Genomic DNA, 54,702 nt, shown 5'->3' on the forward strand with positions numbered 1-54,702 from the left:
GGCGGCGGTCTGCGGGGCCGCCGGCGCCGGCGAGGCCGCCATGGCGGTCTGGCCGGGCGGCTCGGCCGGGGCAGTGAGCGGGTCGGGCTCGTCGAGCATCACGACGCGGCGCGCGGCGCGCGGCGCGGCGGACCCCGCCGCGGACGGGCTCGCTTCCGGCGGGGACGGGCGGAACGGCAGGTCCTCGGTGAGGTAGGCGGCGCTGTAGGCGAACAGGCCCACCCAGCCGAGGATGAGGAGGGTCGGCAAGGCGAAGCGACGCCAGGACCCGGAACGCGCCCCGTCGCCCGGTTCCGCCAGAACGACCGCCCCCATGATCCGCCCCCCTCTCGTCCGCTCAGCGGCCGAAGATGCCCTTCAGGAACTGCGCCGTGCGGTTGCGCTTGCGCTTGCGCTCCAGCTCCGACGCGTCCCTGAGCCACGCCACCTGGACCACGCGCCGCTCGCCCTCGAAGGGCTCGTGGCCGTGCCAGGAATTGTCCGCCCGCAGGAACGCGAACATCGTGCCCATGGTCGGCGGGACCTCCACCGCAAAGGGCTCGTAGTTGCGGCCGTCGTAGAGCACCCGCAGGCGGCCGGCCGCCGGCGCGTCCCAGGCGTCGTTCATGTAGACGAGCAGGGTGAGCACCTTCGACGGGCCGTCGGTGTGAATCGAGCCGTATTTCAGCTGGCTGCGGCGCATGATGGTCGTCAGGCGCGGGCAGGAGACGAGGTCGATGCCGAACTTCTCGCCGAGGATCTTCGAGAAGGCGTCGCTCTCCAGCTCGTCGATCAGCGCCTTGAACCGGCCCTTCAGGGTGACCTCGTCGACCGTGAGGTAGCCGGGCTTGGCGATGTCCGGGAAGTCGCGCCGGATGTCGTCGATCGCGTCGGGATTCAGGACGTTGTTGCCGAGCGTGTAGGCGTAGGGCTCGTGGGAGACGGGCGCGGCGCGCACGGCGGAGATGTCGAGGATCGAGAGAGCGGACATCGCTGGGTCCCTTGGCTCCGGCGCCGGTCGGCCGGCACGCGGGGCGCCGGAGACGCGTGCCGGGGGGCCGGTCCAGCCGTCGTGCCGGGGCCGCCCGCGCAGGCGTCCACGACCACAAATCTACAGCTGCTTCCGGCGATCCCGGAATCTCCTAATCCGCCGATTGCGGCGGTCCGACGGCGAAAGCGGCCCGGTGGCGCATTCCGGTGACAGTCTCGGGCGGCCCGCTTGTGCAGGATGGCGCCAGACCCGCGGGCTTTCTTCCCGGGTGCGTACCGGAACCCGTGCCCGATGAGGCCGTTGGCCCTCGCTCTGCTGTTCGCCCACCTCGCCGCCGTCGCGGCCGGGGTCGAGGCCCGTGCGCAGTCGCGGCCGCCGCGCGGCTCGATGACGGCCCGCATGACCTGCTCCGAGGCGATGGCCCTGGTGAAGAACGAGGGTGACGTGATCATCGCCGCCGGGGCGGCGCCGGAGCGGTTCGTCAGCAATCCCGGCCAGTGCAGCGGCGCTGAGATCGCCGAGCTGCGCTTCGCTCCGACGCGCGACAACCCGCAATGCCCGATCGGCTACCATTGCCGCGAGCCCGGCTTCGAGGAGTGGAACTGGTAGCCGCTGCGCCCGCGTAAATCGCCGCACCGCCGGAACGTGACCAAAGTTTCACGCGACAGCGCGGGCCGAGTGCCACTATCTGGCCATCTGCCGGGGCCAAGGCCGCCGGCGGCGCCCCGGCCGGGCGCGCACGGATGGGGGATCGACGGTGGCAGCACTCAGGACCGGACTGGGCATCCAGGCCGTGCTCACGGCCCTGGCCGCGCTGATCCTGCTGGCGTTTCCCGGAATCCCGAGCCCGCCGCTCTACGTCTCCCTCGCCGGCTTCGCCATGGCGGGCATCCTGATCGCCTCGAACGGCATCTCGGCCTACCTGAAGGTCTTCGTCTCGGTCTACGGCGTCGGTTACCTGCTGCTCGCCGGATCGAAGACGGTCGCCGCCATGGGGCTGCTGCCGCCGGTGATCGCCGCGCTGCTCCCTCCGGCCTTCGCCGCCACCGGCGCGGTGGTCTTCGCCGCCATCGTGCTCGGCATCTCGCATCTCGAGCCGATCCGCGCGATCACCAACATCGCCGACCCGTACTTCGCCAATCGCGACAAGCCGACCAAAGAGATCGGCCTGTTCCGCTGGTTCGGCACCACCGAGGGCCGGATCGGCCGCAACCTCGTGGCGCTGTCGATCTTCGTGAACTTCGCCGACGTGGCGCTGACGCTGCGGTTCAACTTCTTCTACCGCGACATCTACAACTCGCTCCAGGAATACGACGCGAACGCGTTCTGGTACCAGCTGCTCTGGGTGTTCGTGCCGCTGGCCACGCTGAACATCGCGATCGGCATGTTCGATCTGTTCGTCGATTCCTCGCTGCTCATCCGCTGGCGGACGTGGCTGACCCACAGCCTCTACGAGCGCTGGCTCGGCAACGGCACGCATTACCGGATCCCGTTCACCGACGAGGAGGCGGACAACCCGGACCAGCGCATCCAGGCCGACGTCAACAGCTTCATCGTGCAGACCACGACGCTGTCGATCCGGCTCCTCAGCCAGGCCGCGCAGCTCGTGTCGTTCATCGTGATCCTCTGGACCCTGTCGCGCGACTTCGTCGTGCCGTTCACCGACACGGTGATCCCGGGCTTCCTGGTCTGGCTGGTGATCGCCTACGCGGTGGTCGGCACGTGGCTCACCCACCTGATCGGCCGGCCGCTCATCGGGCTGGACTTCCGGCAGGAGCAGGTCGAGGCGAATTTCCGCTTCGCGCTGGCGCGGAACCGCATCTACTCGGAGCAGATCGCCCTGCTGCGCGGCGAGCGGGCGGAGGCCTCGCGGCTCTCGACGCTGTTCCACAGCGTGATCGACAACTACGTCGGGATCATCTTCCGCCGCATCAAGCTGATCGCCTTCACGTTCAGCTACCGGCAGGCGAGCGTCATCTTCCCGATGGTGCTGGCGGCCCCGTCCTTCTTCGCCAAGAAGATCACGCTCGGCGCGCTCCAGCAGACCTCCCAGGCCTTCAGCCAGGTGCAGAGCTCGCTCTCGTTCTTCGTGGATTCGTACACGACGCTCGCGGCCTACAAGGCCAACACCATCCGTCTCGGCTCCTTCCGCCGGGCGATGACCAAGGCCGAGGCGCTGGAGTCGGCGGGCTACGGTCTCGTCCAGGGCAACGAGACCACCGGCGACGTCACCGCGCGCGATCTGGTCCTCGCCCTGCCGAACGGGAAGCCGATCGTCACCGCCGACGCGCTGACCCTGTCGCGCGGCGGCGCGACCCTGGTCACGGGCCCCTCCGGCTCCGGCAAGTCGACCCTGTTCCGGGCGATCGCGGGGATCTGGCCGTTCGGCAAGGGCCGGGTCGACGTGCCCGCCGGGCAGTCGGCCCTGCTGCTGCCGCAGCGGCCCTACATTCCGCAGGGGACCCTGCGCGGCGCCGTGGTCTACCCGAACACCACCGACCAGTTCTCGGACGCGGCGATCCGGGACGCCCTGACGGCCGCCCAGCTCGCCCACCTCGTCGACCATCTCGACGAGAGCGACACCTGGGAGCGGCGGCTGTCGGGCGGCGAGCAGCAGCGGCTCGCCATCGCCCGCGCGCTGCTGGCCAAGCCCGAATGGCTGTTCCTCGACGAGGCAACGGCCTCCCTCGATGAGCCCTCCGAGGCCGCCCTCTACCGGATGCTGCGCGAGCAGCTCCCCGGCACGACGATCGTGTCGATCGGCCACCGCTCGACGCTGGACGCCTTCCACGACCGGCGCATCGCGCTCGAGCCGGAGAGCGGTGTCTTCGTCCCGCGGGTGCAGAGGCAGCCGCTGCCGGCGGAGTGAGGGGCTGCAACAGCTCCCACCTCACTCTGCGGGGCGGGGGCCGTGCCCTCTCCGTCATCACGAGCGCAGCGAAGTGACCCAGGGCAGCGCGACATCCTGAAGGTGTGGCGCGGCCCCGGCTCGCTCCGCTCGCAAGGACGGCGGTTGCGGGGCTCAAGCCGTCCGCAACCCCGCGGCGGCCCGGGCCGCCCGCTCGATCGCCGCCGGATCCGCCGTGCCGGGCTTCACCACCCAGCTGCCGCCGACGCAGAGCACGGACGGGATCGACAGCCAGTCCGGGGCGCTCAGCTCGGTGATCCCGCCCGTCGGGCAGAACCGCACCGCGCCGAACACCGCCGCGTGCGCCTTCAGCGCCTTGATCCCGCCCGCGGCCTCCGCCGGGAAGAACTTGAACCGGTCGAGCCCGTGGTCGAGGCCGCGCATGATGTCGGCCGCCGTCGCGACGCCGGGCAGGTAGGGCACGCCGTTGGCCTTGGCGGCGTCGGTCAGCGGCTCGGTGAGGCCCGGCGAGACGATGAACTCGGCCCCCGCCGCCAGGGCCATCTCGAGATCGCGCGGGTTGAGCACCGTCCCGGCGCCCACCACCGCGCCCTCGACCCGGGTCATCTCCCGGATGACGTCGAGGGCGGCCGGGGTCCGCAGGGTGACCTCCAGGGCGGTCAGGCCGCCCTTCACCAGGGCCTCGGCGATGGGCCGCGCCTGCGCCGCGTCGTCGATCACCAGGACCGGAATGACGGGCACGGAGCGCATCAGCGCGTCGATGCTGGTCAGATCGTTCATGGTCGGCAACTCCCTCTCGGTTTCAGAGGCCGGCGGCGGCGAGCATCGCCGAGGCGCCCCGCTCCGCCGTGTCGGCCCCCTGGCGCATGAACGCGAACAGCTCCCGCCCGGTGCCCTGCGCCGGCTCCGGCGCCTCGGCCTCGGGGCGGGCCGCGAGTTCCGCCTCGTCGACCAGCACCTCCAGCAGGCCGTCGGCCGCGCTGAGGCGGACGACGTCGCCGTCGCGGATCCGCCCGATCGAGCCGCCGCCCAGCGCCTCGGGGCTCAGGTGGATGGCGGCCGGGACCTTGCCCGACGCCCCCGACATGCGCCCGTCGGTCACCAGGGCGACCCGGTGGCCGCGGTCCTGCAGCACGCCCAGCGGCGGGGTCAGCTTGTGCAGCTCGGGCATGCCGTTCGCCTTCGGGCCCTGGAACCGGACCACGACCACGACGTCGCGCTCCAGCTCCCCGGCCTTGAACGCCTTCAGCACCTCGTCCTGGTCGGAGAAGACCCGGGCCGGGGCCTCGATGGTGCGGCGGTGCTCCTCGACGGCGCTGGTCTTGAACGTCGCCCGGCCGAGATTGCCCTTCACGAGCCGCATGCCGCCGTCGGGCTGGAACGGGTTGCCCGGCCGGCGCAGCATCGTGTCGTCCAGGCTCTCCGGCACGGCGTCCTCGAAGACCAGCTCCTCGCCGTCGAGCTTCGGGTCGCGGGCGTGGTCGCGCAGCGTCTGGCCCGACACGGTCAGGATGTCGTCGTGCAGGAGGCCCGCGTCGAGCAGGGCCGCCATCACGAAGCTCATGCCGCCCGCGGCGTGGAAGTGGTTCACGTCGCCGGCGCCGTTCGGGTAGACGCGGGCGATCAGCGGCACCGCGCTGGAGAGGCGGTCGATATCCTCCCAGTCGATGACGATGCCGGCCGCGCGCGCGATGGCCGGCAGGTGGATCGCGTGGTTGGTGGATCCGCCCGTGGCGAGGAGTCCGACCGCGGCGTTGACGATCGCCTTCTCGTCGACGCAGAGGCCGAGCGGCCGGTAGTCGTTGCCGGCGCCGCCGATCTCGGTGAGCCGGTGGATCGCCGCCCGGGTCACGGCCTGGCGCAGCTTGGTGCCGGGATTGATGAAGGACGCGCCCGGCATATGCAGGCCCATCATGTCCATCATCATCTGGTTGGAGTTGGCGGTGCCGTAGAACGTGCAGGTCCCGGCCGCGTGGTAGGAGGCCGACTCGGATTCGAGCAGCTCCGCCCGGCCGACCTTGCCCTCGGCGTAGAGCTGGCGGATCCGCTGCTTCTCCTTGTTGGCGAGGCCCGACGGCATGGGCCCGGCCGGGATCAGGATCGTCGGCAGGTGGCCGAAGCGGAGCGCCCCGATCAGCAGGCCCGGCACGATCTTGTCGCAGATGCCGAGCAGCGCCGCGCCGTCGAACATACCGTGGCTCAGCGCGACCGCGGTCGAGAGCGCGATCGTGTCCCGGGAGAACAGCGACAGCTCCATGCCGCTCTGCCCCTGCGTGACGCCGTCGCACATGGCCGGCGTGCCGCCCGCGACCTGCGCGGTGGCGCCGCGCTCCCGGGCGAACAGCTTGATCTGCTCCGGGTAGCGCCCGTACGGCTGATGGGCCGAGAGCATGTCGTTGTAGGCGGTGACGATGCCGATGTTCATCACCGTCCGCTCGTCGCGGATCGCCGCCTTGTCCTCGCCGGAGGCCGCGAAGCCGTGGGCGAGGTTGCCGCAGGCGAGCTTCCCGCGCCGGACCCCCGCCTCGCGCTCGCGGGCGATCAGGTCGAGATAGGCGCGCCGGGTCTCGCGGGAGCGCGCCACGACGCGCTCGGTGACCGCCGCGACCTCGGGATGAAGCTCGGTCATGCTCGTTCCTCCAGGCTCGGTGCCGACGGGCGCGCGGCCGAGGCCGCGAGTCGGGATCGGCCGCGCGCCCGCGTCGGTGGCCGGTATCTAAGGGGTGCGCCGCGGGATGTAACCCGGGCCGGGCGCCGGGGAGGCTATGAGCTCCGCTCGCCGGCCCGGGAGACCCCGAGTCCAGGGCCACGGTCGCGATCGCCTTCGAACGAGGCCGGCCGCATCGTCGTCACGAGCGGAGCGACGTGACCAAGGGCAGCGCGACCCTGGATCGCTTCGCTCCGCTCGCGAAGACGGCGACCGCGCGCCTCGGGACGGGGTCGAGCCTCGGGGACCCGGCGCGTCCCCGGACTCAGTACTCCCAGAAGATGCGCTGCAGCTCCTTGGTGTCGCTGGTCTTGGTGAGCGCCACGGCGGCGAGGATCTTGGCCTTGGCGGGGTTGAGGTCGTGGGCGACCACCCAGTCGTACTTGTCGTCGGGCTGCTCGGCGTTGCGCAGGACGAAGCCGTCCGGGACCCGCGACGAGCGGATCACGATGGCGCCCTTGGAGCGGATGTCCTTCAGCTTGTCGACGAGGTAGCCGGGGACCGAGCCGTTGCCGGTGCCGGCGTTGACGATCGCCTTGGCGCCGGCCTGGAGCTCGGCGTCGTAGACGCCCGGGATCATGTTGCCCGAGCCGTAGACGATGCCGACCAGCGGCAGGCTGTCGATCTGGTCGATGTCGAACTCGGAGCTCATGTTGTGCCGCTTCGTCAGCGAGCGGAAGAAGTAGGTCTTGCCCTCGACCACCATGCCGAGCGGTCCCCACTGGCTGTAGAAGGCGCTGGGCACGATGTTGGTCCGCTTGTTCACGTCGCGGCCGCACTGGATGTAGTCGTTCATCGTCACGGTGACGCCCTGGCCGATCGCCTCCTTGCTGGCGGCGACCGTGACGGCGTCGAGCAGGTTGAGGGCGCCGTCGGCCGAGATCGCCGTGCCGGGCCGCATCGAGCCGACCACCACGATCGGCTTATCGCTCTTCACCACGAGGTCGAGGAAGAACGCCGTCTCCTCCAGCGTGTCGGTCCCGTGCGTGACCACGACGCCGTCGACATCGTCCTGCTTCAGGAGCTGGGACACGCGCTTGCCGAGCTGGACCAGCTGGGCGTCGGTGAAGCTCTCGGAGGCGATCTGGAAGACCTGCTCGCCGCGGACGTTCGCGATGGTGTTCACCTGCGGCACGGCGGCGATCAGCTTGTCGACCGGCACCTTGGCGGCCGTGTAGGTGGCGCTGTTGGCGGCGTCGGCGCCGGCGCCCGCGATCGTCCCGCCGGTGGCGAGGATCACGACGTTCGGCTTCTTCGCCGCGGCGGCCGTGCCGGCCTCGGGCATCTCGCGGGCGACGAGGGGCGCCGCCCCGAATCCGCTGGCCAGGGCCAGGGCGAAGACCGCTCCGCGCAGGGGAAGAGCCGCGCCGCTTCGGCAGGAGAACATCGGAGATCCTCGACGGTTGACGGGAGAGCGAGTCGGACTCGACGCGGGGATGGTAGCCGCGCCCCGGCCCGAGGCAAGGATCATGCAGGGCGCCGACGTGCAGGGCGCGACGGATCGTTACGCAAGCTCGGGCGTTGGTGGGGTTGCTGTCCGCTCGGAGATAGATCCCATGCTGCATCTCGCAGGCCTGCTCGAGGAACTCGAGCGGAGCGAGCCCGCGCGGGCCGCGATGTCGATCCTCGAGACCTCCCTCGCGCGCCGCTCGACGGAAGAGCAGGGCGCGTTCTGGCGCGCCGTCGACATCTACTACGTCTCGCGCAAGGCCCCGCCCGAGGCGACCGTGCCGGGCGGAGTCGTGGCGGGCGAGGTCGTACCGGGTCAAGCAGCGCCGGAGCTGGCCGCCGCATCCTGAGGGGGGCACCGGGGTTGGAGTTGCGCGCTCAGGCGCTCGCCGGCACGGCCGGCGGCATGCCGGCGCCGCTCTCGGGCTCGCTGCCTGCGCGCACCGTGCCGCGGGTCTCGGGCATCAGGGCGAAGTAGAGGACGAAGCCGAGCGCCGCGATCGCCGCCAGCGCCAGGAAGGCGGTCGAGTAACCCGCCGACACGATGATCACGCCGGCCAGCGTCGCGCTCAAGGAGGCGCCGATCCCCTGGGCCGTCGCCACGGCGCCCTGGGCCGCGTTGAACCGGCCGCCGCCGCGGGTCAGGTCGGCGACCACGATCGGGAACAGCGCGCCGTAGACGCCGGCCCCGATGCCGTCGAGGAGCTGGACGCCCACCAGCCAGAACGGGTTGTCCGACAGCGTGTAGAGGACGCCGCGCAGCGCGAGGATGCCGAAGGCGGTGAGGAAGATCGGCTTGCGGCCGATCACGTCGGCCTTCGCGCCCACGAAGATCGCCACCGGCACCATCACGCACTGCGCCGCCACGATGCACACCGCGATCAGCGAGGTCGCGTGGTCCTTGCCCGAGATGTGCGTCAGGAGCTGGCCCACCGAGGTCAGCATCGCCGCGTTGGCGAGGTGGAAGATCGCGCAGAGCACCGCGAAGATCAGGAGCGCCCGGTTCTGCAGCAGGGTGGCGAGGCCGGAGGGCTTCTCCTGCGCCTGCTCCTCCGCCTCGGTCATGCCGCGGGCGAGGTCGTTGTCGATGGCGTCGGCCGGCACCATCAGCATGGCGCCGATGGACAGCGCCGCCAGGATGCCCATCAGCCAGAACACGACCACCGGCCCGAAGAAGTAGGCGAGCCCGCCCGCCAGGGCGGCCGAGACCGCATTGCCGGCGTGGTTGAAGCCCTCGTTCCGGCCGATCCGCTTGGCGAACATCTTCGGCCCGACGAGGCCGAGCGTGATCGCGGCCAGCGCCGGCGGGAAGATCGTCCCGGCGACGTGGGCGATCGATTGGGTGGCGGTGACGAGGTAGAAGTTCGTGATGAACGGCAGAACGAGGCAGCTGGCCGTCACCGCGATGGCGCCGCCGATCACCACCGCGCGCTTGTGGTTGGTGGCGTCGATCAGCGCGCCGGCGGGCGTCTGCGCCACGAGGCCGAGGATGCCCGCGATGGTCATCACGAGGCCGGTCGTGGCCTCGTTCCAGCCCTGGTCCGGGCCGCGCACGGCGATCAGGTAGATGGCGAGGTAGGGGCCGAGGCCGTCGCGCACGTCGGCGAGGAAGAAGTTGAGCGCGTCGAGGCCGCGCAGGGCCTTGGCCGAGGGTGTCCGGCCGCCGGCGCCGCGGGCGCCCGTCTCGATGCTGTTCATCCTGCCGCGATCCCCCGACCGACGGACGGCGCGGGCCCGATCCGGGCCGCGGCGTCGCACGCGGGGCTCGACGCCCGCGCGCGCCATCGGTTCCCACGCGGCGCGGGCCTCACGCGGGATGTGAACGGTTCTCCGGCCCGTGCGGGCCTCAGGCCGTGTCGGTGCCGGCCGAAGCGTCGGGATTCCCGACAGTGTCTGTCGTCTCTTCCGACAGATCGGTGCCCGGCGCGCCGAGGCCGTAGCGCTCGATCTTGGCGTAGAGGAGCTGCCGCTGGATGCCGAGCCGGCGGGCCGCCCGGGCGCGGTTGCCGTCGGCCTCGCGGAGCGCGGCCGCGATCATGGTCCGCTCCAGGCGGGCCACGGCCCCGGGCAGGTCGCCGGCGAGCCGGTCGGCCGCGCCGTCCTCGCCGCGGCGGTCGGGTCGCGCGGCCGGCAGATCGATGGCCTCGGCCGCGATCACGCCGCCGCGCACCAGCATGGCGGCGCGCTCCACGACGTTGCGCAGCTCGCGGACATTGCCGGGCCACTCGTAGGCGAGCAGGCGCGAGGCGGCCCCGCCGCTCAGGCGCTTGCCCGAAGGGACCAGGAAGTGCTCGGCGAGCGGCACGATGTCGGCCAGGCGCTCGCGCAGGGGCGGCAGGGTGATCGGAACGACGTTCAGCCGGTAATACAGGTCGGCGCGGAACACGCCCGCGGCGACGAGCGCCGGCAGGTCGCGATGCGTCGCCGCCACGAGGCGGACATCGACCCGGGCCGGCCGGCCCCCCAGCGGGGTCACGACGCCGTCCTGGATCACCCGCAGGATCTTCGCCTGCATCGCCGCCGGCATGTCGCCGATCTCGTCCAGGAACAGGGTGCCGCCCTCGGCCTCGTGGAAGGCGCCCGCGCGGTCGGCGGTCGCGGCCGCGAAGGCGCCCCGGACGTGGCCGAACAGCTCGCTCTCCAGAGCCTCGGCCGGGATCGCCGCGCAGTTCACGGGGACGAACGGCCGCGCGCGCCGCCGCGAGAAGGCGTGCAGGGTCCGGGCGACCTCCTCCTTGCCGGTGCCGGTCTCGCCCTGGACCAGGATCGTGGACGCGTTGTCGGCGACGAGACCGATGGTCTTCTGGACCTTCCGCATGCCCGCGCTCGACCCGATCAGGACCGGGTGGTCCGGCGGCGGCGCGGCGCCGACTGGATCGGAGCGGGCGTCGCGCAGCATCGCGTCGAGGACGGCGGCGAGGTCGGCCCGGCCGATCGGCTTGGTCAGGTGGTCGTGCGCCCCGAGGCGCATCGCCTCGATGGTGTTGGCCGGGCTCGCGAAGGCCGTCAGGACCGTGACGGGCGGCGGCTCCGGCAGGGCCCGGATCCGTTCCAGCGTGGCCATGCCGTCGAGGTCTCCGGGCATGCGCAGGTCGAGGAGCACCGCCGCCACCGGACCCTCGCCCAGCCGCGCCAGCGCCTCCGACCCCGAGGCGACCGGGAGCGCGGTGTGCCCGAGATCGGTCACCGTCTCGGCGAGCCCGTCGCGCAGGGCTCTGTCGTCGTCGACGATCAGGATGGTTGCCATGGCAGATCCAAGACAAAGGTGGTCTCCGGCGCGCCCTCGACCAGCCTCGCCTCGCCCCGATGCGCCAGGGCAATCTCGCGCACGATCGCGAGCCCCAGGCCGGTCCCGTCGGGCCGGCCGGTGACGAAGGGCTCGAACAGGCTGGCGCGGATCGCCGGTTCGACCCCGGCGCCGGTGTCGGCGACGCTGAGGCGCAGCCGCAGCGCGCCGTCGACCGTCACCCGCTCGCCGCCGAGGCGGACCCGCCCGCCCGGCGGCGCGTGCTGCAGGGCGTTCAGCAGCAGGTTGTCGACGGCGCGGGCGACCTGCGCCCGGTCGAGATGCGGATGGTCCGCGGCGGGCAGCCCGTCGGCCTCGACCGCGATCCGGACCGAGCGCGCGCGCGCCAGATCCTCGTGCAGGCCCGCGCACTCGGCCAGGAGCGGTGCCACGGGTGTGGGCATCCGGTTGAGCGGCCGCGCCTGCGTCAGGTTGAGGAGGTCGCGCAGCAGCGTGTCGACCCGGGCGATCTGGCCGAGAACGGTCTCGAGGGCGACGGCCGCGCGCTGCGGATCGCCGCTGACCAGGGCGTTCTCGGCCTTCAGCCGCATCGCCGCGATGGGATTGCGGATCTCGTGGGCGATGCTCGCCGCCAGTCGGCCGACGGCGGCGAGGCGCTCGGTCGCCACGATGCGCGCCTGCGCCTCCCGCAGCCGCCCGCCGGCGGCGTTCAGGGCGTCGACCAGCCGGTCGAGCTCGCGCTCGCCGGTGCGGTCGAGATGGGGCAGGTCCTGGCCGTCCGGGCGCGGCGCGGCGAGCGCGGCCTCGAGCCGGGCGATCCGCCCCGAGAACCCGTACAGGAACCAGCTCAGGAACGCGGCCGATCCGAGCACCGTGGCGGCGAGGAAGCCGAGGCCCGCGAGGAAGCGCGTGTAGGTCGGCCCGTCGTTCACGTGCGCGCGCGTCATCGACCACGCGGTCAGGCCGGCCTCCGGCCCGTGCAGCGGGCAGGCCTGGAGCATGAGGACCTGGGTGCGGCTCGGCCGCCGCTCCGAGGCCGCGTGGTCGACCCGCAGGGCCTGCGCGTTCAGCGCCGCGATGGCGTCGCGCTCGGCCGCCGGAAAGTCGGTCTTCGGCCCGGATCCCTCGTAGGTCGGATAGGCGTAGGCCACCGACCCGCGCGCGGCGCTCCAGATTCCGCCCTCGAGGCCCGGGAAGCGCGCCAGAGCGGCCGACACGGTGCCGACGAGGTCGGCCTCCCCGGCGCCCTTGCCGCGCGCCCGCGCGAGGGCGGCGTACCGGTCGATGATCTCGCGGCAGGCCCGCCCGACCGCGAGATCGGCCTGCGCCACCTGCACGCCCGTCGACTGGTCGTAGACGCCGAGCATCAGGTAGGCGGTGGCGGCCGCGGAGGCGACCAGCAGGACCCAGAGCGCGAGCAGCCGGGCGCGCAGGCTGTAGGCCGTCACGGCGGTGTCCGACCCGGCATGGCGCTGGCTCCTGCGGCGGCGTCGCGCCCGGACCCCGTTCCTAAGCCATTGCCCGGTCCCCGACCACGCGGAGACTGCGCGTGTCCCACGGTGACGGGGCGACGCGGGCTTACGGTCCCGGGCCGGGCCCGGGACCGCCGGGAGCGGGGCGCCGCGTCCGGCGCCCCGCTCGGATGTAATATCGATCAGTCGTCGGCTTGCGCGCTCACTTGCGGTTCGTGATGAGGCTGTCGACGTTCTTGTTGGCTTCCTTATTCTCCTTCCGCTGCATCACCACTTCGTGCTTGGTGTCCTTCATCGACATCTCGTCACGCTTGCCCTGGGGCATCTCCTTCGGGGCCGCCAGGGCCGGCGTCACCGACCAGAGACAGGCCAGGCAAAGTGCAGCGCGCGCCGTAGTCTTGAACATGATGCCTCCTCCACTCAATCGACATTGCAGGACGTCTTGGCGATGCCGCCGGTTCCTCATGCGCGGATCACGGACGTGCGATCCGTTGCGCGGCTGATCTCGTCTCAGGGCTGGCGTCTCAGGGCTGGCCAGCCGGGTTGATCGGCAGGGCGTCGCTTCCGAGCTGCACGCAGGTCAGCATCGCCACGTAGGACGGGGCGCCGCCGATCTGGCTCTCCGTAGCGCAGGTCCGGCGCTCCGCCACGTCGAACGTCGCCCAGCGCTTGATCAGGGTGCGCCGGGCGGCGGCCTCGTCGGACAGGCAGCCGCGGTAGCTCGCCCGGTCGACGGCGGTCGATCCCGCCCGGTGCTCCGGCGCGCAGATCGCCCGGATGTTGAAGTCCGGAACCCCCGCCGTCCGGGCGGAGGCCGCCAGGGTCCCGCCGAGGAGCAGTTCGAGTCCCAGGATGGTCGAGATCCAGAATCGCCGCACGCGACCCTCCCTCCTGTGCGCTGACCGGGCCGCGCCCGAGATCCGTCAGGCGCGGCCGTCGTCAGCGGTCGGTCACTTGCTGGTCTTGGCACCCGCCGTCGTGCCGGTGGCCTGCGGCGCGCCCTTGTCGGCCGTGGCGGCGGTCGCCTTCTGGGGCACCGCGATCGCGTCGATCACGTCGAAGCGCATGTTGTCCTGGGCCGACTTCAGGGCGGCGTTGGCCTCGTAATACTTGCCCTGATTGATCAGCGTCGCGGCCTGATCGACGTCGGTGATGGTCTTGTTCAGGGGCAAGACCGCCATGGTGAAGTTGACGTCGACATGGGCGAGCTTGAGCTTCTCCAGAGCCCCCTTCTGGTCGCCCTGAGCGAGGTTCTTGTTCGCCTCGGTCACCGCGGAGGCCTTGGCGGGCGTGGCCACGAAGTCGTCGCCGAGGGTCAGCTGCGCGTCGACCGGGATCCAGGCCACCTGCTCCTTGGAGGCCGTCTTGGTGTCGGCCTTGGTGTCGGCTTTGTCGCTCGGCGCCGTCGCCTTGTGGGCGGCCATGTCGGCCGGCGACTTGAGATCGGCCTCGGCCTTGGTGAAGACCGCGTCGTCGGTCTTGGCCTTGGCGAAGGCGGCCTGCGCCTTGGCGATCATGTCCTTGGCCTGGCCGGGATTGGCCTCGAAGATCGCGAGGCGGGTGAGTTGAAGATCTCTGAAGCCCTGTGCGCCGTCCTTCGAGAGCTTGCCGACATCCTTGTCGACCGCCGCCTGGTTCGCGCTGATCTGCGTGCCGTTGGTCTGGACGGCCTGCTCCGCCGCGTAGGCAGTTCCACCGAGGATTGTGGTGAGCACGAGAGCCGCAGCCATAGATTTGCGATAGGACATAGTAATATCTCCCTCTAGTGCCGGAGATAAGGCCTTCATCTGCATTGGCCTCATTCATTCCGTGTTCAGATAATAGATCAGCCACCATTTGGTCGCATGACCGAAGGATTAAAAAACCGCAATGCGGCGCCGGGCGCGGCGGGGGTCGGCGCGACGGGGTTCAGCGCGGCAGGAAGCGACCGGCGCGCGCGTCGAGCAGCGCCACCAGCGCCGGCGCCATGAAGTCGTGCACGTCGGGGATGTCGAGGCAGACGAGGCGGGTCCCGCGCATGGCGGCCCCGAAGCGGCGCATCAGCTTGCGCCGGTGCGCGCGCTCCATGACGACGACGATCTCAGCCCAGGCGAGATGATCGGCGTCCACCGGCTCGTCGGCGTCGGGCGACACCCCCGCGCTGGCGGTCTCGATGCCGGGCAGCCGCGCGAAGATCTGTTCCGCGGTCGGGCTGCGGGCGCGCGCCCGGCCGCAGACGAACAGGATCCTCACGCGCTCTCCGCGAGGTCGGCTTGCCGCTCGAACAGGGCGCGGTACGCCCCGTTCGGGCGGCGCAGCAGGGCGGCGTGGGGCCCGTCCCCGACGATGCGACCGCGATCGAAGACGAGGATCCGGTCGAGGGCCCGCACCGTGGACAGGCGGTGGGCGATGACGATGGCGGTTCGCCCGCGCATCAGCCGCGCCATGGCCTCCTGCACCAGAGCTTCCGACTCGGAATCCAGGCTCGAGGTCGCCTCGTCGAGGATCAGGATCGGCGCGTCCGCCAGGAAGGCGCGGGCGAGCGCGACCCGCTGGCGCTCGCCGCCCGACAGCTTGACCCCGCGCTCGCCCACCAGCGTCGCGTAGCCCTTCGGCAGCCGCGCGATGAAGTCGTGCGCGTTGGCGAGGCGCGCCGCCCGCTCGATCTCCTGCGCCGAGGCGCCGGGCCGGGCGTAGGCGATGTTCTCGGCCAGGGAGCGGTGGAACAGCACCGGCTCCTGGGGCACGATGGCGACCTGCGCGCGCAGGCTCGCCTGGCTCGCCGCCGCCACGTCCTGCCCGTCGATCGTCACGCGCCCGCCCGACACGTCGTAGAGCCGCTGGATCAGCTTGACGAAGGTCGTCTTGCCGGAGCCCGAGCGCCCCACCAGCCCGACGCGCTGGCCGGCCGGGATCGCCACGGTCATCCCGTCGTAGAGGGGCCGCGTGTGGTCGCCGTAGTGGAAGCGCACGGTCTCGAACCGGATCGCCCCGCCCGCGACCGCGAGCGGGACCGCGCCGGGCCGATCCGCGACGCCGACGGGTTCGGCCTCCAGGGCGACCAGCTCCTCCATCTCGTTGATGGCCCGCTGCAGGTGGTTGATGTGGCCGCCGATGTCGCGGAGGTAGCCGTGCACCACGAAGGTCGCGGTCAGGACGTAGGCGACGTCGCCCGGGCTCGCCCGCTCCCGCCACCACAGCCACAGGGCGATGGCGACGATGGCGGTGCGCAGGACGAGCAGCAGCCCGAGCTGGCCGGTGCCGCCCCAGGTGACGATCATCCACGTGCGCCGGGTCCGCCGCTGCCACTTCGCCAGCAGGCGGCCGAGCCGCGCCTCCTCCCGCGCCTCGGCGCCGAAGGCCTTGACGACGGCGTTGTTGCCGATCGCGTCGCTCAGCGCGCCGCCGAGGCGGGTGTCGAGGGCGTTCGAGAGTGCGGCCGCGGGCGCGATGACGCGGGTCGCGAGCAGTGCCGTCGCGCCGACATAGGCGCCCGCGCCGATCGCGACCGTCGCGCCGAGGGTCGGCCAGTGCAGGCCGAGGACCAAGGCCGTGCCCACGAGGACGACGAGCGCGGGCAGCAGTGACAGCAGCAGCGTGTCGTTGAGCCCGTCGATCGCCCACATGCCGCGGGAGATCTTCCGGACGGTGGAGCCCGAGAAGGTGTTGGCGTGCCACTCGGTCGAGAGGCGCTGGACGCGGGCGAAGCCGTTGCCGACGAGGTCGCTTATGGTACGCAGGGAGAGCGGCACCACGAGGCTCCAGGCGACGTGCCGCAGCAGCGCGGTGGCGAGGCCGAGCCCGGTCATCGCCAGGAAGGCCGGCCAGGCCGCGTCCAGCGCCGCGCGGCGGTCGCTCCCGGAGAGCGCGTCGACCAAGCGGCCCGCGAAGAGCGGCAGCAGCACCTCCGCCAGGGTGGCGAGCGTGATCGCGCCGGTGAGACCGGCGACGAGGGGCCAGCGCCTGCGCCAGCTGCGGACGACGAAGGCCAGGACGCGACGGACCGCGTCCGCCTTGCGGGGAGACGACAGAGACATGCGAATGCCCGACGCGGGCGAGCGTCGGCTCCGGGTGACGCGGGCGTCCCATCGCGAACGATGCGCGCCGGCGAGATCAGGCAGGATCGGGTTCAGGAGCGCCGGGCGGCAGGGCCGGGCGAGAGCGGGAAGCGGCTAGCCGACCCGCGCGGGGGCGCCGACGAGTCCTGCTCGGAGGGTGGCAAACACAGCGATCATGCAGCTCCCTCCCTGGTGCGAGCGCGACAGGAGCGCGAGGCTATGAGAGCCCGAACTGATTCGCAACGCCCATCGCGAAGGTTCGGCCAGTCGCGACGGCCGATCCATGCGCCCGGGTCAACCCTGCGAAGCCTGGGGAACGGTCACGCTTCGTTGAAAAGCTGACGCAACGCGGTGTAAACACTTCGCTGCAAACTGGGCCGTTGTGCGGCGCCTCGGTTGCGCGCCTCTCTCGGATCGCTGTCGCGGATCCGTACTTGGAGACCGACGGTGTCGCACTCCCTGGTGAACCGGGACGCGCTCGAAGAACTGACGGCCGTGATCGGCACCGAAAAGCTCGTCCGCATCCTCGAGCGGTTCGTCGTCAGCCTCACCACCGCCTTCGAGGGACCAGATCGCGCGAACGACGATTACGGCCGCGAGGCGCACACGCTGGTCTCAATGTCCGGCATGCTCGGCTGCGCCGAGCTGTCCCGGGCCTGCCGCGGCCTCGAGGAATCGGCCATGGCAGGCGACGATCTGACCCACTCGCTGGTCGACCTCAGGACCCTGCGCGACCGGACCGTCGCGGCCCTGCGGGATCTGCAGGCGGAGACCCGGCTGAGCGCCTAGGGCCACGCAGCCGCGTCGGGATCAGGCGACCATCACCGCGTCGAGGGGAGCCTCGAAGGTCAGCACCGCCCCCTCGCGCGGATAGCTCATGTGGGCGGTCCCGCCGAAGCTGTGGGCGAGGCTGCGGGCGATGAGCCGCGTGCCGAACCCCGTGCGGGTCGGCGGCGTGACCGGCGGTCCGCCGCTCTCCTCCCAGCGGAACCGGAGGGTCTGGCCGCCCTCTGCCTCGGCCACGTTCCACGTGATGCAGACCCAGCCGGCGGCGACCGACAGCGCGCCGTACTTGGCGGCGTTGGTTCCGAGCTCGTGCAGCATCAGCGCCAGGGTCATGCCGTGCCGCGGTCCGAGCGTCAGGTCGGGGCCGGCGATGCGGAACCGGCCCGCGACGCCGTCCCCGTGGAGCGACACGGCGCCCTCGACCAGGCCGCTCAGGGAGGCCCGGGTGAAGGAGCCCTGGAGCAGCACGTCGTGCGCCTTCGCGAGCGCCAGGAGCCGCGCGGCCAGGGCCTCGCCGGCCGCCTCCAGCGACGGCGCGTTGCGCATGGTCTGCGTCGCGACGGCCTGGACCATGGCCATGGTGTTCTTCATCCGATGGGCGAGTTCCTGCATCAGCAGCGTCTGGCGCGCCTCAGACAGCTTCTGGTCGGTGATGTCGCGCGACACCGCCAGGATCCGCTCGGGCCGGTCCGGCGCCGCGCCGATCGGCGTGACGGCCACGTCCCACCAGCGGAGCGCGCCGCCGGATTCCGACTGGGCCTGGAACCGGCTCGGGCGGCCGATCCGGGCCCGATCGAGTGCCTCGGCCACCGCCTCCCGGTCCTCGGGGCGCGTCCAGGCGTCGATCCAGGGCCGGCCGATGGCGTCCGCCTCGTCCCCGGCGGCGGACAGGGCCGGACCGTCCTCGCTGGCGGTGATCAGGCGCCCGTCGCGGTCCAGCAGTTCCAGGTAGTCGTTGGGGGCCTGCGGCAGGCCGATCGCGCGCGCGCGGCCGGAGGGGCGCGGCCTTGCCTCGAGCCCGAGTCCGGCCGGTTCGCGGGGCGACGGCCCGAGGGGCGCCTCGACCCGCTCGGCCGCCATGCGACCGGCCTCGACGCGGCTCGCCGTCTCGATGATTCGGCCGAGCCGGCGGCTCCGCTGCCGCTCCCAGTCGGCTTGGGCGGTCGCCTGGCTGAGCAGGCTGCGCAGGCGGATGTTCTCCGCCTCGAGCGTCTCGACGCGGCGCTCCGCCCCGTCGATCCGCGGCCGTACGATGTCCATTTCCATCGCCCGCCCCCCCCCTCGTCATCCCGACGGGGCGCCCGTGCGCGGCGCGCCGCCGGAGGTCCCCGACCGCGCGGTGCGGCAACGGATGTCGATGGCAGGGCCGCACCGGCGGTTCAGACCGCTTCTGGTGCCGGTTCCCCGCCCGCAGCCGAGCGAATCGTTGGATGTCTCACGCTAGCATGGCGCGCAGGATAATCAAATCAGCTCGGTATTCGCCTGCAGATGAAAACTTATGTTGGAGCCCTGTGCGGTTGCGAAGACGGTTACTTGTTTCGCATCAGCAGCACGAGCCAGCCGATCCCGAGGATAAAAATTATCAATCCGATCGAGACGAAGACGGGCGTGCCGAGATCGATGAGGCGGGGCGCAAGCTGCGTGGCGAAGGCCGCCACCACCAGGGCCACGGCGACCCGCGCGGCCGCGCGCTCGATTCCGCGGGTAACCTTGTCGAGGCCCTTCACCTCGATCTCGACGGTGACGCGACCCTGCTTCAGCCGCACCAGCATCAGGTGGATCAGGGTCGGCAGCTCCGAGGCGGCGCCGTAGAGGCCGACGCCCAGGGCCTCAGCCTTCTGCTTGAGGGCGGAGAGCGAGAACTGCGTCTGCATGCTCGCCCGGACCGTGGGACCGGCGGCGGCGAACAGGTCGAAATTCGGGTCGAGGTGGCGCATCACGCCGTCGGCGGTGACCAGCCCCTTGAACAGGATGGCGAGGTCGGTCGGCATCGCGAGGTCGTTCTCGCGGGCCATGTTCATGAAGTCGGTCAGCACCAGTCCGAGATTCAGCGGGATCGACGAGTGGCTCTCCACGAAGGACTGGGCCGAGACTTGGAGGCGGGTGAGGTCCGGGTTGCTGGTGCCGGTCCAGTCGAGAAGCACGGCCATGAGGCCGTCGGCGTCCTGCTTGAGCATGGCGCCGATCAGCACGAGCAGCTGCGAGCGCCGCCGCTGCGACAGCCGCCCGATGATCCCGAAATCGATGAAGCCGATCTTGTTGCCGGGCAGGGCCAGCATGTTGCCGGGATGCGGGTCGGCGTGGAACACGCCCTCGATCAGCGCCATCTGCAGGAACGCGTCGGTGCCCTTCTGGGCGAGCAGCTTCTTGTCGATGCCCGCCGCGCGAAGGGCCGCCTCGTCGTTGGGCGGGATGCCGTGGATGAAGTCCTGCACCAGCACCCGCTCGGAGCAGTACTCCCAGTGGATCTTCGGGAAGACGATGTCGTCGCGGTCCTCGAAGATCTGGGCCAGCAGCTCGCAGTTGCGCGCCTCGTTGAGCAGGTCGAGCTCGCCGTTGAGGCCCTCCGCGAGGTGGCGCATCTGCTCCCGCGGCTGGTAGCGGGCCATGTCGGGCCACTCGTTCTCGACGATGCGGGCGCCGTGGGCCATGAGGCGCAGATCCGCCTCGATGATCTTGCGCAGGTTCGGCCGCAGCACCTTGACGATGACGTCTTCGCCCGAGTGCAGCCGCGCCCGGTAGACCTGCGCGATCGACGCCGAAGCGATCGGGTTGGTGTCGAACTCGGCGAACACCTCCATGGGCGAGGCGCCGAGATCGAGCTCGAGCTGCGGGCCGATCTGCTCCCACGTCACCGGCACGACCTGGCTGTGGAGCTTCTGCAACTCCTCGGTCCAGGCCGGCGACAGGAGGTCCGGCCGGCTCGCCAGCACCTGCCCGAACTTGATGAAGGTCGGCCCGAGCGCCTCGATCGCCCGGCGCAGCCGCTCCGGCTCGGACAGGCGCGTGACGTCGACCCGGGGTTGGCGGCGCGGCAGGAGCGGCAGGTAGCGCAGGCCGAGCCGGTCCACCACGCGGGTGACGCCGAAGCCGATGAGGATCGTCGCGATCTCCGACAGCCGCTGGCGGTCGCGGGCGGCAACGAAGGCTGTCTTCAGCATGAATGGAGCGATCCGGTCGGACGGGATTGGGCGTCCGGACAGCACGAGCATAAGGACTTTTTTGCGGTCGCGAACCCCGGTTTCGCGGAGGTGGTGGCAACAAGACCGCCGCAGACCCGTTCGGCCACCAGTATCGAGGCGGGCTCGACTCCTACGTCAGTGCCCGCTCCCAGTCCTGTCGCCCGTGCAGCACGCGCAGGATGAGGATGGCGGACCCGTCCACCACGTGGACGATCACGTGGGCTCGATAGGGGTGTAGCCGCACGGGCGACGTGAATTCGCGCCGCTCGCGCGCCATCTGCGGCGTTGCGGCCAGCATGCGGAAGGTGTCGAACAGGCCGTCCTGGTAACGCTCGGCCTGGGTCACGCCGAAGCGCAGCGCCCCCGTCACATAGGCCTCGGCGATGTCCTCATCGGCCCGAGGCGTCGTCCGGAAGGTCATGGTTCCGGACGGGCCGCCAATCGCGTCCGCCCGAGCTGGCGGATATCCTGCTCCGACCGGTCGCTGACGCCGCTCGCCAGCCCCTCGTCGATCAGCCGCTGCAGATCGCCGAGCTTGGCCAAGCGCTCCTGGTCGCGCCGGATCAGGTCGCGCACGTAGTCGCTGGCATTGGCGTAGCGGCCGGTATCGGCCTGCGCCTCGACCCAGGCCTTCATGGCTTCGGGCAGCGAGACGTTCATGCTGGCCACGGGGCACCTCCGCCGGCTGGATGACGATCTTTGGCAGAGATTGTCAAAGATCGGCGGGTTTCTTGCAAGCGCGACGGTACAGCCATACGACTGGGCCGTCAGTAGGCCGGCTCCAGCCCGCTGGTCCGGTAGGCCTCGGCCGCCTGCGGCGTCGTCAGCCCGGCGAGGAACCGAGCCGCGCCGTCCCGGTCCGCCGCGCCGCGCAGGATCGCCGCCGCGAAGGTCGTCATCTCCTGCACCGGGTCGGGAAGGGGGCCGACCACATCGATGCCGGGCACGACCATCAGCTCGCTGATCTGCTGGACGGCGATGTCGGCCTCCCCGGAGACCAGCTTCTCGGCCGTGAAGCCCTGCGGGATGATCGTCGCCCGGGCGTTCACCGCGTCGGCCAGGCCGAGCCGCGGCAGCAGGCCGGCGAAGTAGATCCCGCTGGCGCCGGTCCGCGAGTAGGCCACCGACCGCGCCTCCACCAGGGTGCGCTTCAGCGCCTCGACGGTCGCGATGTCCGGATGCGGAGCCCCGGCCTTGACGGCGATGCCGTAGCGCGAGCGCACCACGTCGACCCAGCTCTCGGGCTCGACGCGGTCCTCGGCGACGAGCCGGTCCATGGCGTCCGACAGGACGAGCACCGCGTCGGCGGTCTCGCCCTCGGCGAGGGTCTTCATGATGACGGTTGTCGGCGCCCAGTGGATCGCCGTCCGGCCCCCCGCGGCCTCGAAGGCCGGGACGACGTGGGCGTCGAAAGCGCCGCGCACCACCAGGGCGCATTTGAGGCGTGTCTCGGGTCGCTCGTTCGGCATGGTGTGTCCAGTCTCTCGTCTCGGGAGGAGCGGTCCGGCGGCCGCGCGCCGGAGAAGCGGTCCGTCACCGCGGCGGCGCGGCGCGGGAATAGTCGATCGCCGTGAAGCCGCCGCCCTGGTAGCGCTCCACCACCGGATTGCCGCTGGTCTTCCCCTCCAGCGCCGCCGCGTGGGAATCGGCGCTGTCCTGCGGCGTCCAGCCGATGACGGCGCGCCCGTCCTTCCGCCACCAGGTCATGCGGCTGTTGTTCGAGGCGCCCCAGATCACCACCGAGCCCGTCGGGCCGAGGTCCGGGGCCAGGGTGGCGCGGGTGATCAACCGGGTCAGGTCGGCGTAGGACAGCCACGTGGCCAGCATCCGCGCGTCGGTCGGTTCCGGGAAGCACGAGCCGATCCGCAGGAAGACGCTCTCGACCCCGTGCTTGTCGCGGTAGAGGCCGCCCATCAGCTCGCCGTAGGCCTTGGACAGGCCGTAATAGCCGTCGGGCGCGAGGCCGCAATCGTCGTCCAGCACCTCGGACCGCGGGTGGAAGCCGATCGCGTGGTTCGACGAGGCGAAGATCATCCGGGCGCCCTCGCGCCGGGCCGCCTCGTAGGCGTGGTAGAGGCCGCGGATGTTCGGGCCGATCACGGTCTCGAACGGGTGCTCCACGGAGATCCCCCCGAAATGGAGGATTGTGCCGCAGCCCTCCGCCAGCCGGAGGATCGCCGGCCCGTCCTCCAGGTCGGCGACCCGGAACCGCGCCCCCTCCGGCAACGGGTCGGGGAAGGGGACGCGGTCCGTGAGCCGGAGCGTCCAGCCTTGCGCGCCGAGCGCGCGGGTCAGGACGCGCCCGAGGGCGCCGGAGGCTCCGGTCAGGAGGACGGGTTTGGGCGGGACGGTCTCGGCGCTCATGGGACGCTGCTCCAGATTCCGGCGGCCTTGGCCGAATGCCGTTGATCAGACGGCCTTGGCCGCGGTGAGGGGGCCGGCTTCCGCCGGGTTGCGCGGCCGCCGCACGAAGATCGCCATCGCGACGACGCCGGCCGCCGCGATCAGGGCGGCGATCACGAAGGCGCTGGCGTAGCCCCCGAGATACTGCACGGCCAGTCCCGTGGCAGTCGGCCCGATGATGCCCGAGATGTTGCTCAGGAGGTGGATGAAGCCGCTGACGCCGCCGACCCGGGCCTCGGGCACCAGCTCGTGGATCGTCGCCCAGCAGGATTGCACCGAGCTGGTCAGCATCAGCACGGCGAGCGCGATCAGCGCGACCGCCATGGCGGTGCTGGTCGCGGCGTTGACCATGATCAGGGCCACCCCCGCGATGGCGAGCGGCACGATCGTGGTGATCTTCCGCGCGGCGAGCTTGTCGCCCATGCGCGTGTAGACGAAGTCCGCCACCACGCCCCCGCCGACATAGCCGACGAAGCCGCAGGCCCAGGGGATCGACGCGACCAGCGCCATCTCCTTCACCGGCATGTGCAGCGCGTCGGTGAGGTAGCTCGGGAGCCACGAGAGGAAGATGTAGAGGGTGTAGTTCACCGCGAACATGCCGAGCCCGAGCGACAGGGTGCTCGGCAGGAACAGGTACTCCTTCAGCGAGCGGGCATGGTCGGAGGGCGCGAGGTGCGTGACCGCCCGGCTGCGCTCCACGAGGGCGATCTCCTCCGGATGGACCCGCGGGTTGTCCTGCGGCCGGTCGGTCATCAGCATCCGCCACGCCACGACCCACAGCAGGCCGACGGCGCCGATGGCCACGAACGCCACGCGCCAGCCGTACTGGATCGCCAGCAAGCCGACGACCGGCGCCGCGATGGCGCTGCCCACCGTCTGGCCCGAGAAGGTGAAGCCGATGGTCCGGGCGGTCTCCTCGCGGGGGAACCACGTGGTGATGGTGCGGTTCGTGGTGGAGTTCATCGGCCCCTCGGCGAAGCCGAACAGGGCGCGGACGATGAACATCTGGGCGAAGCCGGTCACCGCGCCGGTGAGCATGCACAGGACCGACCAGGAGGCCGCCGCCCAGCTGTAGACGCTGCGCGGCCCGTAGCGGTCGGCAAGCTGCCCGCCCACGAAGGCGAACAGCGCGTAACCGAAGAAGAACGTGCTGAAGATCACCCCCAGCTCCGAGGGCGACAGGTTCAGGTCCTGCTTGACGAAGGGCGCGGCGACGCCGAGCGCCGCTCGGTCCATGTAGTTGATGATACCGGCGATGAACAGCAGGAACGCGATCAGGAACCTGTAACGCTTGGCGAACATGGGCATCCTCCAGAATATTTATGATTTTCTTTTCTTGTTTGCTTGGTGCGGCCCGGCGGTCAGAGGTCACGGCTCGACCGCCGCCGGTTCCGCCTCTCTTGCCCCTTCGAGGGGCATGGTCGGGCCCGCGCGCGGCGCGGGCCTGAACGCGTCGGCGCCTCCTACAGGAACGCGATCGTGCAGGGACTGAGGCTCGGGCGCGAACCGGTCCGAGTGAGGTCTCCGCTCTCGGGGTCGATGGCGAAGGCGACGAGGCAGTCGCCCTGCTCGTTGGCGACGAGCAGGTGGCCTCCGTCCGGTGCCAGGACCATGAAGCGCGGGTCGCGGCCGCCGGAAGACGTCCAGCCCGCGGGTTCGAGGCGCCCGGCCGGGTCCGCCCGAAACCGCGCGATCCCGTCCTGTCCGCGGTTCGACGCGTAGACGAACCGTCCGTCGGGCGTGACCGCGATGGCCGCGGCGGTGCTCGCGCCGAAGAAGTCCGGCGGCAGGGTCGAGGCGAGGTGCAGGGGCGTCAGCGCTCCGGCGGCCGCGTCCCACCGGCAGGTCGCGACGCTCGAGTCGAGCTCGTTGACCAGGAAGGCGAGGGGCTCGTGCGGGTGGAACGCGATGTGGCGCGGGCCGGCGCCGGGACGCATCGCGGTTTCCGAGACGATGGCGAGCCGCTCACCCGCGAGCTTCAGGACGAAGACGCGGTCGAGGCCTTTGTCGGGAACGATCACGTGGCGACCGTCGGGTGACAGGACCACTTGGTGCGGGTGGGCGCAGGCCTGCTCGGTCCGGTGCGGGCCCGGCTCGCCCGGGAGCGGCAGGACCTGACACGCGGGCTCCAGGCCGCCATCGGCGCGCAGCGGCATGAGGGCGACCGATCCGCTGGCGTAGTTGGCCACGATCAGGAACCGACCGCCGGGGTCGAGGGCCTGGTGCACGCTGTTGGTGCCGCCGGTGGCGGCGCTGCCGAGGCCGCGCAGGGTGCCGTCGGGCTCGAGCGCGAAGGCGCTCGCCGCCTCGCCGTCGCCCTGGACCGTGTAGAGGATCGCGCGCGCCGGGTCGGTCACCAGGAAGGACGGGTTCGTCAGGTGCTCGACCCGGCCGAGATGCGTCCAGTCGCCGAGGTCGCGACCGGTCCGGTAGATGTCGATGCCCCGGCCGCGCGCCCGGCGCCGCTCGGTGGTGAAGCAGCCCACGAAGGCGAGGCCGCGGGGGGCGGGGTCGGTCATGCGGAGCATCCGGATTGGGGACGGGGCTGCGGGGGCAGCCGGCGGGATCGACAGTGCGGGGATGCCGGTCGCCCGGGCGCGGCGGCCCCGGCGCCCCGGGAGGCGATCCCGCTGCCGCTCTCCGGCGCGCCGCGCGTGTCCGGGAAGCCGATCACGGTCGATCCTCCCGCCATCGGCTCAGGCCCGCCTTGGGGTGCGGCGCAGGAAATCGGGATTGAGTTCGGACAGGCGGTTCACCCCGATCAGCGCCATGTCGCGGTTGAGTTCCTCCTTGAGGATCCGCATCGCGTGCTCGACCCCCGCGGCGCCGCCGAGCGCGGCGGCGAACATGAAGGGCCGGCCGAGCAGGACGAAGTCGGCGCCGAGCGCCAGCGCCTTCATCACGTCGGTGCCCCGGCGGATGCCGCTGTCGACGATGATCTTCAGCCCGCCCTTCCGGGCGGCGATCTCCGGCAGCACGTCGAGGGGAGCGACGGCGTAGTCGAGCTGGCGGCCGCCGTGGGTCGACAGGATCACGCCGTCGGCGCCGCAGTCCCGCGCGATGTCGACGTCCTCCGGCGCCAGCAGGCCCTTCACCAGCAGGTTGCCGGACCAGCGCTTGCGGATCGCCTCCAGGTTCTTCCACGAGAGCTGGTCGCGGGCGATGGTGTTGCGCACCGCGCCCTGGGACATCATCGGCGGCCCGCGCTCGGCCTCGGTGTTCTCGAAGTGCGGGGCCCCGTGCTTGAGGAAGGTCCGGGCGACGGTTCCGAGCAGCCAGCGCGGGTGGGTGGCGCTCTGCCACGCCACCTTCGGCGTGACCTTGATCGGCATGGAGAAGCCGCTGCGGATGTTGTGCTCGCGGTTGCCGAGGGTCGGCGTGTCGGCGGTCACCACGAAGGTCCGGTAGCCGGTGGCCTCGACCCGGTCGAGGAGGCGGTCGATCCGGTTCTGGTCGCCCGGCAGGTAGCCCTGGAACCAGGCCTGCGGGTTCTGGGCGTGGACGTCCTCCAGCCTGATCAGCGAGGAGGCGCTCAGGCACATCGGCAGGTTCATCCGCCGGGCCGCCTCGGCGAGCACGAGGTCGCCCCGGTAGGCGATGAAGGCGGCCCCGCCCAGCGGCCCGATCCCGAAGGGCGCCGCGTAGGTCTGGCCGAACAGCGTGGTGGCGGTGTCCCGCGCCGAGGTGTCCCGCATCAGGCGGGGGACGAGGGCGTAGTCGGCGTAGGCGCCGCGGCTCTGCGCCAGGGCCGAGCCGGTCTCGACCCCGCCGGCCACGTACTGGAAGATCATCGGCGGCAGGAGCTTGCGGGCGTGCCGCTCGAAATCGTCGAGGGCCAGCAGGTCGCGGAACCGGTAGGGCGTGACCGCGTCGCTGCGCTTCAGGCTGGTGACGATGGCCTGCGGGGCCGCGATGCCCGGCGCCGCGGCGTCCGCACCGCCGACGGTCGGCGCGGCGCGCTCTGGGGCTCCCAGTTCGGAGGCCGGCCGGTCGAGCGTCGCCATCGGATCCTCCTGTGGGCCGCCCGATCGAGCGGCTTCTTGAAAGCGCTTTCAGATAGCCAGCGGCCGGGTGGGGTGTCAATATACTGCCGGTTCGGCCCGCTGCTGCTGGCCGGGCATCGCCGCATCGCGTATCCGGGGCCGTCGCGAGGGTCCGCGGGGCCGTTCTGGAGGGGGATCGATCTCAGTGCTGGACCTGCCGGAGGAGATCCTCGAGCCGCCGACGCGCAGCCCGGTGGCCCGGGACGTCGCCCGCCGTGCCGGCGTCTCGACCGCGACGGTGTCCCGGGTGCTGAACGGCTCCGCCGGGGTCCGGGCCGACAAGCGCGCGGCCGTAATGCGGGCCGCGCAGGATCTCGGCTTCGTCGCCAACGGGGCGGCCCGGGCGCTCTCGACGCGCCGGTTCATGGCGGTCGGCGCCGTCGTGCCCAACATCGAGAACGAGGCCTTCGTGCGCGTGCTGTCGAGCTTCCAGGACCGGCTGCGGCAGGCGGGCTACACCCTGATCGCGGCCAATGCCGGCTACGACCTGGAGGACGAGCTCCGCGAGGCGACCTTCCTGCTCGAGCGCGGCGTCGACGGGCTGATGCTGGTCGGCGACATCCACCACCCGGACCTCCATGCCCGGATCGCCCGCGCCGGCATCCCGATGGTGCAGACCTTCAGCCTGTCCCGCGAGCGCCCCTGCGTGGGCTTCGACAACGCCGCCTCGGCGGCCCGGGCTGCTAACTACCTGATGGATCTCGGCCATCGCCGGATCGGGGTGATCTCGGGCCTGCGCAAGGACAACGACCGCGGCGGCGCCCGAGTGACGGGCATCGCGGCGGCGCTCGCGGCCCGCGGCCTGCGGCTCGCCCCGGAGCACGACGTCGAGATCTCCTACGGCATCGGCGGCGGCCGCGACGGGTTCCGCCAGATGCTGGCCGGCGGCCCGCCGCCGACCGCGATCATCTGCGGCACCGACCAGATCGCCTTCGGGGCGATGATCGAGGCCCGGGCAAGGGGGCTCTCCATTCCCGGCGACCTGTCGGTGATCGGCCACAACGATTCGGACTTCGCGCCCTTCCTCGACCCGGCGCTGACGACGATCCGCATCCACTCCGCCGAGATCGGCCACGCCGCCGGCGATCACCTGATCGCCCGGATCCAGGGGCGGCCGATGGTTCGCCTCACCGAGATCGACGCCGAGCTGATTCTGCGCGCCAGCACGGCCCCGCCGCGGCGTCTCGGCGCCTGATCTGCGCTATCTTGCCACCCGTTTGAAATCGCTTACAACATGCGGACCGGCCCCGGCCGGCTCCGTAGGCTCTCCGGAACACAGCATGGCTCCCCGCATCGTCCTCCTGCACGCGACGCCGGTCGCCATGGCGCCGATCCAGGCCGCCTTCGCCGAGCGCTGGCCGGAGGCCGAGACCGTCAACCTGCTCGACGACGGCCTGTCCCTCGACCGGGCGAAGGAGCCGGGCGCGATCTCGGAGGGGATGATCGAGCGCTTCGTGCGGTTCGGCCGCTACGGCCACGACATGGGCGCCGACGGCATCCTGATCACCTGCTCGGCCTTCGGTCCGGCGATCGACCGGCTGATCGAGTCCGTGCCGGTGCCGGTGCTCAAGCCCAACGAGGCGATGTTCCGCGCGGCGATCGCGCAGGGCGCGCGCATCGGCATGCTGGCGACCTTCGGCCCCTCGGTCGGCACGATGACGGACGAGTTCGAGGAGTTCGTCGCCGAGTCCGGGCGCCCGGCGAGCCTCCGGACGGTCCTGGTGGACGACGCGATGGCGCGGCTGCGCGCCGGCGATGCCGAGACGCACAACCGGCTGATCGCCGAGCGGGCACCGGACCTGCGCTACTGCGACGCGATCATGCTGGCGCATTTCTCCACCTCGCGCGCGGCCGAGGCCGTGCGTAAGGCCATCGACGTCCCGGTGCTGACCGCGCCCCACGCGGCGGTGGACCGGATGCGGGCGATGATCGAGACCGGCGGGAGCGCCTGACCATGAAGCTCGGTGCTTTCAAGAACCGTCTCAGCGGCCATTGCGGCTTCCTGTTCACGGAGCTGCCGCTGGCCGAGCGCTTCGCGGCCGCGGCCCGGGCGGGCTTTCGCGCCGTCGAGCACCCGAACCTGTTCGCGACGCCGGCCCGAGAGGTCGCGGGCTGGCTGGAGCGGGCGGGCGTGCCGCTGGTCCAGACCGGCTTCCCGGCGGGAGACGCCGCCAAGGGCGAGAAGGGCTTCGCGGCCCTGCCCGACCGGATCGATTACTTCCGCTCCACGATCGAGCCGACCCTGGACTACGTCGCGCAGCTCGGCTGCCGGATGGTCCACCCGATGGCGGGCGTCCGGCCCGCGGGGGTGGAGCGGGCGCGGCTCTGGGACACCTACCTCGACAACCTCGCCTTCGCGGCCGACGCCGCCGGCGCGCGCGGCATGACGGTGATCGTCGAGCCGATCGGTCCCGGCTCGATCGCCGACTACGTGATCGACGACCCGCTGCTGGCGGTCGAGGCGATCCGGGCGATCGGTCGCGACAACGTCAAGCTGCTGTTCGACGCCTATCACTGCGTGTGCCTCGGCCACGACCCGGCGGCGCTGATCCGCGCGCACGCGCCGCTCATCGCCCATGTCCAGATCGCCGACGATCCGGGGCGGCACGAGCCCGGGACCGGCACGATCGCCTTCGACCCGATCTTCACCGCCCTGGAGGAGGTCGGCTATTCCGGCTACGTCGGCTGCGAGTACCATCCCGCGGCCGGCACCGAGGCGGGGCTCGGCTGGATGCGGGCGGCTTAGCGCCGGGGCCTCAGAACCGGGCGGCGACGCCGCCGATGATCGTGCGGGGCTGTCCCGGCATCGCGTAGCGGTTCTGGAACGCGCGGTCGTAGAACGTCGCGTCGAACACGTTGTCGACGTTGAGGTAGATCCGCACGCCCGGCGCGATCTGGTAGTACGAGATCAGGTTGACCAGCGTGTATTGCGGCAGGTTGAAGGTCGCGAGCGCCGTCCCCGCGGCGCGCCGGCCGACGAAGTCGAGCCCGCCGCCCAGCCCGAGCCCCTTCAGGTCGCCGCTCTGGAACTCGTAGACGGTCTGGAACGCGAGGCTGTTGGCAGGCACGTTGGCGATGCGCGTGCCGACCGGCAGGGTGTTGTCGCGGGCGACGGCCGCGTCGACGCGCGTGTAGGTCCCGATCACGCGCCAGCCCGGGGCCAGGTAGCCGGCGGCGGTCAGGTCGAAGCCGCGGCTGCGGACCGTGCCGGTGGCCACGCTGAAGTTCGGGTCGACCGGATCGGTGCTCAGGACGTTGGTGCGCCGGATCTCGAACAGGGCGGCGGTGGCGTCGAGGCGCCCGTCGAGCAGGCTGACCTTCGCGCCGGCCTCGTAGCCCTCGCCCTCCTCGAACGCGAAGGGCCGGCCGCTGCGATCCGTGCCGATATTGGGCCGGAACGAGCGCGCGTAGTTGCCGTAGAGCGCGACCGTGTCGGTCAGGTCGTAGAGCAGGCCGAAGCGCGGCGTCGCCACCAGACCCTGCAGGCTGGTGGTGCTCTTCGTCAGGTTGTTCGTCGAGACCAGCCCGAGGTCCTCGACCCGGACGCCCAGGAGGGCGTGGAGGCGGGGCGTGAGGTCGATCTGGTCCTGCACGTAGCCGGCGTAGCTCTCGGTTTTCTGCAGAAAGTTCGTGACCCGCGCGGTGATCGGCGGCAGCGGCTGGCCGTAGCGCGGCGCCAGCAGGTCGAGGAGGAACGGGTTCGTCGCGACGTTCGAGCGGTTGAACACCTCCCGGTAGCGGTAGCTGTCGTATTCCAGCCCGAGCAGGAGCGTGTGGCGGAACGGGCCGGTATCGAACTTGCCCGCGAGATTCGCCTGCAGGTCGAGGTCGGACCACGTCAGGTCCCGCCATTCCAGGGTCCGCCGCTGGGTCCGGCCATCCGGCAGCAGGCCGATGGCGCCGACCCCGTAGCCCGACAGGTTCCCGCCGAGAACCTGGGCGCCGACGTTCAGCACCCAGTCCTGATCGAACCGGTGCTCGACGCGCAGCTGGCCGAGGGCGTTGTCGACATGGGCCGGCGGCAGGCCCGGCTCGCCGATGAAGCGGCTGCGCGGCAGGGCGCGCACGTTGCCCCCCAGCGGGACGATGCCGCGGTCGAAGGTCTGCGCCGTGCTGACAAAGTCACCCTCCAGGGTGACGGTCGTGTCCGCATTCGGCTTCCAGGCGATGACCGGGGCGAGGGCGTAGCGGTCGCTGGTGACGAAGTCCCGGAAGCTGCCGTTGTCCTCGACGGCGCCGGTGACGCGGGCCAGTACCTGCCCGCTCTCGTCGAGGGCGCCGGTCGCGTCGAAGGTGCTCCGCTTGGCGCCGAAGCTGCCGTACTGCGTGCCGACCGTGAGGGAGCGGGCCGCCAGCGGCTGCTTGGTCACGATGTTGAAGGTGCCGCCGGGATCGCCGCGGCCGTACAGAAAGGCCGAGGGGCCCTTGAGGACCTCGATGCGCTCGATGGAGACGATGTCGGGGCTGTTCGGGTAGCCGCGGTTGATCGGGAACCCATTGCGGTAATACTCGCCGGTCGCCACGCCGCGGATCGTGAACTCGGTCAGACCGAGACCGCCGAAATTGTTGCCGCGGCCGACGCCCGCGAGGTCGAGGGCGCTGTCGATCCGCGTCGCCGCCGCGTCCTCCAGCACCTCCTGCGGCACCGCCACGACGGTCTGCGGCACCTCGCGGACGGGCGTGTCGGTCCGCGTGGCGCTCACCGCCCGCGTGGCCCGGTAACCGTCGACGCGGGACGTCCCGTCGCCGGTCCCCGCCACCGACAGCTCCTCCAGCTGGACTTCCTGGGAACTGTCAACGGCAAGTTGAGCCCAGCCTGGAGACGGGAGCAATACCGGAGCGAGGAAGAGGGAGATTCTGGCTGCGCGCCCGGAAACGCCGCGCGAAGCCCGCGTGCAAGACCTTGCACAGTTACGCCGTACCACGATGTCGACCATTCTGTTTCGAGTGGCGCCAGATACGGTGCGGAAACATTCACGGTCAAGCTTGACTGCCGGCAGGTTCTCCAGGCTAGATTTTGAATAACTACAATCTGAGCGGGATCGACGGTGCGCTCGCACGGGGCGCGCGAAGACGCCGTCGTCGCCGGTTCGAGCGGTGAGGGATGGGGACGGTCGCTCCGGCGCCCGGGCTCGGTACACGCCTGGTCGCGGGGCAACTTCACAGACGACGCCTTGCGCGCCGTCCGAGCGATCCTGACCGGTTCTATCGCCGCCCAGACAGGGCGGAGCGGGACCTGTTCCCGGTCAGGCGCCGCCGAGCAGCCGCGCCCGGCGCTCGAGGACCGTGGGCCAGACCTCGGGATTGACGAGCCGCGGCGGCGTCTCGCCCCGGAGCAGGCCGACGATCTGCTCGGCCCCCCAGGCGGCCACGTTGCGCCGCGCCTCGTGTGTGACGCCGGCGGTGTGGTAGGTCGCCGCCACGGTGTCGAGCTGCAGCAGGGCCGCGTCGAGGGACGGCGGTTCCGGCGACCAGACATCGAGGCCCGCCCCGGCGAGATGGCCGGCGGCGAGTGCGGCGGCGAGCGCCGCCTCGTCGTGGACCCCGCCCCGGGCGGTGGTGATGAACAGCGCCCCCGGCTTCATCGCGGCGAAGGACGCGGCGTCGAAGCTGCCCCGGGTGGTGTCGTCGAGGGGGCAGTGCAGGGACACAATGTCGGACTCGGCGAGCAGCCGCGCCCGGTCCACCGGCTCCGCGCCGCGGGCCCGGATCTCCGCGTCCGGGAGCAGGGGATCGTGGGCGAGAACCCGCATGTCGAAGCCGCGGGCCAGCTTGGCGACCTCCCGGCCGGTATGACCGATCCCGATCAGGCCCAGGGTCGCGCCGCCGATCTCGTGGCCCATGAGCGATTCGCGGGTGAAGCCGCGCGCGGTCCGGAGCAGGCGGTCCGAGACGCAGATCTTGCGCGAGACGGCGAGCATCAGGCCGATCGCCAGCTCGGCCACCGAGCGGGCATTGCCGCCCACCTGGTTCACCACCGCGACGCCGGCCCGGGTGCAGGCGGCGGCGTCCACCGTGTCGAAGCCCGCCCCGGCCGACGAGACCGCGAGCAGGTTCGGGCATTCGGCGAGCAGCGCGTCGGTCACGTGCCAGCGGCGCGGCAGCTCGTCCCGCGCCGGCGAGACGTGGAGGACGTGGGCCCGCGCGAGCAGCGCCGCGAGCGCGTCCTCCGGTCCCTGCAGGTCGCCGACCTGCAGGTCGATGTCGGGCTCGGCCCCCAGGCGCGCGTCGAAGACCGGATTGATCCAGACGTTGAATCGGCAGACGCGCTTGAGGGCCGACACCCGGTTCAGCCCTTCACCACCGCGTCGATCGCGTCGATGACGTGGTCGATGTTGTGGGTGTTGACGGCGGCGACGCAGATCCGGCCGGTCTCCAGGGCGTAGACCTCGTGCTCCTCGCGCAGGCGGGTGGCCTCGGCGGGGCTCAGGCCCGTGTAGGAGAACATGCCCTTCTGCGCCTTGATGGCGTCGAAGCCGCGCTCCGGGTGGCGCTGCTGCAGGCTGTCGGCCATCCGCTCGCGCATGGCGCGGATCCGGTCCCGCATCTCGCCGAGTTCCCGCTCCCAGTCGGCGCGCAGCTCCGGGTCGGTGAGCACGATCTCGACGATCGCGGCGCCGTGGGTGTGCGGGTTGGAGTAGCTCGCCCGGACGAGGCGCTTGGCGAAAGCCTCGACCTTGGCCTTCGCGGCCGGGTTCTCGGCCACGATGGTCAGCGCGCCGACGCGCTCGCCGTAGAGCGAGAACGACTTCGAGAACGAGGAGGCGACCAGGAATTCCTGGCCCGACTCGGCGAACAGGCGCACCGGCTCGGCGTCGGCGTCGAGGCCGTTGCCGAAGCCCTGGTAGGCGATGTCGAGGAACGGGATCAGGCCGCGCTCGGCCATCAGGGGCACGAGGTCCCGCCACTCGTCGAGGCCGAGATCGGCGCCCGTCGGGTTGTGGCAGCAGGCGTGCAGCACCACGATCGAGCCCTTCGGCAGATCCTGGAGATAGGCCTTCATGGCCGGGTAGTCGGCGCCGCCGGTCTCGGCCGAGAAGTAGGGATAGTCGACCACGGTGAAGCCGGCCTGGCTGAACAGCGCCTTGTGGTTCTCCCAGCTCGGGTTGCTAACCGCCACGGTGGCGTTCGGGTAGAGCTTGGCGAGCAGGTCGGCGCCGGTCTTCAGGGCGCCGGTGCCGCCGATGCTCTGGAGCGTCGCGGCCCGGTTCTGGGACAGGATCGGCGCGCCCTTGCCGAACAGGAGTTCCTGGACCGCGTCGCGGAACGGCTTGGTGCCCTCGATCGGCCGGTAGGTCTTCGGCAGGCCCTTCTCGATCCAGCGCTTCTCGGCGGTCTGCACGGCGCGCAGGCGCGGCACCTTGCCGTCCGCGTCCGTGTACACGCCGACCACGAGGTTGAGCTTCTTGGGGCTCGGATCGGCGTTGAAGGCCTCGAACAGGCGCATGATCGGGTCGAGCGGCGCGTCCTGGATGCCGGCGAACAGCGAGGTCATGATCGTCAATCGTCCCAGAGGGTCTCGGCCGGCGACGCGTGGAAGGGCGCCGGCACGCCCGGCGACGGGCCGGGCCGACGCCCTTATTCCGCACATCGCGCCCGCCCGCCAGCGCTTCCGCGCGCATCAGCGTCCCGATCCGCTCAACGATCTGCACGACGCTGCGCCGGACGATAGTCCGGGCGATCCGGGTCCGGCGCCCTTCCGGTCGAGGCGGAGACGGTCCTAGAATGCCGCCATGATCCGTCGCCTCCTCCCGTTCCTCGCCCTTCTCCTCGCGGCCGCCCCGGCCGTCGCGCAGGCACCGGTGCGGATCGGGCTGTCGGCGCCGCTGACCGGTCCGGATTCCGCCTTCGGCCAGGGGCTCCGGCAGGGCGCCGAGCAGGCGGTGGCCGACCTCAACCGCGCCGCGGGCGGGCGCCCGCGCTGGGTCCTCGTCCCGGCCGACGACGGCGGCGAGGCCCGGCAGGCCGTCGCCGTCGCGAAGAAGTTCGCCGCCGACGGCGTGCGCCTCGTCGTCGGGCCGCTCGAATCCGGGGCGGTCGCGGCCGCGGCGCCCGTCTACGAGGAGGCGGGGGCGGTCATGGTGGCGCCCGCGGCGGCCTACGGGCCGCTGACCGGGCGGGGCCTGTGGAACCTGTTCCGTCTCGGACCGAGCGACGCCCAGCAGGGTCGGGCGGCCGGGGCCTACCTCGCGAAGGCCTTCGCGGGGCGCCGGGTCGGGATCCTCAGCGACCGGTCGACCTTCGGCCGCGGCCTCGCCGACGCGGTGGCGGCGCGGCTGAAGGAGGCCGGCACGCCGGAGGTGCTGTTCGACGGCTTCCCCCGGGGCACCCGCGACCTCGCGGACCTCGTCGCGCGGCTGAAGGCGGCGCGCCTCGACGCGGTGTATTTCGGCGGCCTCGCGCCCGAGGCCGCGACCCTGCTCCGCGCCATGCGCGAGGCCGGCCTCGGCGCGACGCTGGTGGCAAGCGACGGCATCCTCGACCCCGCCTTCGCCGCCGCGGCCGACGGGGACGGGGAGGGGACGGTCATGACCCTGGTTCCCGATCCGCCGCGCCTGCCCGAGACCCGCGGCGCCCGCCCGGCGCCGCGCTCCCCCGAGGCGGAGAGCGTCGCGGCCAACGCCTACGCGGCCGTGGAGCTCCTGGCGCAGGCGACCGAGCGCGCCCGCGCCGCCGACCCGAGGACCGGCCGCATCGCCGACGGCCGCAAGGTGGCCGAGGCCGTGCGGACGGGGCCGTCCCGGACGCTGCTCGGATCGGTAGCCTTCGACCCGCGGGGCGACCGCGCCGCAGCACCGATCGCCCTGCGGATCTGGCGCCGGACGCCGGACGGTCGCCTCGACTACGCCGGCAACGACGCCGAGCCCTGAGAGCCGGCAAAACGTGTCGATGACGGAACGTGTTCGGTGTCCGTGACTTGCGGCCGGTTCCCGCGGGGACTACATGCGGGCGGTGCTGCTGAGCTGGCGCGGGCGGTCCACCGGATCGGATCCGCGCCCTGCGGCGTTTCCCGAGCTCGATGACAGCCGAACACGCATTGCCGGAACGCCTGCTGCCGGACGGTCCGACTGGAGAAGGTGCATGGCGAAAGAAGAATTGATGCAGTTCGATGGTCTCGTGATCGAGATCCTGCCGGATGCGCGCTACCGCGTGCAGCTCGACCAGGGCCACGAGATCGTGGCCTACACGGCCGGCAAGATGAAGAAGAACCGCATCAAGACGCTGGCGGGCGACCGGGTGACGGTCGAGATGTCGCCCTACGACCTCGAGAAGGGCCGCCTCGTGTTCCGCCACAAGGACGAGCGCTCGTCCGGACCCCGCCCGCCGGTGCGCGGCGGCCAGTTCCGCCGCCGTTGACGACCGGGCGCGCGAGCCGGACTTCCCCGGCCGCGCCCGCCTACCTGCTGCTGACCGTCACGGCGCTCCTCTGGGCCGGCAACGCCGTCACCAGCCGCTGGGCGCCCGGTCACGTCTCGCCCCAGGTCATCACGACGCTCCGCTGGGCGGTGGCCTGCCTGGCGCTGATGCCCTTCGCCGGGCGCCGGCTCGCCGCCGCGTGGCCGCTGCTGCGGCCGCACTGGCTGCGCATCCTGCTGATGGGCGGCCTCGGCTACACGGCCTTCAACTGCCTGTTCTACGCGGCCGGGGTGCATACCGGCGCGATCAACCTCGCCCTGTTCCAGGGGGCGATCCCCGTGCTGGTGATCGTCATGAACCGGCTCGCCTACCGGGTGCCGGTCACGCCGGGACAGATGCTGGGCGTGGCGCTGACCCTGGTCGGCGCCGGCCTCGCGGCGACGCACGGCGACCTGTCCGTGCTCACGACCCTCGCGTTCAACCGCGGCGACGTGCTCGTCTTCGGCGCCTGCCTGCTCTACGCGGGCTACACGATCTTCCTGCCGACGCGCCCGAAGGTGCCGGCCCTGGTGTTCTTCGCCGCGATGGCGGTCGCGGCCTTCGTCACCTCGCTGCCGCCGCTCGCCATCGAGTGGGCGACGGGCCACGCCGTCTGGCCCAACCGCGAGGGCTGGCTGATGGTCGCCTTCGTGGGCCTCGGGCCGTCGCTGCTGGCGCAGCTCTTCTTCATGCGCGGCGTCGAGATCATCGGCCCGAACCGCGCCGGCCTGTTCGTCAACCTCGTGCCGATCTTCGGCGCGATCCTCGCCGTCCTGCTGGTCGGCGAGCCGTTCGGCGCGACGGAAGGGGTCGCCCTGGCCCTGGTGCTGGCCGGGATCGCCTGCGCCGAGCGCCTGAAACCGGCGCCCGCCGCAGAGGCGACTCCGGAAGCCGCCTACTCGCAGACGCGGACGCGGCGGATGTAGACGTCGCCGTAGGCATCGTAGGTCCGGCGGCGCTCGAAGTGGCAGACCGGGCCGTAATCCTCCTCGACGTAGACCGGCGGCGGGGCGCGGTAGACCGGGCGGCCCGGGTAGTAGCCGTTGTTGGCCGACGCGATGGCGCCGCCGACGGCCAGGCCGCCGAGCACGCCGAGGGCGGCCGCGCCTCCGGCGCCGATGCCGTCGCGGGCCTGGGCGGCCGGCGCGAGCGTGGCGAGGCTCCCGACGACAAGGCTCGTCGCGAGAAGGTACTTCATGACATCCCCCTGAAAGCAGGCGATTCGTGCCGATCGATCGGCACAGAGCTGCTAGCACACCCGAGCTTTGGGGCGTTTGTTCGGCCGCACGTGCCGGCTTGACGTGAGGTGCTCCGCCGCACCAAACCCGGGGGCGAGCCGGGGGGCGAGCGAGAGGAGCAGCGACCGTCATGGTGACACGGGGCTTCGTCGGACGCAGGCAGCCGCCCGAGACCGGCGCGCGCCTGCCGCCGGGTCAGTATCTCACCGACGATTTCCCGATCCTCCAGATCGGCCCCAACCCGACCGTCGACATGGCCACGTGGCGCTTCACGCTGCGCGAGGGGTCCCGGCCGATCAAGGCGTGGAGCTGGGCGGAGTTCGAGTCGCTGCCCCGCACGACCTGGCGCGGCGACATCCACTGCGTCACCAAGTGGTCGAAGTTCGACACGACCTGGGAGGGCGTCAGCTTCGACGACATCCTGGCCGATGCCGGGATCGCGGCGCCGACCGGCTACCTCCTGGCGGAATCCCACGACGACTACACCACGAACGTGCCGGTGGCCGACCTCGTGGGCGGCCGCGCCCTGGTGGCGACGCGCTACGAGGGCCAGCCGATCCATCCGGATCACGGCGGCCCGGCGCGGCTGTTCGTGCCGCATCTCTACTTCTGGAAGAGCGCCAAGTGGGTGAAGGGCCTCCGGTTCACCCAGACCGACACGGCCGGCTTCTGGGAGCTGCGCGGTTACCACATGTACGGGGATCCCTGGCGTGAGCAGCGCTACATCGGTGACTGAGGCGATTCCTGAGGTGGCGACTGGCGCGGTGACGGACACAGTGACGGACACAGTGACGGACACAGTGACTGACCCGGCGTTCGAGCCCATCGTCTTCCGCTGGCACGAGGCGGAGATCACCGCGATCGCGCCGGTCACGCCGCACGTGAAGAGCGTCCGGCTGCGCTGCAGCCTCGCCGGGTCCTACCGGGCCGGACAGCACGTCGATGTCCGGCTCACCGCCGAGGACGGCTACCAGGCGCAGCGCAGCTACTCCATCGCCTCGGCGCAGGACGGCAGCGGCACCCTGGAGCTGATGATCGAGGCCCTGCCGGACGGCGAGGTGTCCGGCTGGTTCTCGCACTGCGCCGAGGTCGGCGACCGGGTCGAGCTGCGCGGGCCGATCGGCGGCTCGTTCTCCTGGGACGGGACCGACGGCGGGCCGCTGCTCCTCGGCGGCGGCGGATCCGGCGTGGTGCCGCTCCTGGCGATGCTGCGGCGGCGGGCACAGCACTGGCGGGCGATCCCGGCGGCGCTGATCTACTCGGCCCGCACCCGCGCGGAGGCGATCGCGGTCGCCGAGCTGGAGCGACTCGCCGAGACGGATCCCAACTTCTCCCTGCATCTCGCCACGACCCGCGAGCCCGGCGGCAAGCGGATCGACGCGCCCCTCGTCGCCGACGCCCTGGCGCGGATCGGGGCGCCCGGGAAGGTGTTCCTCTGTGGCTCGAACCGGTTCGTGGCCGCGGCCTCGGACCTGATCCTGGCGCAGGGCGTCGCGCCGGGCCTGATCCGCACCGAGCGCTTCGGCGCCTGAGCGAGGCCTGGCGCTTTCCGGCCGAGGATCTCGGCTCCGTCGTCGTTGCGAGCGGAGCGACGCAATCCGGAGTGCGCCACGTTCTCCAACGTCGCGCCGCCCCGGGTCGCTTCGCTGCGCTCGCGACGACGGAGCGGGTCGCACCGACCGAAGCGGTCGGCCGGAAGCCGTGTCAGGGGCTGAAGATCAGCACGAGGTAGACGAAGAACAGCACGAGGTGCACTGCGCCCTCCAGCACGGTGGTGCGCGAGCCCGAGAAGGTCTGGGCGCTGAGGATCAGCGTCACGGCCAGCAGGGTCATCTCGGTGGGCTTGAGGCCGAGCACCACGGTCTGGCCGGTGAGCAGCCCGATGGTGAGGATCGCCGGCACGGTGAGGCCGACCGTGGAGGTGGCCGCCCCCAGGCACAGGTTGATCGCCCGCTGGAGCTCGTTGCGGGCCACCGCCTTGAGCGCCGAGATCCCCTCCGGCGTGAACACGATGGCGGCGATCAGCACGCCGCCCAGCGCCGTCGGCGCGCCGAGCGCCGCGATGCCGTGGTCGAGGATCACCGCGAGGCTCTTGGCCAGGATCACGATCGGCAGGACGTTGGCGAGCAGCAGGCCGACATGCTTGGCGACGCTGCCGCCCGAGACCGGATCCGCGCCGTGCGGCGGCTCCGTCGCCTCGGGGATCTCCGCGTCGATGAAGAACTCGCTGTGGCGCCCGGTCTGGATCAGCAGGAACACGCCGTAGAGGGCGAGGGTGAACACCGAGAATGTGACCGCCTGAAGCGTCGTCAGGGTCCCGTCGCTGGTGGAGCTGGTGAAGTTCGGGATGATCAGCGCGATGGTGGTGAGCGGGATGATCACCGCCATGAAGGCCGAGGCGCCCTGGAGGTTGTAGCGCTGCTGGTGGTGGCGCAGGCCGCCGACCAGGAGACCCAGCCCGACCACGCCGTTCAGCACGATCATCAGCACTGCGAACATCGTGTCGCGGCCGAGGGTCGGCGCGTCCTTGGCCGACAGCATCACGGCGGAGATCAGCGCCACCTCGATGATGACGATGGCCAGCGTCAGGACCAGCGTCCCGAGGGGCTCGCCGAGGCGGTGTGCCAGTTCCTCGGCCTCGTGCACCACGCCGAAGGCGGCCCAGACGATCACGGCGAGCAGCCACGCGAACAGGCCCCCCGCGAACAGGGGCTGCGACAGGTCTCCGAGCCAGTCCTTGCCGAACCACGTGAAGGCGAGAACCGTCGCCCAGGCTACCGCCACCCGCAGGGCTGCCATCATGATGAACGTGTACTCCGCTCGGTTCGCGTCGGGCCTCGACGTGCGCGATTCACGGGAGCCTTAGCAGGTCGTCGGACCAGTGTCGGCGTCGACGGCCGATCGGCCGCGGGTCCATTCGCGCGCCGGTGAGGCGTGCCGGATCCCGGATCGAGCGCGCGCAACCGCCCCATGCTGCGACGGGAGTGGTCAGTCGGCCCGGTTGGCGTTACCTTCCGGGCACCCGAATAAAGTCCGGCGCCTGATTCCCCCGCCGCGCGATGGCGCGCTGCCGGGCGCGGCACGGCCGTTGAGAGTTCCCGAAGCTTGCCTTTCCCGACCCTGCCCGCCCCCCTCGCGCGGGCCCTGAGCGACCGCGGCTACGCCGACCCGACGCCGGTCCAGGCCGCCGTGCTGGAAGCCGCCGCCGGCTCCCGCGACCTCCTCGTCTCGGCCCAGACCGGGTCCGGCAAGACCGTGGCCTACGGCCTCGCCATGGCCAGCATGCTGATCGGGGAGGCCGAGCATCTGCCGCCCCCGGCGGCGCCCCTCGCCCTCGTGATCGCCCCGACCCGGGAACTCGCACTGCAGGTCCAGCGGGAGCTGTCCTGGCTCTACGGCCCGGCCGGTGGCCGGGTCGCGGCCTGCGTCGGCGGCATGGATCCGCGCCGGGAGAGCCGGATGCTCGCGGACGGCACCCACATCGTGGTGGGGACGCCGGGCCGCCTGCGCGACCACCTCGAGCGCCGCAATCTCGACCCGACGGCGCTGCGCGCCGTGGTCCTCGACGAGGCGGACGAGATGCTCGATCTCGGCTTCCGCGAGGACATCGAGTTCATCCTCTCGGCGACGCCCGCTGAGCGGGCCACCTACCTGTTCTCCGCGACGCTGCCGAAGGCGATCGAGACGCTGGCTGAGCGCTACCAGCGCGGAGCCCTCCGGCTCGCGATCAAGGGCGAGACCAAGGGCCACGCCGACATCGCCTACCGGGCGGTGCGGATCATGCCGCGGGAAACCGAGCACGTGGTGCTCAACCTCCTGCGCGAGGCGGACGCCAAGACCGCGATCGTCTTCTGCAACACCCGCAACGCCGTCCGGCACCTCCAGGCCAGCCTGACCGAGCGGGGCTTCTCGGTGGTGGCGCTCTCGGGCGAGCTGGGGCAGGGCGAGCGCAACGCCGCCCTCCAGGCCCTGCGCGACGGCCGCGCCCGCGTCTGCGTCGCCACCGACGTGGCCGCCCGCGGCATCGACCTGCCGTCGCTCAGCCTCGTCATCCACGCGGATCTCCCGCACGACGCCGAAGTCATGCAGCACCGCAGCGGCCGCACCGGCCGTGCCGGCCGCAAGGGCACCTCGGTGCTGCTGATCCCCAATTCCCGGCGGCGCCGGGCCGAGCAGATGTTCGCCATCGCCAAGGTGAGTCCCGAATGGTCGGGGCCGCCCTCGGCCGACGAGATCCGCCGGCTCGACGGCGAGCGCATGCTCTCCGACCCGCTCTTCGCCGAGCCGCCGGCCGAGGAGGACGTCGCGCTGGCCGAGACGCTGCTCGCCGGCAAGAGCCCCGAGGAACTCGCCGTGCTCCTGGCCCGCGTGTACCGCACCCGCCTGCCGGCCCCCGAGGAGGTCAGCGATCCGGGCGAGGGCCGCGTGCCCCGCGGCGAGCGGCCGCCCTACGACCCGATGGACCCGGAGCGGATCGCCGCCATGGGCCCGGCGGTCTGGTTCCGGCTGAATCTCGGCCGCCGCGACAACGCCGACCCGCGCCGGCTGCTGCCGATGCTGACCCGTCGGGGCGGGATCGGGCGCCAGGAGATCGGCGCCATCCGGATCTTCGACCGCGAGACCAAGTTCGAGGTGCGGGGCAACGCGGCGGCGCGCTTCGCCGAATCCTTCGCCCGCAACGGCTCGCCGGAGATCCAGGTCGAGGCGCTCGCGGGCGATGGGGCGCCGGCCGAGCGCCGGGGCCCGCCCGCCGGGCCGAAGGGTTTCGCGAGCCCGCGGGCCGGCAAGCACCAGCGCAAGGCCGAGCGCACCGGGCCGAAGGGCGACAAAGCCGGGCGCCAGACGGGCCGGGCCTGAGCGGCGGACCGCGATAGCCGTCCGGCCCCATGGTCGGGGCCGGCCGCGGCGGATCAGAAGACGTTCTTGACGGCGTCGCCGAGGGCGTCGACGCTCTCCTTCAGCTTCCGCCCGGCCGGTGCCAGGGACGGGAGCTTGATGCCGAGCACCTCGGTGTCCTCCGCCTCGGCGGGCTCCGCCTGGGCAACGGTCGCTGCGGCGCTCTTCGCCTTGTCGGCGGTCCGCGTCGGCGCGGGCGTTTGGCGGGTCGCCGCCTTGGGCGTGGGCTTCTCAGGGCGCTCGATCTTCTCGGCGCGCTCCGTCCTCTCCGATTTCCCGGAGCGCTCCGTCTTCTCGGCCCGCTCCTTCTTATCGGGACGCTCGGTCTTCTCCGCGCGCTCGGTGCTCTCCGCCACCGGCTTCGGCGCGGCCGGCTCGACGAGCTCGCGGGCCCGGACCGTCTCGGAGGCGCGGGGCGTCTGAAGCGCGGCCGTGCGGACCGGCGCCAGCGGCGCGACTTCCCGCGCGGCCGCGACCGGCGTGACGGGCGTCGGAACCGGGATGCGCTGCGTCGGCGCGACGGGGGCGGCGGCGACCTTCGCGGGCTGCGGGGCCGCCGGCCGCGGGGCGGCGGGCGCGGGCGGCGTCTGCGCGGGCGTGATCGCCGCGAAGGCTTCCGGCAGCGACACCATCCTGAGTGCCGGCGTCTCCGGCTTGGCGGGCTGCGCCGGGGCGGCCGCCGCCTGGACGGAGCCCTTGATGGCGGGCAGCCCGTCCTTCAGCTCCGGCCAGTCCGCGGCCTGCCGGGACGCGACGATCTTCACGGGGGTCGGCGCCGCGAGGCCGGCCATCACCGTCGAGGCGGCGACGCCGAAGCCGACCAGCGCGCCCGCGCCGACCACGCTGAACAGCACGACCTTGAGGTTCAGCGACAGCCCGGGCTTGGCCGACGGCATCCGGTCAGGCCGGGTCTCGGACGGGTCGAGGTTGAGATCGATCATAGGCCGGGGTCTCTGACACGATACACGCCGCGCGCGACCGGGCTCCCCTTCACCGGCCGCCACACTCCGAGGATTCGAAGGTGGTTCGACTCTGGTGGCGATAGAGGAGCTGCAATACGGCGCAATGATGTCGGTCCGAATTGCCTGCCCAGCCAGTCCTGGCGCGGCTATCCACAAGATTACGCCGCTCCGCTTAAGAATCGGTGTTCGCCCCCTCCGCGGCACCGGGGGCGGGGCGGCCTGAGCACGACCGGGTCGCCACTCTGCCGCCCCTCCGCGGCGGGCGCCATGGACTTCGCCGGCGCGGTCGCTATGCGTCAGCGCGTGGATACCCGCCCGAACCTGTCCCCGCGTTCCGAGACGGCCGAAACGCCGGACGCTCCCCGGCTCCGCCGCTGGCCCTGGTCGGCTTGGTCCACCCGCGCGCGGCTCGTCGCGGTGGTCCTGCTGATCGACGCCTTCGCGGCCGTGATCTCCTGCGCGGTCATCGTCCTGAACGCCCGGTCGGCCGTGCGCGTCGAGACCCGCGCGTCGCTCGCGACCGTCGAGTCGCTGGTGGCCGACACGATCCGCCTGTCCGACACGGCCGCGCCCGACACGCTGCTCCAGACCCTCGACCTGCGCTTCAAGGTCCTCCGGCACGTCCGGGTCGCGGTGCTCGACGCGGACGGCGACGAGGTCGGCAGGCCGCTGCCGCCGCCGCGCGCCGACCGGGAGGCGCCGCGCTGGTTCGCCGACCTGATCATGCCGCCGATCGAGCGCCACGCCCTTCCGATCGTCGTCAACGGGCGGCGGCTCGGCACGGCGCAGATCACCACGCAGCCGATGGACGAGATCGACGAGATCTGGGGCTACGCCCGGGCGCTCTCGCTGACCACCCTGGCGATCAACGCCGCGATGCTGATCGCCCTCTACATCGCGCTGGGCCGGATCCTCGCGCCGCTGCGGCGGCTCGGCGCCGGCCTGACCCAGCTCGAGCACCACGACTACACCGCCCGCCTGGAGCCCCCCGGCGCCCGGGAGTTGGCGGTGATCGCCGAGCGGTTCAACAAGGTCGCAGAGGCCCTGGGCGAGGTCCGGGCCGCCAACGGCCGCCTCAACCGCCAGCTCCTGACCGCGCAGGACGACGAGCGCCGCCGGACGGCCCTGGAACTGCACGACGAGTTCGGTCCGTGCCTGTTCGCCCTGGAGGCCAACGCCGCCTCGATCGGCCGCATCGCCTCCGGCACGGCCGAGCCGAGCCGCGAGAAGCTCGCCGCCCGGGCGGCCGAGATCAGCGCGATCGTCGGGCAGGTCCAGACCGTCAACCGGGAGCTCCTGAACCGCCTGCGGCCGCACGGCCTCGGGCAGGCGCCCCTGGCGACCTGCCTCGACCTGCTCCTGCGCGGCTTCGGGCAGCGCCATCCCGGCATCACCTTCTCCGGGCGCTTCGACGGGCTGGCCCGGGGCTACGGTGACCTCGTGGACCTCACGGTGTTCCGCTGCGTGCAGGAGAGCGCCACCAACGCCGTGCGGCACGGCGCCGCGACCCGGGTGGAGGCCGAGGCGGCCGAGACCGGCGGCCGGATCGACCTCACCATCCGCGACAATGGCACCGGAATTCCGCCGGAACACGGCACCGGCCTCGGTCTGTCGGGGATGCGCGAGCGCGTGGAGGCCCTCGACGGCACCTTCGCCCTTGACAATGCCGGCCCCGGGGCGATCGTCCGGATCACGATCCCCGTTCCGCCTGACCGGGGCGACGAGAACAACACCGCGCCGAGCGCATGAACGCCATCGCATCCCAGATCGACGCCGCCGCCACGCGCCTGCCGGTTCTCGTCATCGATGATCACCCCATCGTCCTGCAGGGCTGTCGACGCGTGCTGGAGGATTCCGGCGTCGAGACCATCGCGGAGGCGACGACGGTCGTCGGCGGCTACCGGATCTTCCACCGGCTCCGGCCGCCGGTCGTGATCTGCGACCTGACCTTCCAGGGCAGCGGCATGGCCGGGCTCGGCCTGATCCGGCGGATCCGGGCGGTCGCGCCCGAGACGCGCATCCTGGTCTTCAGCATGCACAACGATCCGGTGATCGTCGCCCGCGCCCTTGAGGCGGGGGCGCTGGGCTACGTCCTCAAGGACCACGCCTCGGCCGAGCTGTTCGAGGCCTTCGCCAAGGTCCGCGTCGGCGAGGTCTACCTCGACCGGCGGCTCGCCACCGAGGTGGCGATGCTGCGCGCCGACGCCCGCCGCGCGCCGGAATCGCAGCTGACCCCCCGCGAGCAGCAGATCCTGGCGCGCCTCGCGCAGGGCCGCTCCTACGGGGCCATCGCGGCCGACCTGTCGGTCAGCTACAAGACCGTGACGAACGCCTGCTCGCAGATGCGCCAGAAGCTCGGCGTGCGCACCCTCGCCGAGCTGATCCACGTCGCCGTCACCCACGCGCAGCGGCAGGGCTAGGCCGTGGCATCCCCCGGACCTGAGGGCGCCTTCTCCCGGGAGGCCTGGGCGCGCAACGCCGCCGCCTACGAGACCATCCGGTCGATGCCGTTCAACGCCGAGCTCGCCGCCGGCACGCTGCCGCAGGACCGGTTCCGGCACTACATCGTGCAGGACGCGCACTACCTGATCGGCTTCGGCCGGGCGCTGAGCCTCGCCGCCGCGAAGGCGCCGGATCCGGACACGATCGTGCAGTTCTCCCGCGCCGCGCAGGAGGCGATCGTGGTCGAGCGCGCCCTCCACGGTGGCTTCTTCCGCGACTACGGCATCGGGCCGGAGACCTTCGCGGCCACGCCCCTGACGCCGGCCTGCGACCACTACGTCAGCTACCTCACGGCCACCGCCTACGCCGAGCCCTACGCGGTCCTCTGCGCGGCCCTGCTGCCCTGCTTCTGGATCTACAAGGCGGTCGGCGACGACATCTTCGCCCGCGCGGCGCCCGACAACCCGTACCGCGCCTGGATCGACACCTACGCGGGCAACGATTTCGCCGCGGCGGTCGCGGCCATGATCGCCGCCACGGACCGCGCGGCGCGGGACGCGTCGGAGGCCGAGCGCGCGCGGATGCACCGGGCGTTCACGCAGGCCACCCGGCTCGAGTGGCAGTTCTGGGACAGCGCCTACCGCGACGCGGCTTGGGCCCTGTGATCCGCCCGGCGCGCCCGTGACCGCGCCGGAGGCCCGCCGCCGCGATCTCGTCGCCGCCGCGCTCGCCGCCGCCCTGGTCGCGCCGCTCCGTCCGGCCCTGGCCGAAACCGCCGGGGCGCCGGCGCCGATCCCGCCGGATCGGCCCGTCCGGATCGCCATGCTGGTCTATCCGGGCCTGACCGCGCTCGATCTCGTGGGGCCGCAGACCTTCCTCGCCGGCCTCGCGCCCGGCAGCCTCCACCTCGTCGGCGCGGAGCCCGGGCCGGTGACGAGCGACACCGGCCTCGTCCTGGTGGCGACCCACGGCTTCGCGACTTGCCCGGCGGATCTCGACGTCCTGTTCGTCCCCGGGGGCGACGGCACCCCCGCCCAGATGGGTGACGCCGCGCTCCTCGCCTTCCTGCGCGACCGCGCCGCGCGGGCCGGCTGGATCGCCAGCGTCTGCACCGGGTCGCTGATCCTCGGGGCGGCGGGCCTGCTGCGCGGCTACCGCGCGACGTCGCACTGGAGCGTGCGCGACGCGGTGCTGCCGCTCCTGGGCGCCCGGCCGGTGGCCGAGCGCGTCGTCTTCGACCGCGACCGCGTCACCGCGGCCGGGGTCTCGGCGGGGCTCGATCTCGGGCTGGCGCTCGCCGCGCGCCTGCGCGGGGATTCCTACGCCCGCACCGCGCAGCTCGTCGCCGAGTACGCCCCGGCGCCGCCCTTCCGCGCCGGCACGCCCGCCGAGGCCGGGCCCGCAACCGTCCGGGCGGCCGAGGCGATCCTCGCGCCGCTGGTGACGGGGGCGGAGGCCGCAGCGCGCCGGTGAGCGCCGCGCCGGCGATGCAACCGGGCCACGGTCCGGCGCGACGTGCGGCGGCGTGCTTGACGGCGCGCCGCCGGGGCCCGAACTGTTGCGGTGCACGATCCCCCGGAGCCGCCATGTCCCTGATCGCACGCCTGCGCGCCTACGCGGCCGAGGCTCTCGGCGTCGGCACGCAGGAGACCGTGGACGAGACGCATCTCGCGGCGACCGCGCTCCTCGTCCACGTCGCCCGCGTCGACGGCATCCTGGCGCCGGCCGAGAGCGAGCGCCTCTCGCGCCTCGTGCAGGGCCACTACGCCGACGGTCCGGACGCGGCGCGGGCGCTGATCGAGCGCGCCGCCGCCATGGATTCGGAGGTGCGCGACGTGGCGAGCCTCGTGGAGATGATCCCGCACGAGGCCGACCGGTCCGAGCGCGAGGAGTTGCTGACCATGGCGTGGTCGGTCGCGGCGGCGGACGGCAACGTCGACGAGTTCGAGGAGGCGCTGGTCGAGCGCCTCGGCCGCCTGCTCGGCTTCGACGAGGCCGCCATCGCGGCGGCCCGCCGCAGCGGACAGCAGGGCGTCGCGGCCGCGTAGTCCCGGCCGCCCGCGATGATCGCCAGCCTGGCCCTGATCCTGCTCGCGCAGCTGCTGGGCGAAGCCCTCGCGCGGGGCGCGGGCGTCCCGATCCCGGGGCCGGTGATCGGCATGGGCCTGATGTTCGCGTTCCTGGTGCTGCGCGACAATGCCCGCCTCGGCCTGCCGCGCGTGCTGCCGAAGCCGCTGACCGACGGGACGCTCGAGACGACCGCGCGCGGGCTGCTGATGAACCTGTCGCTCCTGTTCGTCCCCGCGGGCGTCGGCGTCGTCGGCCGCCTCGACCTGCTGCGGGCGCAGGGCGCCAAGCTGGCCCTCGTGCTGGTCGTCTCGACCGCCCTTTCGCTGCTGGTCACCGTCCTGGTGTTCCGCGCCGTCGCCGCGCTGGTCGAGCGGCGCGGGACCGACGGGGAGCCCTGACGGGTGGGCGGCGACTTCTCGCTCTGGGTCTACCTCGCCAAGACGCCGCTCCTGTGGCTGACGGTGACGCTGACCGCCTACGTCCTGGCGGACCGGATCGCCGCCGTGACCGGCCGGCACCCGATCGCCAACCCCGTCCTCATCACCGTCGTCCTGGTCGGGGCGGTCCTGGCCGTCACCGGCACGCCCTACGGGGCCTATTTCGAAGGCGCGCAGTTCGTCCACTTCCTGCTCGGGCCCGCCACCGTGGTGCTGGCGATGCCGCTCTACGAGCGGCGGGCGACCGTCCTGCGCGCCCTCGCGCCGATGCTGGCGGCCCTCGCCGCCGGCTCGGCCACCACCCTCGCCGTGGTGATCGGCCTCGCGCGCCTCCTCGACATCCCGCAGCCGATCCTCGTCTCGCTGGCACCGAAATCCGTGACCTCGGGCGTCGCGATGGGCATCGCGGAGGCGCTCGGCGGCGACCCGACGCTCACGGCCATCCTGGTGATCCTCACCGGCATCATCGGGGCGATCCTCGTGACGCCGATGATGAACCTCCTCCGGATCCGCGACATGCGCGCCCGCGGCTTCGCGGCCGGGCTCGCGGCCCACGGCATCGGGACGGCCCGCGCCTTCCAGGTCAGCGAGGTCGCCGGCACCTTCGCGGGCATCGCCATGGGGCTCAACGCCTTCCTGACGGCGATCCTCGCGCCCCTGGCGCTGCACCTGCTGTTCTGAGGCCTCAGGCGTCCAGCCGGTCGGCCACCGCCTCGGCGAGCGAGAGGCTGGAGGTCAGGCCTGGGCTCTCGATCCCGAACAGGTGCACGATCCCCGGCAGGCCGTGCTCGGCCGGCCCGTCGATCCGGAAGTCGGCCGCCGCCTCGCCGGGCCCGGTCAGCTTCGGCCGCAGGCCGGCGTAGTCCGGGTACAGCGCCCCGTCGGGCAGGCCGGGCCAGTAGCGCCGAATCGCGCCGTAGAAGGCCTCGGCGCGCGCGGGATCGACCCGGTAGTCGAACCCGTCGACCCACTCCACGTCGGGCCCGAAGCGGGTGCGGCCGGCGAGGTCGAGGGTGAGGTGAATGCCGAGGCCGCCGTCGATCCGCGGCGCCGGGTAGATCAGCCGCGAGAAGGCCGGCTTGCCGGTGCAGCCGAAGTAGTTGCCGCGGGCGAGGCGCAGCGTCGGGACGCGCTCGGCCGGGTAGCCCTCCGTGCGGGCGGCCAGGGCCGGGGCGCCGAAGCTCGCGGCGTTGACCACCGCGTCGAAGGCCATCGTGCCGGGCTCGGCGCCGCCGAACGCGGCCTGCCACTGCCCGTCCCGCCGCGTCAGGCCCTCGACCGGGGTGCGCAGGGCGAGCGCGCCGCCGTGATCCTCGATCGCCCCGAGCAGGGCGAGCATCAGCGCGTGGCTGTCGACGACGCCGGTGCGCGGCGAGTGCAGCGCCACCGTGCAGGCGAGATTCGGCTCCAGCTGCCGGGCGGCGCGCCCGTCGAGGAGTTCGAGGCCCGGGACGCCGTTGGCCTCGCCCTGGCGTCGGATCGCCGCGATCTTCTCGGCCTCCGCGTCGTCGGAGGCGACGATCAGCTTGCCGCACGCGCGATGCGGGACGCCGTGACTCGCGCAAAAGTTGTATAAGCGCCGGGCGCCCTCGACGCAGTGGTGCGCGCGCTCGGATCCGCCCGGGTAGTACATGCCGGCGTGGATCACTTCCGAGCTGCGGGAGGAGACCCCCGTTCCGAAGGCGTCCTCGGCTTCCGCCACGATGACGGCATGCCCGCGCAGCGCGAGTGCCCGCCCGATGGCGAGTCCGACGACGCCGGCTCCGACGACCAGGGCCTCCATGTCTTCGCGTTCTCCAACGCGCCCGGTTGGGCAGGTGAGTCCTCAATACCGCACTTGAGCCGGAACAACGACGCGCCCGTTGATTCGTCGTTGACCCTAAATCTCAATCCTAAGTAGAAATATCGGCGCGATAAATGCGCGGCTCGGTTGTAGCGACGGCGGACTGGCCCATAATGAGGCCATCCGCCGCCTCCGGCCGAGGCCGAGAACGTCTCAGGGACATGCACCGGCCGTCGGCGGCGAAGAGCCCGACGGAAACCGACGAGAGCCACATCCGAAACACGTAGAATCGAGGTGACGACCATGCAGATGACATCGCCGAGCGTCGAACTCGCCGCAAAGATCCTGAGCGCCTACGTCACGCGCAACAGTGTCCCGGCGGGAACGCTGCCCGACCTGCTCTCCGAGGTACACCGCTCGATCACCGCCCTGGACCAGCCGGCGGAGCCGCAGGTCCGGCGGCCGACCGAGGCGCAGATCCGGGCCTCGATCCGGCCCGACACGCTCATCAGCTTCGAGGACGGCAAGCCCTACAAGGCCCTGCGGCGTCACCTGACGATGCGCGGCCTCACACCCGAGGCCTACAAGGCCAAGTGGGGCCTGCCCGTCGATTACCCGCTGGTCTCGGCGGTCTACAGCGCCCGCCGCTCGACGATCTCCCGCCAGATCGGCGAGGGCCAGCGCCTGCGGATGCAGCAGGCCGCGGAGTAACGGGCATCGGTCGCCGGCGCGCGAGGCCGGCGACCGATCCTCACGGCCAGCCCGGATTCTGCGCCTCGGCGCCGGCGGTCGCCACCTCCTGGATCAGCAGGGCCACGAGTCCGGACCATCCGGTCTGGTGCGACGCGCCGACCCCGCGGCCGCTGTCCCCGTGGTAGTACTCGTAGAACAGGACGAGGTCGCGGAAATGCGGATCCTCCTGCTCGATCCGGCTGTCGCCGTAGACCGGCCTGCGCCCGTCCGGCCGGCGGGTCGAGAGGCTGATCAGCCGCCGTGACAGGTGGGCGGCGATCTCCCGGAGCGCGTAGGTCCGGCCCGACCCGGTCGGCGCCTCGACCCGGAAATCCGGGCCGTAATAGTCGTGGAAGCGGTTCAGCCCGGCGATGAGCAGGTAGTTGACCGGCATCCACACCGGTCCCCGCCAGTTCGAGTTGCCGCCGAACAGCCGCGAGCGCGACTCGGCCGGCTCGTAGGCGAGCCCCAGGTCCCGCCCGTCCCAGGCGAAGCAGAACGGCGTGTCCGCGTAGACGCGGGACACGGCGCGCAGCCCGTAATCCGATAGGAACTCGTTCGGGTCCAGGGCGCGGTGGAGCAGGGCCTTCAGCCGGTGCCCGCGCAGCAGCGACAGCAGCGCCGTCTGGCCCTCGCCGGGCTCGTTCCAGCGCGAGACCAGGGTCGCGAGGTCCGGGCGGTTCTTGAGGAAGAACACCATCCGGCTGCGCAGGGACGGCAGCCGCGCGAGGTCGCACTCGTTGATCACCGCGACCGCGAAGATCGGGATCAGGCCGACCATGGTCCGGGCGCGGATCGGGAGGCGCTGCCCGTCGCGCGTCTCGATCACGTCGTAGAAGAAGCCGTCCGGCTCGTCCCACACGCCCGCGCCCGTGGCGCCCGCGATGAGGAGGAAGTGCTCGAAGAATTTCTCCGCCATGTCCTCGAAGGTCGGATCCTCGAGGGCGAGCTCGATGGCGATCCGCATCAGGTTCAGCGCGTAGGTCGCCATCCAGGCCGTGGCGTCGGACTGGGTCAGCGTGGCGCCGTCGCCCACCGGCTTCGATCGGTCGAAGATCCCGATGTTGTCGAGGCCGAGGAAGCCGCCCTGGAACAGGTTGCGGTCGTCCGAATCCTTCCGGTTCACCCACCACGTGAAGTTGAGGGTGAGCTTGTTGAAGATCCGCTTGAGGAAGGCGTGGTCCGGTTTGCCGGTGAGCGCCCGGTCCAGCTCGAACACCCGCCAGGCGGCCAGCGCGTGGACCGGCGGGTTGGCGTCCCCGAAGCCCCACTCGTAGGCCGGCAGCGCGGCGTTCGGGTGGGTGTAGGCCTCGTCGACCAGCAGTAGGAGCTGGTTCTTGGCGAAGTCCGGGTCGATGAGCCCGAACACGATCGCCTGCAGGGCGAGGTCCCAGGACGCGAACCAGGGGTACTCCCAGGCATCCGGCATCGAGATGATGTCGTTGGCGCGCAGATGCGACCAGTCGCTGTTGCGGCCGTGCCGCCGCTCCGGCGCCGGCGCGGGCTGCGCCGGGTCGCCGGCGAGCCACTCGCGCACGTCGTAATGGTAGAGCTGCTTCGACCAGAGCATGCCGGCGAGCGCCTGCCGCTGCACGAGCCGCATCTCGGGATCGTCGATCGGCGCCTGGAGCGCCCCGTAGAAATCGTCGGCCTCCCCCTCGCGGGCGGCGAAGACGGCGTCGAAATCCGCGAAGGGCGCGCCCGGCGCGGTCTCGGCGCGCAGGCGCAGGCGCACGGTCCGCGTCTCGCCGGGGCCGAGATGCAGGTCGTAGCGGGCGGCGCACTTGGTGCCGGACAGGGCGTTGACGGCGGCCCGGTCGCCGCCCACGACGCACCGGTCGATCCCGTCCTTGTAGAAGCCCTCGGCGGGGCCGCTGCCGAACAGCCGGTGCGTGTTGGTCTCGTTCTCGGTGAACAGCAGGTCGCCCGCGCCCTCGGCGAAGAACCGGAAGGTCGGCATCTCGGGGTGGCGCGCCCAGACCGAGCCCTCCGACCCGGCCATCAGTTCCGGCTTCGGAGTGCCCTGCTTCCAAGACCACGTGTTGCGGGCCCAAAGCTGCGGCAGCAGCGTCAGGGCGGCCGGGTCCGGGCCGCGGTTGGTGGCGGTCACCCGCATCAGGATGTCGTCGGGGGCGGCCTTGGCGTAGGCGATCTCGACGTCGAAGTAGCGGCCCGCGTCGAACAGGCCCGTGTCGAGGAGCTCGAATTCCGGGTCGTCGAGGCCGCGCCGCGCGTTCTCCTCGACCAGGCGCCCGTACGGGAAGGCCGCCTGCGGGTACTTGTACAGCATCCGCATGAAAGCGTGGGTCGGGACCCCGTCGAGGTAGTAGTAGAGTTCCTTGACGTCCTCGCCGTGGTTGCCCTCCTGGTTGGTCAGGCCGAAGAGGCGCTCCTTCAAAATCGGGTCGCGCCCGTTCCACAGCGCCAGGGACAGGCACCAGTTCAGGTGGCGGTCGCCGAAGCCGCCGATCCCGTCCTCGCCCCAGCGATAGGCGCGGGACCGGGCGTGGTCGTGGGGCAGGTAGTCCCAGGCGTCGCCCTTCGGGCTGTAATCCTCCCGCACCGTGCCCCATTGCCGGTCGCTGAGGTACGGCCCCCAGCGGCGCCACGCCGGATCGGAGCGGGCCTCGACGAGACGGCGGCCCTCGGCGGTCTCGAAGAGGTGCGGCGGCACGCCGTCGGGCTTGGTCATACGCGCGCTGCTCCTGCCCCCGCGGATCCGTACCGGATAAAGCCGCGACGCCGGCAGGGAAAGTCAACGCCCCGCCGCGACCGGATCGCCGCGGGGGATCACACGACGCGCGATCACACGATGCGGATCGACAGGTCCGGCAGGCCCTCGATCGAGCCGGCGAGCACGTCCCCGCGGACGACCGGCCCGACATTCTCGGGCGTTCCCGAGAAGACGATGTCGCCCGCCTTCAGCTCGAAGGCCCGCGACAGCTCGGCGATCTGCTCGGCGACCGACCAGATCATGTCCGACAGGTCCGCGTCCTGCCGCACGGTGCCGTTCATGGCGAGCCGGATGCGGCCGCGCGCCGGATGCCCGACCCGGGCGACGGGCAGGATCGGCGTGATCGGCGCGGACTGATCGAAGCTCTTGCCGATCTCCCAGGGCTTCTTCTGGTTGCCCATGCCGCGCTGGAGGTCCCGGCGGGTCATGTCGAGGCCGGTGGCGTAGCCGTAGACGTGGTCGAGCGCCTGCGCGGCCGGGATGTCGCGACCGCCCGACTTCAGCACGGCGACGAGTTCGATCTCGTGGTGGTAGTTCTGGGTCAGCGACGGGTAGGGATGGTCGGCGACGCCGCCCGCGACGACCTGCACGGCATCCGCCGGCTTCTGGAAGAAGAAGGGCGGCTCGCGCGACGGGTCGGAGCCCATCTCGCGGGCGTGGGCCGCGTAGTTCCGGCCGATGCAGTAGATCCGGCGGACCGGGAAGACCTGCGCCTCGCCCAGGATCGGGATGGTGGCCTGCGGCAGCGGGAACAGCGGGGCCGGCCGCGCCTCGGCGGCCGCGGCGGGCCCGAGGCCCGCGGCGGCCCCGGCGGCGACCGCCCCGAGCGCGCGGCGTCGACTGATCG

51 protein-coding genes and 1 pseudogene are annotated in these 54,702 nt (G+C 72.1%); 21 read left to right on the top strand and 31 right to left on the bottom strand.

Going from position 1 to position 54,702, the window contains the following annotated elements; translation table 11 throughout:
* Nucleotides 1-249: pseudogene (locus tag ACLBYE_RS08225) on the bottom strand (peptidase inhibitor family I36 protein); the annotation flags it as partial.
* 88 nt (nt 250-337) lie between these two features.
* Nucleotides 338-970: a 2OG-Fe(II) oxygenase gene (locus ACLBYE_RS08230; protein WP_447693785.1), complete on the bottom strand. Its 633-nt coding sequence runs from the start codon at nt 968-970 to the stop codon at nt 338-340.
* Nucleotides 971-1,261: 291 nt separating this feature from the next.
* Here ACLBYE_RS08230 and ACLBYE_RS08235 point away from each other — a divergent pair, with 291 nt between their 5' ends.
* The gene (locus ACLBYE_RS08235; RefSeq protein ID WP_026604902.1) at nt 1,262-1,579 is read left to right on the top strand and encodes a hypothetical protein; all 318 of its coding nucleotides are present in this window, start codon (nt 1,262-1,264) and stop codon (nt 1,577-1,579) included.
* A gap of 148 nt (nt 1,580-1,727) precedes the next feature.
* Complete coding sequence (locus ACLBYE_RS08240) at nt 1,728-3,839, top strand: ABC transporter ATP-binding protein/permease (protein ID WP_447693786.1); 2,112 nt, start codon at nt 1,728-1,730, stop codon at nt 3,837-3,839.
* Between the two features lie 153 nt (nt 3,840-3,992).
* On the opposite strand, the gene eda is transcribed toward ACLBYE_RS08240, so the two are convergent.
* From eda to ACLBYE_RS08255, 3 genes are all read right to left on the bottom strand, one after another.
* Nucleotides 3,993-4,619 (bottom strand): bifunctional 4-hydroxy-2-oxoglutarate aldolase/2-dehydro-3-deoxy-phosphogluconate aldolase, encoded by a 627-nt coding sequence (gene eda, locus ACLBYE_RS08245; protein WP_447693787.1) that lies wholly within the window; start codon nt 4,617-4,619, stop codon nt 3,993-3,995.
* Between the two features lie 22 nt (nt 4,620-4,641).
* A complete protein-coding gene (gene edd / locus ACLBYE_RS08250) occupies nt 4,642-6,468 on the bottom strand; it encodes a phosphogluconate dehydratase (RefSeq protein WP_447693788.1) in 1,827 nt (608 codons plus the stop codon).
* Nucleotides 6,469-6,811: 343 nt separating this feature from the next.
* On the bottom strand, nt 6,812-7,933 hold the full coding sequence (locus tag ACLBYE_RS08255; RefSeq protein ID WP_100251831.1) for an asparaginase: 1,122 nt from the start codon (nt 7,931-7,933) through the stop codon (nt 6,812-6,814).
* A gap of 169 nt (nt 7,934-8,102) precedes the next feature.
* Here ACLBYE_RS08255 and ACLBYE_RS08260 point away from each other — a divergent pair, with 169 nt between their 5' ends.
* Nucleotides 8,103-8,345: a hypothetical protein gene (locus tag ACLBYE_RS08260; RefSeq protein ID WP_447693789.1), complete on the top strand. Its 243-nt coding sequence runs from the start codon at nt 8,103-8,105 to the stop codon at nt 8,343-8,345.
* Between the two features lie 28 nt (nt 8,346-8,373).
* Here the strand turns inward: ACLBYE_RS08260 and ACLBYE_RS08265 are convergent, their stop codons facing one another.
* The 8 genes from ACLBYE_RS08265 to ACLBYE_RS08300 all read right to left on the bottom strand — a co-directional run bounded on the left by ACLBYE_RS08265 (nt 8,374) and on the right by ACLBYE_RS08300 (nt 16,730).
* Entirely contained in the window at nt 8,374-9,693 is a 1,320-nt protein-coding gene (locus ACLBYE_RS08265) for an MFS transporter (RefSeq protein ID WP_447693790.1), read from the bottom strand.
* A 148-nt stretch (nt 9,694-9,841) separates the two neighbouring features.
* Nucleotides 9,842-11,242, bottom strand: a complete 1,401-nt coding sequence (locus tag ACLBYE_RS08270; RefSeq protein WP_447693791.1) for a sigma-54-dependent transcriptional regulator — start codon at nt 11,240-11,242, stop codon at nt 9,842-9,844.
* Nucleotides 11,227-12,690, bottom strand: coding sequence for a sensor histidine kinase (locus ACLBYE_RS08275; RefSeq protein WP_447693792.1), 1,464 nt, complete (start codon nt 12,688-12,690; stop codon nt 11,227-11,229). The genes ACLBYE_RS08270 and ACLBYE_RS08275 overlap by 16 nt, the downstream gene beginning before the upstream one ends.
* A 226-nt stretch (nt 12,691-12,916) precedes the next feature.
* Nucleotides 12,917-13,120 (bottom strand): hypothetical protein, encoded by a 204-nt coding sequence (locus ACLBYE_RS08280; RefSeq protein ID WP_020093001.1) that lies wholly within the window; start codon nt 13,118-13,120, stop codon nt 12,917-12,919.
* Nucleotides 13,121-13,238: 118 nt separating this feature from the next.
* Complete coding sequence (locus ACLBYE_RS08285; protein WP_447693793.1) at nt 13,239-13,592, bottom strand: hypothetical protein; 354 nt, start codon at nt 13,590-13,592, stop codon at nt 13,239-13,241.
* A gap of 72 nt (nt 13,593-13,664) precedes the next feature.
* A complete protein-coding gene (locus tag ACLBYE_RS08290) occupies nt 13,665-14,444 on the bottom strand; it encodes a YfdX family protein (RefSeq protein ID WP_447693794.1) in 780 nt (259 codons plus the stop codon).
* A gap of 178 nt (nt 14,445-14,622) precedes the next feature.
* Nucleotides 14,623-14,946, bottom strand: coding sequence for a low molecular weight protein tyrosine phosphatase family protein (locus ACLBYE_RS08295; RefSeq protein ID WP_447693795.1), 324 nt, complete (start codon nt 14,944-14,946; stop codon nt 14,623-14,625).
* Entirely contained in the window at nt 14,943-16,730 is a 1,788-nt protein-coding gene (locus ACLBYE_RS08300; protein WP_447693796.1) for an ABC transporter ATP-binding protein, read from the bottom strand. Before ACLBYE_RS08300 ends, ACLBYE_RS08295 begins: the two co-directional genes overlap by 4 nt.
* Before the next feature lie 468 nt (nt 16,731-17,198).
* Between ACLBYE_RS08300 and ACLBYE_RS08305 the strand changes: the two genes are divergently transcribed.
* Complete coding sequence (locus ACLBYE_RS08305; RefSeq protein WP_447693797.1) at nt 17,199-17,540, top strand: Hpt domain-containing protein; 342 nt, start codon at nt 17,199-17,201, stop codon at nt 17,538-17,540.
* Between the two features lie 21 nt (nt 17,541-17,561).
* Here the strand turns inward: ACLBYE_RS08305 and ACLBYE_RS08310 are convergent, their stop codons facing one another.
* The 9 genes from ACLBYE_RS08310 to ACLBYE_RS08350 form a co-directional block, all read right to left on the bottom strand.
* Nucleotides 17,562-18,797, bottom strand: a complete 1,236-nt coding sequence (locus tag ACLBYE_RS08310; protein ID WP_447693798.1) for a sensor histidine kinase — start codon at nt 18,795-18,797, stop codon at nt 17,562-17,564.
* Nucleotides 18,798-19,066: 269 nt separating this feature from the next.
* Entirely contained in the window at nt 19,067-20,698 is a 1,632-nt protein-coding gene (locus tag ACLBYE_RS08315; RefSeq protein ID WP_020093008.1) for an ABC1 kinase family protein, read from the bottom strand.
* Between the two features lie 151 nt (nt 20,699-20,849).
* Nucleotides 20,850-21,140, bottom strand: a complete 291-nt coding sequence (locus tag ACLBYE_RS08320) for a type II toxin-antitoxin system RelE/ParE family toxin (protein ID WP_447693799.1) — start codon at nt 21,138-21,140, stop codon at nt 20,850-20,852.
* Nucleotides 21,137-21,388, bottom strand: a complete 252-nt coding sequence (locus ACLBYE_RS08325; RefSeq protein WP_210186920.1) for a type II toxin-antitoxin system ParD family antitoxin — start codon at nt 21,386-21,388, stop codon at nt 21,137-21,139. Before ACLBYE_RS08325 ends, ACLBYE_RS08320 begins: the two co-directional genes overlap by 4 nt.
* 98 nt (nt 21,389-21,486) lie before the next feature.
* Entirely contained in the window at nt 21,487-22,188 is a 702-nt protein-coding gene (locus ACLBYE_RS08330; protein ID WP_447693800.1) for a substrate-binding domain-containing protein, read from the bottom strand.
* 64 nt (nt 22,189-22,252) lie between these two features.
* The gene (locus tag ACLBYE_RS08335) at nt 22,253-23,083 is read right to left on the bottom strand and encodes an NAD-dependent epimerase/dehydratase family protein (protein WP_447693801.1); all 831 of its coding nucleotides are present in this window, start codon (nt 23,081-23,083) and stop codon (nt 22,253-22,255) included.
* Between the two features lie 45 nt (nt 23,084-23,128).
* Entirely contained in the window at nt 23,129-24,424 is a 1,296-nt protein-coding gene (locus ACLBYE_RS08340) for an MFS transporter (protein WP_447693802.1), read from the bottom strand.
* 161 nt (nt 24,425-24,585) lie between these two features.
* Nucleotides 24,586-25,641: a lactonase family protein gene (locus tag ACLBYE_RS08345; protein ID WP_447693803.1), complete on the bottom strand. Its 1,056-nt coding sequence runs from the start codon at nt 25,639-25,641 to the stop codon at nt 24,586-24,588.
* A 177-nt stretch (nt 25,642-25,818) separates the two neighbouring features.
* The gene (locus tag ACLBYE_RS08350) at nt 25,819-27,126 is read right to left on the bottom strand and encodes an alpha-hydroxy acid oxidase (RefSeq protein WP_447693804.1); all 1,308 of its coding nucleotides are present in this window, start codon (nt 27,124-27,126) and stop codon (nt 25,819-25,821) included.
* Between the two features lie 184 nt (nt 27,127-27,310).
* On the opposite strand from ACLBYE_RS08350, the gene ACLBYE_RS08355 reads away from it, so the two are divergent.
* The 3 genes from ACLBYE_RS08355 (at nt 27,311) to ACLBYE_RS08365 (ending at nt 29,911) form a co-directional block, all read left to right on the top strand.
* Nucleotides 27,311-28,360, top strand: coding sequence for a LacI family DNA-binding transcriptional regulator (locus ACLBYE_RS08355; RefSeq protein WP_447693805.1), 1,050 nt, complete (start codon nt 27,311-27,313; stop codon nt 28,358-28,360).
* Nucleotides 28,361-28,445: 85 nt separating this feature from the next.
* A complete protein-coding gene (locus ACLBYE_RS08360; protein WP_447693806.1) occupies nt 28,446-29,117 on the top strand; it encodes an aspartate/glutamate racemase family protein in 672 nt (223 codons plus the stop codon).
* Between the two features lie 2 nt (nt 29,118-29,119).
* Nucleotides 29,120-29,911, top strand: coding sequence for a hydroxypyruvate isomerase family protein (locus ACLBYE_RS08365; protein WP_447693807.1), 792 nt, complete (start codon nt 29,120-29,122; stop codon nt 29,909-29,911).
* Between the two features lie 10 nt (nt 29,912-29,921).
* Here the strand turns inward: ACLBYE_RS08365 and ACLBYE_RS08370 are convergent, their stop codons facing one another.
* From ACLBYE_RS08370 to ACLBYE_RS08380, 3 genes are all read right to left on the bottom strand, one after another.
* Nucleotides 29,922-31,925, bottom strand: a complete 2,004-nt coding sequence (locus ACLBYE_RS08370; RefSeq protein WP_447693808.1) for a TonB-dependent siderophore receptor — start codon at nt 31,923-31,925, stop codon at nt 29,922-29,924.
* A gap of 486 nt (nt 31,926-32,411) precedes the next feature.
* Nucleotides 32,412-33,449 carry an NAD(P)-dependent oxidoreductase gene (locus ACLBYE_RS08375; protein WP_447693809.1) on the bottom strand — a complete coding sequence of 346 codons (1,038 nt, stop codon included), beginning with the start codon at nt 33,447-33,449 and terminating at the stop codon, nt 32,412-32,414.
* Between the two features lie 5 nt (nt 33,450-33,454).
* Nucleotides 33,455-34,660, bottom strand: a complete 1,206-nt coding sequence (locus ACLBYE_RS08380; RefSeq protein WP_447693810.1) for an amino acid aminotransferase — start codon at nt 34,658-34,660, stop codon at nt 33,455-33,457.
* A 238-nt stretch (nt 34,661-34,898) separates the two neighbouring features.
* Here ACLBYE_RS08380 and ACLBYE_RS08385 point away from each other — a divergent pair, with 238 nt between their 5' ends.
* From ACLBYE_RS08385 to ACLBYE_RS08395, 3 genes are all read left to right on the top strand, one after another.
* On the top strand, nt 34,899-36,035 hold the full coding sequence (locus tag ACLBYE_RS08385) for a branched-chain amino acid ABC transporter substrate-binding protein (protein WP_447693811.1): 1,137 nt from the start codon (nt 34,899-34,901) through the stop codon (nt 36,033-36,035).
* Nucleotides 36,036-36,246: 211 nt separating this feature from the next.
* On the top strand, nt 36,247-36,522 hold the full coding sequence (infA, locus tag ACLBYE_RS08390) for a translation initiation factor IF-1 (protein WP_012320343.1): 276 nt from the start codon (nt 36,247-36,249) through the stop codon (nt 36,520-36,522).
* On the top strand, nt 36,519-37,487 hold the full coding sequence (locus ACLBYE_RS08395) for a DMT family transporter (protein WP_447693812.1): 969 nt from the start codon (nt 36,519-36,521) through the stop codon (nt 37,485-37,487). Before infA ends, ACLBYE_RS08395 begins: the two co-directional genes overlap by 4 nt.
* Here the strand turns inward: ACLBYE_RS08395 and ACLBYE_RS08400 are convergent.
* Complete coding sequence (locus ACLBYE_RS08400; RefSeq protein ID WP_012320341.1) at nt 37,457-37,759, bottom strand: hypothetical protein; 303 nt, start codon at nt 37,757-37,759, stop codon at nt 37,457-37,459. The two genes, ACLBYE_RS08395 and ACLBYE_RS08400, sit on opposite strands and share 31 nt — an antisense overlap.
* 170 nt (nt 37,760-37,929) lie before the next feature.
* Here ACLBYE_RS08400 and ACLBYE_RS08405 point away from each other — a divergent pair, with 170 nt between their 5' ends.
* Nucleotides 37,930-38,535 carry a sulfite oxidase-like oxidoreductase gene (locus tag ACLBYE_RS08405; RefSeq protein ID WP_447693813.1) on the top strand — a complete coding sequence of 202 codons (606 nt, stop codon included), beginning with the start codon at nt 37,930-37,932 and terminating at the stop codon, nt 38,533-38,535.
* 64 nt (nt 38,536-38,599) lie between these two features.
* On the top strand, nt 38,600-39,331 hold the full coding sequence (locus ACLBYE_RS08410) for an FAD-binding oxidoreductase (RefSeq protein WP_447693814.1): 732 nt from the start codon (nt 38,600-38,602) through the stop codon (nt 39,329-39,331).
* A gap of 172 nt (nt 39,332-39,503) precedes the next feature.
* Here ACLBYE_RS08410 and ACLBYE_RS08415 read toward each other — a convergent pair whose 3' ends face one another.
* Nucleotides 39,504-40,601 carry a calcium:proton antiporter gene (locus ACLBYE_RS08415; protein WP_042671759.1) on the bottom strand — a complete coding sequence of 366 codons (1,098 nt, stop codon included), beginning with the start codon at nt 40,599-40,601 and terminating at the stop codon, nt 39,504-39,506.
* Between the two features lie 303 nt (nt 40,602-40,904).
* Here ACLBYE_RS08415 and ACLBYE_RS08420 point away from each other — a divergent pair, with 303 nt between their 5' ends.
* A complete protein-coding gene (locus ACLBYE_RS08420) occupies nt 40,905-42,656 on the top strand; it encodes a DEAD/DEAH box helicase (protein ID WP_447693815.1) in 1,752 nt (583 codons plus the stop codon).
* Nucleotides 42,657-42,709: 53 nt separating this feature from the next.
* On the opposite strand, the gene ACLBYE_RS08425 is transcribed toward ACLBYE_RS08420, so the two are convergent.
* Entirely contained in the window at nt 42,710-43,636 is a 927-nt protein-coding gene (locus ACLBYE_RS08425) for a hypothetical protein (protein WP_447693816.1), read from the bottom strand.
* A 288-nt stretch (nt 43,637-43,924) separates the two neighbouring features.
* Here ACLBYE_RS08425 and ACLBYE_RS08430 point away from each other — a divergent pair, with 288 nt between their 5' ends.
* The 7 genes from ACLBYE_RS08430 (at nt 43,925) to ACLBYE_RS08460 (ending at nt 49,287) form a co-directional block, all read left to right on the top strand.
* Complete coding sequence (locus ACLBYE_RS08430) at nt 43,925-45,406, top strand: ATP-binding protein (protein ID WP_447693817.1); 1,482 nt, start codon at nt 43,925-43,927, stop codon at nt 45,404-45,406.
* Complete coding sequence (locus ACLBYE_RS08435) at nt 45,403-46,077, top strand: response regulator (protein ID WP_012320334.1); 675 nt, start codon at nt 45,403-45,405, stop codon at nt 46,075-46,077. The genes ACLBYE_RS08430 and ACLBYE_RS08435 overlap by 4 nt, the downstream gene beginning before the upstream one ends.
* A 3-nt stretch (nt 46,078-46,080) precedes the next feature.
* Nucleotides 46,081-46,764, top strand: a complete 684-nt coding sequence (tenA, locus tag ACLBYE_RS08440) for a thiaminase II (protein WP_447693818.1) — start codon at nt 46,081-46,083, stop codon at nt 46,762-46,764.
* A gap of 16 nt (nt 46,765-46,780) precedes the next feature.
* Nucleotides 46,781-47,572, top strand: a complete 792-nt coding sequence (locus ACLBYE_RS08445) for a DJ-1/PfpI family protein (protein WP_447693819.1) — start codon at nt 46,781-46,783, stop codon at nt 47,570-47,572.
* A 113-nt stretch (nt 47,573-47,685) separates the two neighbouring features.
* Entirely contained in the window at nt 47,686-48,147 is a 462-nt protein-coding gene (locus ACLBYE_RS08450; protein ID WP_020093031.1) for a tellurite resistance TerB family protein, read from the top strand.
* 15 nt (nt 48,148-48,162) lie between these two features.
* Entirely contained in the window at nt 48,163-48,567 is a 405-nt protein-coding gene (locus tag ACLBYE_RS08455) for a CidA/LrgA family protein (protein WP_447693820.1), read from the top strand.
* A 3-nt stretch (nt 48,568-48,570) separates the two neighbouring features.
* Nucleotides 48,571-49,287: an LrgB family protein gene (locus ACLBYE_RS08460; RefSeq protein WP_056533157.1), complete on the top strand. Its 717-nt coding sequence runs from the start codon at nt 48,571-48,573 to the stop codon at nt 49,285-49,287.
* A gap of 4 nt (nt 49,288-49,291) precedes the next feature.
* On the opposite strand, the gene ACLBYE_RS08465 is transcribed toward ACLBYE_RS08460, so the two are convergent.
* Complete coding sequence (locus ACLBYE_RS08465; protein ID WP_447693821.1) at nt 49,292-50,389, bottom strand: NAD(P)/FAD-dependent oxidoreductase; 1,098 nt, start codon at nt 50,387-50,389, stop codon at nt 49,292-49,294.
* A 303-nt stretch (nt 50,390-50,692) separates the two neighbouring features.
* Between ACLBYE_RS08465 and ACLBYE_RS08470 the strand changes: the two genes are divergently transcribed.
* Nucleotides 50,693-51,100 carry a MucR family transcriptional regulator gene (locus ACLBYE_RS08470; RefSeq protein ID WP_026604910.1) on the top strand — a complete coding sequence of 136 codons (408 nt, stop codon included), beginning with the start codon at nt 50,693-50,695 and terminating at the stop codon, nt 51,098-51,100.
* 40 nt (nt 51,101-51,140) lie between these two features.
* Here ACLBYE_RS08470 and ACLBYE_RS08475 read toward each other — a convergent pair whose 3' ends face one another.
* Nucleotides 51,141-53,813, bottom strand: coding sequence for an MGH1-like glycoside hydrolase domain-containing protein (locus tag ACLBYE_RS08475; RefSeq protein ID WP_447693822.1), 2,673 nt, complete (start codon nt 53,811-53,813; stop codon nt 51,141-51,143).
* Between the two features lie 113 nt (nt 53,814-53,926).
* Complete coding sequence (locus tag ACLBYE_RS08480) at nt 53,927-54,700, bottom strand: fumarylacetoacetate hydrolase family protein (RefSeq protein ID WP_447693823.1); 774 nt, start codon at nt 54,698-54,700, stop codon at nt 53,927-53,929.
* Nucleotides 54,701-54,702 lie beyond the last annotated feature (2 nt).

Source organism: Methylobacterium sp. A52T (assembly GCF_053346095.1).

Excerpts from the sequence above, each read along its gene's own strand:
- ACLBYE_RS08255 (WP_100251831.1), bottom strand. The coding sequence starts at position 7,933 with ATGTTCTCCTGCCGAAGCGGCGCGGCTCTTCCCCTGCGCGGAGCGGTC.
- ACLBYE_RS08400 (WP_012320341.1), bottom strand. The coding sequence starts at position 37,759 with ATGAAGTACCTTCTCGCGACGAGCCTTGTCGTCGGGAGCCTCGCCACG.
- ACLBYE_RS08340 (WP_447693802.1), bottom strand. The coding sequence starts at position 24,424 with ATGTTCGCCAAGCGTTACAGGTTCCTGATCGCGTTCCTGCTGTTCATC.
- ACLBYE_RS08310 (WP_447693798.1), bottom strand. The coding sequence starts at position 18,797 with ATGGACATCGTACGGCCGCGGATCGACGGGGCGGAGCGCCGCGTCGAG.
- ACLBYE_RS08415 (WP_042671759.1), bottom strand. The coding sequence starts at position 40,601 with ATGATGGCAGCCCTGCGGGTGGCGGTAGCCTGGGCGACGGTTCTCGCC.
- ACLBYE_RS08290 (WP_447693794.1), bottom strand. The coding sequence starts at position 14,444 with ATGGCTGCGGCTCTCGTGCTCACCACAATCCTCGGTGGAACTGCCTAC.
- ACLBYE_RS08345 (WP_447693803.1), bottom strand. The coding sequence starts at position 25,641 with ATGACCGACCCCGCCCCCCGCGGCCTCGCCTTCGTGGGCTGCTTCACC.
- ACLBYE_RS08430 (WP_447693817.1), top strand. The coding sequence starts at position 43,925 with ATGGACTTCGCCGGCGCGGTCGCTATGCGTCAGCGCGTGGATACCCGC.
- ACLBYE_RS08380 (WP_447693810.1), bottom strand. The coding sequence starts at position 34,660 with ATGACCTCGCTGTTCGCCGGCATCCAGGACGCGCCGCTCGACCCGATC.
- ACLBYE_RS08230 (WP_447693785.1), bottom strand. The coding sequence starts at position 970 with ATGTCCGCTCTCTCGATCCTCGACATCTCCGCCGTGCGCGCCGCGCCC.
- ACLBYE_RS08470 (WP_026604910.1), top strand. The coding sequence starts at position 50,693 with ATGCAGATGACATCGCCGAGCGTCGAACTCGCCGCAAAGATCCTGAGC.
- eda (WP_447693787.1), bottom strand. The coding sequence starts at position 4,619 with ATGAACGATCTGACCAGCATCGACGCGCTGATGCGCTCCGTGCCCGTC.
- ACLBYE_RS08235 (WP_026604902.1), top strand. The coding sequence starts at position 1,262 with ATGAGGCCGTTGGCCCTCGCTCTGCTGTTCGCCCACCTCGCCGCCGTC.
- ACLBYE_RS08455 (WP_447693820.1), top strand. The coding sequence starts at position 48,163 with ATGATCGCCAGCCTGGCCCTGATCCTGCTCGCGCAGCTGCTGGGCGAA.
- ACLBYE_RS08450 (WP_020093031.1), top strand. The coding sequence starts at position 47,686 with ATGTCCCTGATCGCACGCCTGCGCGCCTACGCGGCCGAGGCTCTCGGC.
- ACLBYE_RS08465 (WP_447693821.1), bottom strand. The coding sequence starts at position 50,389 with ATGGAGGCCCTGGTCGTCGGAGCCGGCGTCGTCGGACTCGCCATCGGG.
- ACLBYE_RS08265 (WP_447693790.1), bottom strand. The coding sequence starts at position 9,693 with ATGAACAGCATCGAGACGGGCGCCCGCGGCGCCGGCGGCCGGACACCC.
- ACLBYE_RS08300 (WP_447693796.1), bottom strand. The coding sequence starts at position 16,730 with ATGTCTCTGTCGTCTCCCCGCAAGGCGGACGCGGTCCGTCGCGTCCTG.
- edd (WP_447693788.1), bottom strand. The coding sequence starts at position 6,468 with ATGACCGAGCTTCATCCCGAGGTCGCGGCGGTCACCGAGCGCGTCGTG.
- ACLBYE_RS08320 (WP_447693799.1), bottom strand. The coding sequence starts at position 21,140 with ATGACCTTCCGGACGACGCCTCGGGCCGATGAGGACATCGCCGAGGCC.
- ACLBYE_RS08405 (WP_447693813.1), top strand. The coding sequence starts at position 37,930 with ATGGTGACACGGGGCTTCGTCGGACGCAGGCAGCCGCCCGAGACCGGC.
- ACLBYE_RS08475 (WP_447693822.1), bottom strand. The coding sequence starts at position 53,813 with ATGACCAAGCCCGACGGCGTGCCGCCGCACCTCTTCGAGACCGCCGAG.
- ACLBYE_RS08280 (WP_020093001.1), bottom strand. The coding sequence starts at position 13,120 with ATGTTCAAGACTACGGCGCGCGCTGCACTTTGCCTGGCCTGTCTCTGG.
- ACLBYE_RS08335 (WP_447693801.1), bottom strand. The coding sequence starts at position 23,083 with ATGAGCGCCGAGACCGTCCCGCCCAAACCCGTCCTCCTGACCGGAGCC.
- ACLBYE_RS08435 (WP_012320334.1), top strand. The coding sequence starts at position 45,403 with ATGAACGCCATCGCATCCCAGATCGACGCCGCCGCCACGCGCCTGCCG.
- ACLBYE_RS08330 (WP_447693800.1), bottom strand. The coding sequence starts at position 22,188 with ATGCCGAACGAGCGACCCGAGACACGCCTCAAATGCGCCCTGGTGGTG.
- infA (WP_012320343.1), top strand. The coding sequence starts at position 36,247 with ATGGCGAAAGAAGAATTGATGCAGTTCGATGGTCTCGTGATCGAGATC.
- ACLBYE_RS08425 (WP_447693816.1), bottom strand. The coding sequence starts at position 43,636 with ATGATCGATCTCAACCTCGACCCGTCCGAGACCCGGCCTGACCGGATG.
- ACLBYE_RS08350 (WP_447693804.1), bottom strand. The coding sequence starts at position 27,126 with ATGGCGACGCTCGACCGGCCGGCCTCCGAACTGGGAGCCCCAGAGCGC.
- ACLBYE_RS08315 (WP_020093008.1), bottom strand. The coding sequence starts at position 20,698 with ATGCTGAAGACAGCCTTCGTTGCCGCCCGCGACCGCCAGCGGCTGTCG.
- ACLBYE_RS08385 (WP_447693811.1), top strand. The coding sequence starts at position 34,899 with ATGATCCGTCGCCTCCTCCCGTTCCTCGCCCTTCTCCTCGCGGCCGCC.
- ACLBYE_RS08365 (WP_447693807.1), top strand. The coding sequence starts at position 29,120 with ATGAAGCTCGGTGCTTTCAAGAACCGTCTCAGCGGCCATTGCGGCTTC.
- ACLBYE_RS08260 (WP_447693789.1), top strand. The coding sequence starts at position 8,103 with ATGCTGCATCTCGCAGGCCTGCTCGAGGAACTCGAGCGGAGCGAGCCC.
- ACLBYE_RS08360 (WP_447693806.1), top strand. The coding sequence starts at position 28,446 with ATGGCTCCCCGCATCGTCCTCCTGCACGCGACGCCGGTCGCCATGGCG.
- ACLBYE_RS08270 (WP_447693791.1), bottom strand. The coding sequence starts at position 11,242 with ATGGCAACCATCCTGATCGTCGACGACGACAGAGCCCTGCGCGACGGG.